This is a genomic window from Paraburkholderia fungorum, from assembly GCF_046026025.1.
Lineage (GTDB): Bacteria > Pseudomonadota > Gammaproteobacteria > Burkholderiales > Burkholderiaceae > Paraburkholderia > Paraburkholderia fungorum_E.
The window spans coordinates 57672-115041 of sequence record NZ_JAQQFL010000030.1 but is presented as its reverse complement, the minus strand read 5'-3'; the positions used below and the strand labels follow the sequence as shown (position 1 = coordinate 115041).

Annotated in this window: 50 protein-coding genes (2 of these 50 only partly in view); 18 read left to right on the top strand and 32 right to left on the bottom strand. The window is 60.9% G+C overall.

The genetic code is table 11. The features are described 5' to 3' along the window. A protein-coding gene (locus PQR67_RS28020) for a type II secretion system protein N (RefSeq protein WP_408466087.1) crosses the window boundary here: on the top strand, positions 1 to 408 show its 3' portion. Its footprint begins 372 nt before the window's first position; the window shows 408 of its 780 coding nt (coding positions 373–780); its start codon lies beyond the left edge, outside the window; the stop codon is at positions 406 to 408. Positions 409 to 487: 79 nt separating this feature from the next. Here PQR67_RS28020 and PQR67_RS28015 read toward each other — a convergent pair whose 3' ends face one another. After that, entirely contained in the window at positions 488 to 2044 is a 1557-nt protein-coding gene (locus PQR67_RS28015) for an efflux transporter outer membrane subunit (protein ID WP_408466086.1), read from the bottom strand. A 249-nt stretch (positions 2045 to 2293) separates the two neighbouring features. Further along, positions 2294 to 2680 carry a hypothetical protein gene (locus tag PQR67_RS28010; RefSeq protein ID WP_408466085.1) on the bottom strand — a complete coding sequence of 129 codons (387 nt, stop codon included), beginning with the start codon at positions 2678 to 2680 and terminating at the stop codon, positions 2294 to 2296. A 252-nt stretch (positions 2681 to 2932) separates the two neighbouring features. On the opposite strand from PQR67_RS28010, the gene PQR67_RS28005 reads away from it, so the two are divergent. Together PQR67_RS28005 and PQR67_RS28000 are read left to right on the top strand one after the other, a co-directional pair. Then, complete coding sequence (locus tag PQR67_RS28005; protein ID WP_408466084.1) at positions 2933 to 3475, top strand: MarR family winged helix-turn-helix transcriptional regulator; 543 nt, start codon at positions 2933 to 2935, stop codon at positions 3473 to 3475. A gap of 137 nt (positions 3476 to 3612) precedes the next feature. Then, positions 3613 to 5175 carry a DHA2 family efflux MFS transporter permease subunit gene (locus tag PQR67_RS28000; RefSeq protein ID WP_408466083.1) on the top strand — a complete coding sequence of 521 codons (1563 nt, stop codon included), beginning with the start codon at positions 3613 to 3615 and terminating at the stop codon, positions 5173 to 5175. A gap of 365 nt (positions 5176 to 5540) precedes the next feature. On the opposite strand, the gene PQR67_RS27995 is transcribed toward PQR67_RS28000, so the two are convergent. From PQR67_RS27995 to ada, 4 genes are all read right to left on the bottom strand, one after another. Then, on the bottom strand, positions 5541 to 6032 hold the full coding sequence (locus PQR67_RS27995; protein WP_408466099.1) for a hypothetical protein: 492 nt from the start codon (positions 6030 to 6032) through the stop codon (positions 5541 to 5543). Between the two features lie 273 nt (positions 6033 to 6305). Beyond that, entirely contained in the window at positions 6306 to 7922 is a 1617-nt protein-coding gene (gene gshA / locus PQR67_RS27990) for a glutamate--cysteine ligase (RefSeq protein ID WP_408466082.1), read from the bottom strand. 282 nt (positions 7923 to 8204) lie between these two features. Next, positions 8205 to 9122 carry a DNA-3-methyladenine glycosylase family protein gene (locus PQR67_RS27985; RefSeq protein ID WP_408466081.1) on the bottom strand — a complete coding sequence of 306 codons (918 nt, stop codon included), beginning with the start codon at positions 9120 to 9122 and terminating at the stop codon, positions 8205 to 8207. Further along, complete coding sequence (gene ada / locus PQR67_RS27980; RefSeq protein ID WP_408466080.1) at positions 9119 to 10315, bottom strand: bifunctional DNA-binding transcriptional regulator/O6-methylguanine-DNA methyltransferase Ada; 1197 nt, start codon at positions 10313 to 10315, stop codon at positions 9119 to 9121. Before ada ends, PQR67_RS27985 begins: the two co-directional genes overlap by 4 nt. A gap of 397 nt (positions 10316 to 10712) precedes the next feature. Here ada and PQR67_RS27975 point away from each other — a divergent pair, with 397 nt between their 5' ends. Further along, complete coding sequence (locus PQR67_RS27975) at positions 10713 to 11138, top strand: VOC family protein (RefSeq protein WP_408466079.1); 426 nt, start codon at positions 10713 to 10715, stop codon at positions 11136 to 11138. Positions 11139 to 11252: 114 nt separating this feature from the next. On the opposite strand, the gene PQR67_RS27970 is transcribed toward PQR67_RS27975, so the two are convergent. Both PQR67_RS27970 and PQR67_RS27965 read right to left on the bottom strand, forming a co-directional pair. Further along, complete coding sequence (locus tag PQR67_RS27970) at positions 11253 to 11807, bottom strand: YaeQ family protein (RefSeq protein WP_408466078.1); 555 nt, start codon at positions 11805 to 11807, stop codon at positions 11253 to 11255. A gap of 157 nt (positions 11808 to 11964) precedes the next feature. Further along, a complete protein-coding gene (locus tag PQR67_RS27965) occupies positions 11965 to 12945 on the bottom strand; it encodes a LysR family transcriptional regulator (RefSeq protein ID WP_408466077.1) in 981 nt (326 codons plus the stop codon). A 201-nt stretch (positions 12946 to 13146) separates the two neighbouring features. Here PQR67_RS27965 and PQR67_RS27960 point away from each other — a divergent pair, with 201 nt between their 5' ends. The 5 genes from PQR67_RS27960 (at position 13147) to PQR67_RS27940 (ending at position 20371) form a co-directional block, all read left to right on the top strand. Further along, a complete protein-coding gene (locus tag PQR67_RS27960) occupies positions 13147 to 14595 on the top strand; it encodes an aldehyde dehydrogenase family protein (protein ID WP_408466076.1) in 1449 nt (482 codons plus the stop codon). 257 nt (positions 14596 to 14852) lie between these two features. After that, entirely contained in the window at positions 14853 to 15857 is a 1005-nt protein-coding gene (locus PQR67_RS27955; RefSeq protein WP_408466075.1) for an arabinose ABC transporter substrate-binding protein, read from the top strand. Between the two features lie 112 nt (positions 15858 to 15969). After that, positions 15970 to 17520, top strand: coding sequence for an L-arabinose ABC transporter ATP-binding protein AraG (gene araG, locus PQR67_RS27950; protein ID WP_408466074.1), 1551 nt, complete (start codon positions 15970 to 15972; stop codon positions 17518 to 17520). Between the two features lie 70 nt (positions 17521 to 17590). After that, positions 17591 to 18595, top strand: a complete 1005-nt coding sequence (gene araH, locus PQR67_RS27945; RefSeq protein WP_408466073.1) for an L-arabinose ABC transporter permease AraH — start codon at positions 17591 to 17593, stop codon at positions 18593 to 18595. Positions 18596 to 18637: 42 nt separating this feature from the next. Then, entirely contained in the window at positions 18638 to 20371 is a 1734-nt protein-coding gene (locus PQR67_RS27940) for an IlvD/Edd family dehydratase (RefSeq protein WP_408466072.1), read from the top strand. A 266-nt stretch (positions 20372 to 20637) separates the two neighbouring features. Here the strand turns inward: PQR67_RS27940 and sap1 are convergent, their stop codons facing one another. Together sap1 and speG are read right to left on the bottom strand one after the other, a co-directional pair. Next, positions 20638 to 20976, bottom strand: coding sequence for a surface attachment protein Sap1 (gene sap1, locus PQR67_RS27935; RefSeq protein ID WP_408466071.1), 339 nt, complete (start codon positions 20974 to 20976; stop codon positions 20638 to 20640). A 446-nt stretch (positions 20977 to 21422) separates the two neighbouring features. Continuing rightward, a complete protein-coding gene (gene speG / locus PQR67_RS27930) occupies positions 21423 to 21962 on the bottom strand; it encodes a spermidine N1-acetyltransferase (RefSeq protein ID WP_408466070.1) in 540 nt (179 codons plus the stop codon). A 287-nt stretch (positions 21963 to 22249) separates the two neighbouring features. Here speG and PQR67_RS27925 point away from each other — a divergent pair, with 287 nt between their 5' ends. Next, positions 22250 to 22429, top strand: a complete 180-nt coding sequence (locus PQR67_RS27925) for a hypothetical protein (RefSeq protein ID WP_408466069.1) — start codon at positions 22250 to 22252, stop codon at positions 22427 to 22429. A 174-nt stretch (positions 22430 to 22603) separates the two neighbouring features. On the opposite strand, the gene PQR67_RS27920 is transcribed toward PQR67_RS27925, so the two are convergent. From PQR67_RS27920 to PQR67_RS27885, 8 genes are all read right to left on the bottom strand, one after another. Beyond that, positions 22604 to 23074 (bottom strand): HIT family protein, encoded by a 471-nt coding sequence (locus PQR67_RS27920; protein ID WP_408466068.1) that lies wholly within the window; start codon positions 23072 to 23074, stop codon positions 22604 to 22606. A gap of 117 nt (positions 23075 to 23191) precedes the next feature. Then, positions 23192 to 24301, bottom strand: a complete 1110-nt coding sequence (locus PQR67_RS27915) for a diguanylate cyclase (protein ID WP_408466067.1) — start codon at positions 24299 to 24301, stop codon at positions 23192 to 23194. A 72-nt stretch (positions 24302 to 24373) separates the two neighbouring features. Further along, positions 24374 to 25390, bottom strand: coding sequence for a chemotaxis response regulator protein-glutamate methylesterase (locus tag PQR67_RS27910; RefSeq protein ID WP_408466066.1), 1017 nt, complete (start codon positions 25388 to 25390; stop codon positions 24374 to 24376). 30 nt (positions 25391 to 25420) lie between these two features. Next, positions 25421 to 27937, bottom strand: coding sequence for a hybrid sensor histidine kinase/response regulator (locus tag PQR67_RS27905; protein ID WP_408466065.1), 2517 nt, complete (start codon positions 27935 to 27937; stop codon positions 25421 to 25423). Further along, positions 27934 to 28623 carry a chemotaxis protein CheW gene (locus tag PQR67_RS27900; RefSeq protein ID WP_408466064.1) on the bottom strand — a complete coding sequence of 230 codons (690 nt, stop codon included), beginning with the start codon at positions 28621 to 28623 and terminating at the stop codon, positions 27934 to 27936. Before PQR67_RS27900 ends, PQR67_RS27905 begins: the two co-directional genes overlap by 4 nt. Further along, positions 28616 to 30091 carry a CheR family methyltransferase gene (locus PQR67_RS27895; RefSeq protein ID WP_408466063.1) on the bottom strand — a complete coding sequence of 492 codons (1476 nt, stop codon included), beginning with the start codon at positions 30089 to 30091 and terminating at the stop codon, positions 28616 to 28618. The genes PQR67_RS27900 and PQR67_RS27895 overlap by 8 nt, the downstream gene beginning before the upstream one ends. After that, positions 30088 to 30552 carry a chemotaxis protein CheW gene (locus PQR67_RS27890; protein ID WP_408466062.1) on the bottom strand — a complete coding sequence of 155 codons (465 nt, stop codon included), beginning with the start codon at positions 30550 to 30552 and terminating at the stop codon, positions 30088 to 30090. The genes PQR67_RS27895 and PQR67_RS27890 overlap by 4 nt, the downstream gene beginning before the upstream one ends. 74 nt (positions 30553 to 30626) lie before the next feature. Continuing rightward, positions 30627 to 32258, bottom strand: a complete 1632-nt coding sequence (locus PQR67_RS27885) for a methyl-accepting chemotaxis protein (protein WP_408466061.1) — start codon at positions 32256 to 32258, stop codon at positions 30627 to 30629. A 261-nt stretch (positions 32259 to 32519) separates the two neighbouring features. On the opposite strand from PQR67_RS27885, the gene PQR67_RS27880 reads away from it, so the two are divergent. Beyond that, positions 32520 to 32861: an ecotin precursor gene (locus PQR67_RS27880; RefSeq protein WP_408466060.1), complete on the top strand. Its 342-nt coding sequence runs from the start codon at positions 32520 to 32522 to the stop codon at positions 32859 to 32861. Positions 32862 to 32970: 109 nt separating this feature from the next. On the opposite strand, the gene PQR67_RS27875 is transcribed toward PQR67_RS27880, so the two are convergent. From PQR67_RS27875 to mnmE, 3 genes are all read right to left on the bottom strand, one after another. After that, the gene (locus tag PQR67_RS27875) at positions 32971 to 33132 is read right to left on the bottom strand and encodes a hypothetical protein (protein ID WP_408466059.1); all 162 of its coding nucleotides are present in this window, start codon (positions 33130 to 33132) and stop codon (positions 32971 to 32973) included. A 281-nt stretch (positions 33133 to 33413) separates the two neighbouring features. Next, positions 33414 to 34616, bottom strand: a complete 1203-nt coding sequence (locus PQR67_RS27870) for a tyrosine-type recombinase/integrase (RefSeq protein WP_408466058.1) — start codon at positions 34614 to 34616, stop codon at positions 33414 to 33416. Between the two features lie 175 nt (positions 34617 to 34791). Further along, on the bottom strand, positions 34792 to 36186 hold the full coding sequence (gene mnmE / locus PQR67_RS27865) for a tRNA uridine-5-carboxymethylaminomethyl(34) synthesis GTPase MnmE (protein WP_408466057.1): 1395 nt from the start codon (positions 36184 to 36186) through the stop codon (positions 34792 to 34794). Positions 36187 to 36545: 359 nt separating this feature from the next. Between mnmE and PQR67_RS27860 the strand changes: the two genes are divergently transcribed. Next, positions 36546 to 37013 carry an XRE family transcriptional regulator gene (locus tag PQR67_RS27860; RefSeq protein WP_408466056.1) on the top strand — a complete coding sequence of 156 codons (468 nt, stop codon included), beginning with the start codon at positions 36546 to 36548 and terminating at the stop codon, positions 37011 to 37013. Between the two features lie 117 nt (positions 37014 to 37130). On the opposite strand, the gene yidC is transcribed toward PQR67_RS27860, so the two are convergent. The 4 genes from yidC to rpmH all read right to left on the bottom strand — a co-directional run bounded on the left by yidC (position 37131) and on the right by rpmH (position 39787). Further along, positions 37131 to 38792: a membrane protein insertase YidC gene (gene yidC, locus PQR67_RS27855; protein WP_408466055.1), complete on the bottom strand. Its 1662-nt coding sequence runs from the start codon at positions 38790 to 38792 to the stop codon at positions 37131 to 37133. 30 nt (positions 38793 to 38822) lie between these two features. Continuing rightward, entirely contained in the window at positions 38823 to 39053 is a 231-nt protein-coding gene (gene yidD, locus PQR67_RS27850; protein WP_007180115.1) for a membrane protein insertion efficiency factor YidD, read from the bottom strand. An 88-nt stretch (positions 39054 to 39141) separates the two neighbouring features. Next, on the bottom strand, positions 39142 to 39621 hold the full coding sequence (locus tag PQR67_RS27845; protein WP_408466098.1) for a ribonuclease P protein component: 480 nt from the start codon (positions 39619 to 39621) through the stop codon (positions 39142 to 39144). 31 nt (positions 39622 to 39652) lie between these two features. Continuing rightward, a complete protein-coding gene (gene rpmH, locus PQR67_RS27840) occupies positions 39653 to 39787 on the bottom strand; it encodes a 50S ribosomal protein L34 (protein ID WP_004198824.1) in 135 nt (44 codons plus the stop codon). A gap of 401 nt (positions 39788 to 40188) precedes the next feature. On the opposite strand from rpmH, the gene dnaA reads away from it, so the two are divergent. From dnaA to PQR67_RS27815, 5 genes are all read left to right on the top strand, one after another. Continuing rightward, positions 40189 to 41823, top strand: a complete 1635-nt coding sequence (gene dnaA, locus PQR67_RS27835; protein ID WP_408466054.1) for a chromosomal replication initiator protein DnaA — start codon at positions 40189 to 40191, stop codon at positions 41821 to 41823. Between the two features lie 219 nt (positions 41824 to 42042). Further along, positions 42043 to 43146, top strand: a complete 1104-nt coding sequence (gene dnaN, locus PQR67_RS27830) for a DNA polymerase III subunit beta (RefSeq protein ID WP_120347106.1) — start codon at positions 42043 to 42045, stop codon at positions 43144 to 43146. Between the two features lie 114 nt (positions 43147 to 43260). Next, complete coding sequence (gene gyrB, locus PQR67_RS27825) at positions 43261 to 45735, top strand: DNA topoisomerase (ATP-hydrolyzing) subunit B (protein ID WP_408466053.1); 2475 nt, start codon at positions 43261 to 43263, stop codon at positions 45733 to 45735. Between the two features lie 473 nt (positions 45736 to 46208). Then, positions 46209 to 47726: a Fic family protein gene (locus PQR67_RS27820; protein ID WP_408466052.1), complete on the top strand. Its 1518-nt coding sequence runs from the start codon at positions 46209 to 46211 to the stop codon at positions 47724 to 47726. Between the two features lie 536 nt (positions 47727 to 48262). Continuing rightward, the gene (locus PQR67_RS27815; RefSeq protein ID WP_408466051.1) at positions 48263 to 50947 is read left to right on the top strand and encodes a type I restriction endonuclease subunit R; all 2685 of its coding nucleotides are present in this window, start codon (positions 48263 to 48265) and stop codon (positions 50945 to 50947) included. 287 nt (positions 50948 to 51234) lie between these two features. Here the strand turns inward: PQR67_RS27815 and PQR67_RS27810 are convergent, their stop codons facing one another. From PQR67_RS27810 to PQR67_RS27800, 3 genes are all read right to left on the bottom strand, one after another. After that, positions 51235 to 52158 carry a Kiwa anti-phage protein KwaB-like domain-containing protein gene (locus PQR67_RS27810; protein WP_408466050.1) on the bottom strand — a complete coding sequence of 308 codons (924 nt, stop codon included), beginning with the start codon at positions 52156 to 52158 and terminating at the stop codon, positions 51235 to 51237. Further along, positions 52155 to 52748: a KwaA family protein gene (locus PQR67_RS27805; protein ID WP_408466049.1), complete on the bottom strand. Its 594-nt coding sequence runs from the start codon at positions 52746 to 52748 to the stop codon at positions 52155 to 52157. The genes PQR67_RS27810 and PQR67_RS27805 overlap by 4 nt, the downstream gene beginning before the upstream one ends. A gap of 352 nt (positions 52749 to 53100) precedes the next feature. After that, positions 53101 to 53343, bottom strand: a complete 243-nt coding sequence (locus tag PQR67_RS27800) for a SymE family type I addiction module toxin (protein ID WP_408466048.1) — start codon at positions 53341 to 53343, stop codon at positions 53101 to 53103. Between PQR67_RS27800 and PQR67_RS27795 the strand changes: the two genes are divergently transcribed. Continuing rightward, on the top strand, positions 53342 to 53659 hold the full coding sequence (locus PQR67_RS27795) for a hypothetical protein (protein ID WP_408466047.1): 318 nt from the start codon (positions 53342 to 53344) through the stop codon (positions 53657 to 53659). The two genes, PQR67_RS27800 and PQR67_RS27795, sit on opposite strands and share 2 nt — an antisense overlap. Before the next feature lie 86 nt (positions 53660 to 53745). Here PQR67_RS27795 and PQR67_RS27790 read toward each other — a convergent pair whose 3' ends face one another. The 4 genes from PQR67_RS27790 to PQR67_RS27775 all read right to left on the bottom strand — a co-directional run. After that, positions 53746 to 55185, bottom strand: a complete 1440-nt coding sequence (locus PQR67_RS27790) for a DNA/RNA helicase domain-containing protein (RefSeq protein ID WP_408466046.1) — start codon at positions 55183 to 55185, stop codon at positions 53746 to 53748. A 39-nt stretch (positions 55186 to 55224) separates the two neighbouring features. Continuing rightward, a complete protein-coding gene (locus PQR67_RS27785; protein ID WP_408466045.1) occupies positions 55225 to 55581 on the bottom strand; it encodes a nucleotide pyrophosphohydrolase in 357 nt (118 codons plus the stop codon). Between the two features lie 541 nt (positions 55582 to 56122). Then, positions 56123 to 56845, bottom strand: coding sequence for a putative type VI secretion system effector (locus PQR67_RS27780; RefSeq protein WP_408466044.1), 723 nt, complete (start codon positions 56843 to 56845; stop codon positions 56123 to 56125). A 27-nt stretch (positions 56846 to 56872) separates the two neighbouring features. Further along, positions 56873 to 57370, bottom strand: the 3' portion of a protein-coding gene (locus PQR67_RS27775; protein ID WP_408466043.1) for a putative type VI secretion system effector. The gene runs 249 nt beyond the window's last position; only the last 498 of its 747 coding nucleotides appear in the window; the start codon falls outside the window, past its right edge — the gene reads right to left on this strand; its stop codon occupies positions 56873 to 56875.

The following is a 57370-nucleotide window of genomic DNA, read 5'->3' as shown; positions in this document are numbered from 1 at the left end:
ATGGCGGTGCCGGCATCGCTCCTGAGCGGCCTCGGCGCGCCGTTCAACACCCTCGATCTGCAAGGCGACGTGCGCCTCGCATGGTCCGATTGGCGCAGCTTCAATCAGGAGGCGTTCGGCCAGTTGACCGTGACCCTGAACGACGTCAGTTCGCGTGTCTCGCTGGTCAAGCCGCTAGGCTCTTACCGGCTGCTGTTCCAGGCGCAGGGTGCGTCGTCCACGCTGGATCTGACCACCCTTAAGGGGCCGCTGATGCTGACCGGCAATGGCAGTGTGTCGTCAGCTTCGACGTCGTTTCAAGGGACGGCCAGCTCCGCGCCGGAAGCGCGCGACAACCTGGCCGGACTGCTGAATCTGTTGGGCCGGCCAAGCGGACCGGATAGCGTCGCGTTGACGTTTGTGCACTGAGATTCGGGTTGCAAAAAAAAGAGGCATGGCCGCATTTCGCGGCCATGCCTCTTTTGCGTTTCCTTAGCGCGTCACGCCGCTAATTGCTCTGCGCCGGTTGCGGCGCGGCGCCGTTTTGCGCCACAGGCGTGGCCGGCAACGGCGCGGGCGCCGCTACATCGCCCGTTTCGCGGTTCATTTGCGACGCTTCCCAGCCGCCGCCGAGCGCCTTCACAAGACCCACCGACGACACCATACGCTGCCCGGCGAGGCTTTCCAGTTTCTGCTCCGCGATGAAGGCGGTAGTTTGCGCAGTCAACACGTTGACGTAGCCGACCGTACCCGCCTTGTACTCGTTCGTGACGATGTCGAGCGCCTGACGCGCGGAATCCACGGCTTGCCGCTGCACGACGATTTCCTGTTCGAGGATGCGCTGCGAGGCGAGATTGTCTTCGACGTCCTGGAACGCCGCCAGAATCGTTTGACGGTAGGTGGCGACGTCCTGGTCGTAGACCGCACGGGCGGCTTCGGTCTTGGCTTCACGCAGGCCCGCGTCGAAGATCGTGGCGGCGAGCTGCGGGCCCAGCGTCCAGAAGCGCGACGGCAAGGTCAGCAACTGCGAGAACGCCGAACTCTGGAAGCCGCCGGTGGCCGACAGCGTGAGCGACGGGAAGAACGCGGCAATCGCCACGCCGATCTGTTCGTTCGCCGCCGCCGCCGTGCGCTCGGCCGCCGCGATATCCGGACGCCGTTCGAGCAGCGCCGACGGCATTTGCGCGGGCACGGCAGGTGGCGTGGCGGTTAGCGGCATCGGCGGAATCGAGAAGGTCGAGGCCGGTTCGCCGACCAGCACGGCGATCGCGTGCTCGTCTTGTGCGCGCTGCACGCCGTTGTCGATTGCGGCTGCCTGTGCCGATTGCAACTGCGTTTTCGCCTGGATGACGTCCGAACGTGCCGCGACGCCCACCGCGTACTGGTTCTGCGTGAGCTGCAACGAGCGCTGATAGGCCGCGACGGTGTCGTCGAGCAGCTTCTGGGTGGAGTCGAGCGCGCGCAGCGAGAAATAGGTTTGCGCGAGCGTGGCCTGAGCGGACAGGCGCGCATTCGCCAGATTGGCGGCGGCGCCCTGCTGGCCGGCTTTCTGTGAGTTGACCGAGCGCGTGACCGAACCCCACAGGTCCGGCTCCCAGCTTGCGTCGAGTTGCACGTTGTAGCTGTTGTTGACGCCGGAGCGGCTCGTGGTCGTCGCGCCGCTACTCGACGAGGAACCATAGCCGGAGCGCGTCACGCCCGCCGATGCCCCGACGGTTGGGAAATACGCCGCGCGAGCCTCGCCGACTAGCGCGCGTGCCTGCCGGTACGCGGCGGCATATTGCGCAATGGTCTGGTTCGACGTGTTCAGCTTGCCTTCGAGTGCGTTGAGTTGCGGGTCTTCGTAAATGGTCCACCAGTCGCCGCGGTCTTGCCGATCGGCCGGCTGGGCGACTTTCCAGCCGGGCGCGGCTTCCTTGTAGGACGCGGGGACTTCAGCCGCCGGCCGCTTGTAGTCGGGGCCGACCGCACAGCCAGCCAGCAGGGTGGCGAGAGCCGCAGCCACGGCGATAGTCAGGGCGCGGGGCGCAAGCGTCCGCGCGCGCGAGATTCGATCAAACTGCATGCAATGGATTCCTTCAGGACGCCGCAGCGCGGCCAATGGCGGCACTGCCAGCCGGGCGAGATCGTGGCTCTGCCGGAATGTTAGCGTATGGGGCCGCATGAACGCGGGAAACTGAAAGGGTAATGCGAGGGAAGGCGGAGGTGTGTTACTTAGGGTGTCGGGATGGTTACGTGCTGTTACCGGCCTGGTTGCCTCTGGCGACGCAGGCGCGCCGCACAGGCAACCAGGACCGGCTTTGCGGGAGGAGAATTAAACCCGCGAATCCGAAGACGTGGTCTGCCGGGCCAGCTTGCCGGCCGCAGCGCGGCACGGCGCATCACCTCTTGCGTGGCAGGCGGCCGCCGCGCTCCCGGCAAGGGCCGGAACGGCTTTCGCCGCGGCGATGACGCCCGCGCCCGCTGCCGGCAACCCTGCTGATCCCACTGATTCAGCTGCAGCAAGGCTTCGAGCCTCTTTCTGCACCCGCCGATGCTCGAACCACGCAAACACCGCGACTCCCACCGATCCACCAGGCAGTACAAACAGCACGGCGAACAGCGCCAGTTTCCACCAGCGATGCGGCCCTTGGAAGCTGCTCAGTGCGGAATCGGTCAGGGAGCGGCTCAAGCCGCCGAGGGTGTTTTTGAGGTACAGCATGAGGGAAATCCTTTTCGCACGGCGCCGGTGCGGCGTGCAGACAATCGGTCAGAACATGGTCTCGGGTGGCGCGGATCGCGCGTAACTCGTTGCCTATCATAATATTGACTATGCAATTAAATTTCAAGATACTTTGCTCGTTCACACGGGCGATGTTGTTTTTTGCGCTGTTCGCGCCCCGCGAAATCCAGTTTGACTTGTCTGCTTAGGCAGCTAGAATTCGTTCTGCTTGGCGATGTTCCCGGATACACGATGACTGACGGCCCCTACAAAGCGGACGAGATTCGACTCGAAGCGAGTCTTGGCTATTACCTGACGAAAGCGCGAAACGTGCTTGTCGAACGAACTGACCGCGCGGTCAAACCGTTAGGACTGACCGCTCAGCAGATCGGTGTGATTCTGATGTTGTCCTCGCAGCGCGCGAACACGCCGTTCGAGTTGTCGCGAGTCATGTCATACGACAGCGGATCGATGACGCGTTTGCTCGATCGCCTTGAAAAGAAAGGCTTTATCGTGCGCACACGTAGCGACGCCGACCGCCGGATGGTCAAGCTGGAACTGACGCCGCAGGGCCACGAAGCCGCGCGGCAATTGCCCAGTCTGGGCGCCGCTGTGCTGAACGAGCAGTTGCGTGGGTTTTCCGCTGCGGAGCACGCCACCCTGCTCAGCCTGCTCGGCCGTTTCATTGCGAACGGCATCGGTGAAGGCGCAAGCGGGTGTTGTGGACTGGAATCCACTCGGGAATTGCTGGAAGACTCACCCGAAGCGCCGTCGCCCGATCACGGCGAGCAGTAAACAGGAGGCGCTTTTGAACGCGCTGTTGTTTAAAAAAATGTCTGTCTGGGCAGAGGGTGATCCGGCATGTAAGCGCGCTGTTAGTTAGGTGCGATAAAGCTGCCGCGACAAGCTTTCCCCGCTGAGGAGAATCACACATGGCTGCTACGGCTCCCGCCGACGCCCTACCCGCCGCCGAACCCGCCCCGCTCAAAGGCGGGACGCTGGCATTGCTCACCGTCGGTCTTGCGCTCGGCACGTTCATGGAAGTGCTCGATACGTCGATTGCGAACGTCGCGGTGCCGACCATTTCCGGTAGCCTTGGCGTGGCGACCAGTCAGGGCACCTGGGTCATCTCATCCTATTCCGTGGCCTCGGCGATCGCGGTGCCGTTGACCGGCTGGCTCGCGCGGCGTGTCGGCGAGGTGCGGCTGTTCACCCTCTCCGTTCTGCTTTTCACGATCGCCTCGGCGCTGTGCGGCTTCGCGCACAACTTCGAATCGCTGATCGCGTTCCGGCTTTTGCAAGGACTGGTCTCCGGGCCGATGGTCCCGCTCTCGCAGACGATTCTGATGCGCTCATACCCACCGGAAAAGCGCGGGCTCGCGCTCGGTCTCTGGGCGATGACCGTGATCTGCGCGCCGATTTTCGGGCCTGTGATGGGTGGCTATATCACCGACAACTACACGTGGCCGTGGATCTTCTATATCAACGTGCCGATCGGGTTGTTTTCGGCGGTGTGCGCGTTCCTGTTGCTGCGCGGCCGTGAGACCAAGGTGACCAAACAGCGTATCGATGCGGTCGGCCTTGCCTTGCTCGTGATCGGCGTGTCGTGCTTGCAGATGGTGCTCGACCTGGGCAAGGATCGCGACTGGTTCAACTCGACGTTTATCGTCACGCTGGCCATTATCGCGGTGGTGTCGATCGCGTTCCTGCTGGTGTGGGAGATGACGGATAAGGAGCCCGTTGTCGATCTTTCGCTATTCAAGGATCGTAACTTTGCGCTCGGGGTGGTGATTATTTCGTTCGGGTTTATGGCGTTCTTCGGATCGGTGGTGATTTTCCCGCTGTGGCTGCAGACGGTGATGGGCTACACGGCGGGGATTGCCGGTCTCGCGACGGCGCCGGTCGGTATTCTTGCGCTGTTTCTGTCGCCGATGATCGGCAAGAATATGCATCGCCTGAATCTGCGCATGGTGGCGAGTTTTGCGTTCATCGTGTTTGCGTTCGTGTCGTTCTGGAACTCGACCTTTACGCTCGATGTCCCGTTCAATCATGTGATCTGGCCGCGGTTGGTGCAAGGCATTGGCGTTGCCTGTTTCTTTGTGCCGATGACGACCATTACGCTGTCCAGCGTGTCGGATGAGCGGCTTGCCAGTGCTTCCGGGTTGTCGAACTTCTTTCGAACTTTGTCAGGGGCGATTGGGACGGCTGTTAGTACGACTTACTGGGAAAATGACACGATTTATCATCATGCGATGCTGACCGATTCGGTTAATGTCTATTCGGCGAATACCAATGCTTATACGAATGCGTTGGCTGGTATCGGGCTTTCTGGGGATGGCCTCACCGCTCAGTTGAATCAGGTCGTCACCGCGCAGGCTTATATGATGGCCACTAATGATTTTTTTCGGATTTCCTGTGCGGGGTTTCTTGTGTTGGCTGTGCTTGTTTGGGTGACTAAACCCAGGAAGGGGGTTGGGCCTTCTATGGGGCATTGATGGTGTTTTTTTTGCCTGTGCGGGGCTTGGTTGTATGCCTACGGCGTTGGCCTTTCCTTGCTTTGTTATTGGTTTATTAGCGTTGCCCCTGTGCGGGGCGGCACCTACTTTTCTTTGCCTGCCGCAAAGAAAAGTAGGCAAAAGAAAGCGGCTTCACACCGCCAGCTCTTAAGCGGGTCCCCCGCGCAGCCGCGGTAGTGGTGCATCTGGAATCCGTGTCCTCGCGCATTCGGCGTGAGTGACACAGCAGTCATTCTTCCGGCGGCGCTGCGCGCGCCGATGCGTCGGTCTTGACGCCACTCGCTGCGGTTTTGCGAGTTTTTCCGTGTCGTGCTCGCAGTTTTTTCGCGAGCGTTTTCTCTCCCTCACTGCGTTGTCGCGTCCCCCGGGATCGATTGCCCCGATGCGTCCGGGTGCATCGCCGTTGGCGCCTGTTGCGATGGGCCTCCGCCGCTCTGCGGCGTGCCCGTTGCGATGCCTCGTACGTATTGCTTGAAATCGGCGCCCGCTTCCCATGGGTTTGGCTTGCAACCCATCGATCCATCGCAATGCGCCGCGAATCCAATCGTTGCCGTGCCGTCCGGGTTCAGTGCGCGCGTTATCTGGTACGCAAGCGCACGCTTGCCGCCGTCCGGGCCCGCAGTCTGGATCAATGTGTCGGTCGCAGATTCAATCTTGTACTTCGAATGGCCCGCTACCCACGTCTGCGCACGCTGCCACCAGACATCACACTCGGCTTTGGTCGAACACGTCAACGGCGTGGTCGCGATCTGCATGACGTCCGGATCAACCTGCCCCTGCGTCGAACATCCTCCTACCACCATCAGGCACAGTACGGCCAACAGATCCTTTTTCATCACGTTCAAGCCTCCCTCTCCAGAGCGTGTCGTGAAAGTTGGACCGCATTCCTGACAAGGTGTTTCATATGCGTCAGCGAATCGTCAAAACGTGTGGAGATTTTGCCGGCACACGCGGGTCGCTGGCATCGCTCCGCGTAGACGTTACCTGTGCGCAATGGAAAAACGACTCGCGAGGCCGCTTTCCGTGTCACAAATGAAAATGCCGTTCAGGACTAACTGAACGGCATGAGCCTCGGGACCGCTTTTCTTTCGACGCTGTCTGCTCGTTGCTCAGACGCTAAACCGGTTCAGTGTGTACGCCCGGTACGCGGCGACAAATGCGTCGAATGAACCCACCTCTTCCCGTTCCAGTTTGGCCTGCTCGGCAAGCGATTGCACGGCAAGGTCGGCGAATTCCCGGGTCTGCGCGGGATCCAGCGGACGTGAGCGGAAATAAGCGGCGTGCGCTTCGCTTTGGTCGAGACCGAACGCGAGGAAGCTTTGCTGCTTGTCGCGCATGGTCTGCAGCACGCGCGCAGACGGCGTCAGCGATGCATCCGCCAGTTTCGCGCGCTGAACCGCGACGGCGCGTGCATGTGCGTCGCCGCCGTGCAATGCGTCGAGCGTCGCGGCCGCCGCGTCGATCTGGACGAGCAGTTCGTTCGCCCAATCCGCCATTGCGATCGGGCTACCGTCGCGCGTCAGTTCGAGGCCCGGCTTGCGGCCCTCCATCGTCACGCGGCCGAAGTTCTGATTCGCCTCCGCATAGGCGTTCGGCGGCAGTGGTGCGCTGTCGTCGAGCGCACAGACCAGCAGGTAGGCGTCGAGGAAGCGTGACGTCTCCAGCGAAATACCGGTCGGCTCAAACGGATCGATGTCCATACAGCGCACTTCGACGTACTGCACGCCGCGCGCGGCCAGTGCGTGCAGCGGACGCTCGCCCGGGTACGTGACGCGTTTCGGGCGGATCGTCGAATAGAACTCGTTTTCGATCTGCAGCACGTTCGTATTGATCTGCACCCACTCGCCGTCGCGCTGTGTACCAATCGCTTCATACGCGGGATAAGGCTGGCTCACGGCCTTCGCGAGCGCGTCGAGGTAGCCCGGCAGCGTGTCGTAATCGGCGTGCAACGCGGCTTGTGCGGTGGTGTTCGAATAGCCAAGGTCGCTCATGCGCAAGCTGGTCGCATACGGGCGATACAGCGTGTCGGCGTCGAAAGTTTCGAGGGTGTGCTGGCGATCGCGCAAGAAGCGGCGATCCAGTGCCGGTGACGCGCCGAACAGGTACATCAGCAGCCAGTTGGTACGGCGGAAATTGCGGATCAGCGCGAGGTAGCGGTCGGACTGGAAATCGACGGCGGTTGCCGTGGATTGCTGGTCCGCATGCAAGGTCCGCCACACTTCTTCGTTCAGCGAATAGTTGTAGTGGATGCCCGCAATGCACTGCATGGTGCGCCCGTAACGGAGCGCGAGGCCAATGCGGTACACGTACTTCAGTTTGCCGATATTCGAGGTGCCGTAGTGCGCGATCGGAATGCCCTCGTCCGTGTCGGGCAGCAGCCCCGGCATCGAGTTATTCCACAAGATCTCGTCACCGAGTTCGGCGTAGACGAAACGATGCAGCGTATCGAGCTTCTCGAGCGTGAGCGCGACGTCGTGCTCGGCCGGCGTAATCAGTTCGAGCAACGCCTCGGAATAGTCGGTGGTGAGCGACGGATGCGTGAGCGCCGAACCGAGTGCGCGCGCATGCGGTGTCGTGGCAAGCTTGCCGTCGTGCGTGACGCGCAGGCTTTCCTTTTCGATGCCGCGCAGGCCGCGGATCAGCGCGTCGCGCTGCGGACCCGAGGTCAGCAGGGAGAGGCGTTGCGCTAACGCGTCGGTCGTGCGGGAAGGTGTCGTGTTTGGCATTGATGCGTGTCGGGCGTTGTCGGCCGCCATGTGCCGCTGCACTGCTTACGTGCAGCACTGCGCGGTTGACAACGTTCGGCGGAATTTTCGGGTAGCGGGCACTTTAACATCTCGCCACAACGGCTGCTTGAGGCCGCTTCGGCGGGCCTTCAGGCGACACAACCTGGCCTAATTTCAGGACAAATGGTTCGCCCTGCGCCCCACCAACCCTCACACTCCCCGACGGCCACACGGCCACACGGCCACACGGCCACACGGCCACACGGCCACACGGTCACGGCCTCAGCCGCCGCGCGCGGCCCCCGCCCGGTCCGCCACCTCGTTCCACAGATGCATCGCCGCATACGCGCGCCACGGCCGCCACGCGTCGGTGCGCGTGCGTTGCTGGGTGGGCCGTACGAGCGACGGGTCGCGCGCAGCGATCGACTGCATCAGCACGAGGTCCCATGCGGGCCAGGCGTCCGCGTCACGCCATACGCGCATCGCCACGTATTCGACTGTCCATGGGCCGATCCCAGGGAGTGCGAGCAACGCCGCGCGCAGGCTGTCGGCGTCGGCGACGTTGCTGTCGAGCGGCACCTCGCCCGACGCCACGGCGTGCGCGAAACCTTGCAACGCGGCTACGCGTTTACCCGGCATGCCGATCTTTTCCAGATCCACTGCGGCCAGTGCGGCCGGTGTCGGAAAGCGCCACGCGGTGTGCTCATGCGGATGACTTTCGATGCGCTCGCCGGCACGTTGCACCAATCGTCCGATGATGGTGGTCGCCGCCTTCACGCTGACCTGCTGCCCGACGATGGCGCGCACCACCAGTTCGAAGCCCGACCACGCGCCCGGCACGCGCAGACCGGGCACGGCCTCGATCAACGGCGCGAGCCATGGGTCGGCGGCCAGTTCGCGGCCGATCTTCTTCGGGTCGGCGCGCAGGTCGAACATCCTCGCGATGGGCGCGGCGAGCGCGTCGGCATGACGGCTCGCCGGGCCTTCGATGTTCGCGACGATACAGCGCTTGCGCGGATGCAGACGCACCGTCAGCGTGCCGCTATCGCCGGCCCAATCGATCGCGCGGCGATAGGCGCCGTCTTCGACCGCTTCGACGCCGGGCGTCGCGCGTCCGCCGAAAAAACGCAGCAGGCGCGGCCAGTCGAAGGGTGGTTTGAAAGGCAGTTCAAGGGTTGCGACGTCGTCAAGCGTGCTCACGCGGCGTGGTCCAGTTTAGGAGTGGCAGAGGTGGCAATAGCGGCCGCGCGCTCGCGGCGTTGGTTGGGTTCATCGAGCGCAACGTCGCCAGCGTGCCGGGCTTCGTTGTCGAGCAGCGCGGCCTTGCGCGGCAGGCCCCAGCGGTACCCCGCGAGCGCCCCGCCCTTTTGCAGCACGCGATGACATGGAATCGCCAGTGCGACCGGGTTCGTCGCGCACGCGCTCGCCACCGCGCGCACGGCGCGGGGTGAGCCGACCGCTTCCGCGATCTGCGAATAGCTGCGCGTCTCTCCGTAGGGAATGCGCCGCAGCGCGTTCCATACCCGTTGCCGGAACGCGGTGGCGGCGATATCCAGAGGCAGATCGAAGTCCTGCCGCGTGCCGCGCAGATAGGCGTCGATCTGCGCGATGAACGGTGCGAGCCGGGTTGCGTCTTCGACCAGCTCGGCGTTGGCGAACTCGCCGCGCAGATCGTCGGCGAGTATCGCGGCATCGTCGCCGAAACCGATTTTGCAGATGCCTTTGTCGGTGGCGGCAACCAGCACGAACCCGAGCGAGGTCGGTGCGCTGGCGTAACGCACGGTGAGGCCCGCGCCCTTGCGGCGGAACGCGGACGGCGCCATGCCCAATTCCGCCGAAGCGCTGTCGTACATTCGCGATGGCGAGCCGAAGCCGGCGTCGAGCGTGGCGCGCGTCACGTCTGACCCGCTTTGCAGTGCGTCGCGCAACGCGGCGCCGCGCTGCGCGGCCTGATATTGACGCGGCGACACGCCCACCACGCGCTTGAACAGACGCTGCAAGTGGAATGGGCTGACGTGCACGGCGTCGCTCAATTGCGCGAGCGTGAGCCGTTGCTGCGGATCGGCGTCCAGCGCGGCGCACGCGCGATTGACGATTTCCAGCTCGCGCGGCAGGCCGCCGGGCTGGCAACGCTTGCAATCGCGATAACCCGCGGCGCGTGCGGCGTTGGCGTCGGTGAAGAACGCGACATTTTCGCGGCGCGGCTGGCGCGACGCGCATGACGGGCGGCAGAACACGCCCGTCGTCTTGACGGCGTAGAAGAACGCGCCGTCGGCCTGCGGCGCGCGGCGGGTGACGGCGTCCCAACGCTCGGCGTCGGTGTCCCAGCGGGTGTCACCGGTGGCGGTTTCGCTGCCGGTATCGGTACGATTGCTGTGAATAGTGGGGTTCATGATGGTCCCGGAAAGGTGCTGTCGATGCTCACCAATGTAGGCCGCATGCGGACACACTACGCTCCGGTTCTTGCTCTGTCATTGCACTTCCTCGTAAGTGCCGGGCGCCCGCCAGGCGCTCGTTTCGCCTCAAACTGCGACAATTTGGCACGATACCGGGTTTTCCCTTAAAAAGTTATTGCGTCGCACCAACCCCATGTGTATATTAGTACTTGTCTCCTCCATGTCTCCTCCTGATATGGATTCAGCCCGCTCCACATAGAGCGGGCTTTTTTTCGTCTGATGTTTTCTGATCTGTCCCTCGCAGCCGGTTTATCACCGCGCTCGCTGCCCCTTCCGATCTCCTACACTGGTGGCTGTTCATCCGTTCTGCAAAGCAGCCAAGGGGGCATTCGACATGAAAATCCACATTCGCGAGATCGATCACATCGTCATTCGGGCGTCGAACGTTCCGGAGATGACGCGTTTTTATTGCGAAGTGCTCGGTTGCAGCCTCGAAAAGGAGCAACTCGACCTGGGTCTGACGCAATTGCGTGCGGGGCGTTCGCTGATCGACCTGTTGAAGGTCGGCGCGAAGCTCGATCATCCCGAGAACGGCGTGCCGGGTGCCGGGCGGAATATGGACCACGTGTGTTTGCGGGTCGACCCGTTCGACGCCGAGACGCTCAAGGCGCATCTGGCCGAACACGGCGCGCGGCCAGGCGAGGCGGCTTTGCGCTACGGCGCGGATGGGTTTGGGCAGTCGCTGTATCTGTTCGACCCGGAAGGCAATATGGTCGAACTCAAAGGGCCGCCCGAAGCGGCGCGTGCGACGTCGCTGTGACGGGCGTGGGTGCTGCCTCCCGGCCGGTACGGCAGGCCGGCGTCGAGCCAGATAGACGCGCACAGCCATAGTCAAACTCTGGCTGCCGGCGCGTGTTGGCGCGCGTCAACCTTGTCAGGCGTTGGCGGGCGCCTTCAATACCGTCCACTCGATCTTTACCGCATCGGCGTCGGCGCTGCCGAGCCATGCTTCGCCGTCCTGCACCGTGCATTGCAGACGCATGGTCCGTTCGGCGAGCGAGCCGAGCGCGGCGGCGACATCGTCGGCGAGCGTCCATACCGTCACATTGCGCATGCGTTCGACCTTGCCGCGCACCCCTTGCCACCAGATATCCGACGTGCGGCCGCCATAGGCGATCACGATCACGTCGTTCGAGCGGCCGCTTGCCTTGGCAATGCGCCGTTCATCCGGCTGGCCGACTTCGATCCAGGTTTCGATCGCGCCGGTCAGGTCCTTCTGCCAGAGATCCGGTTCGTCGACGTCCGACAAACCTTTACAGAATTCGAGGCGTTCCTGCGCGAACAGCGCGAACGCCGCGACGCGCACCATCATCCGTTCGTCGGTTTCCGACGGATGACGGGCGATCGTCAGCGAATGGTCGGCGTAGTAGTGCCGGTCCATGTTGGCGATCTGGAGTTCTGCTTTATAAATCGTCGATTTGAGAGCCATGCCGTTGCTAAACCAGGCGCTCACCCCGCCGGAGGCGGAGCGAACAGAAAAAGAATCGTCGACGGCGCGTTGCCGTGTTCGGTGTTTGGTGTACATCGTGTGATCCTCCCGAGCCGTAGGCCGGCTGCAATTGCGACTATCGCAATGGGAGAAGCATTTATCGCGCCACTGGCGGCTCGAAGGTGCTGCCGTAGACCTCGCCTGCGGCTTCCCGCAAGGCTTCGAGCACAATGAAGGCCGCCGGCGAAAGCAGGTGCGACTGGCGCGTGATGATACCGAATGTATCCATTCTGCACGGTAAATCGATCGGAACCTGCTTGAGAACACCGTACTGTTGGTACTGGCGCGCCACTTCATCGGGCAAAACCGCCAACATGTCGCTTTGGAGCAATAAGCTCGAAATTGCCAGAAAATTGTTCGTATTGACCACGTTTTGCGGCGGATTCAGCCCAATCTGCGAAAACATCAGATCAAAGCGATGACGCAACACACTGCCCGGCGGGTGCAAAACCCAGCTTGCGTTGACGATTCCGCGCAGTGTCAAACCTGTTTCATTTTCGAGAGGATGGCCGGGACGCGCCACCACGCACAACGGCTCGTCGGCCAGCGGTTCGTAGCGGATTTCGGCCTTGAACTGGTTTTGCCGTTCCAGGACCCGGCCGATCATGATGTCCAGTTCGCCCTCAGTCAGTCTCGGTAGCATGACATCTGACGTTTCGACTTCCGCCCAGATCTGCAACTGGGGATAACGCTCTTTCACGCGGGAAATGGCACGCGGCACCATCGTCGCAGCGGCCGCCGCGATCACGCCGATGCGCACCTGGCCGGCCAGACCGGCGCGCAGCGCCGAGATTTCGTCATGCGCATGGCTGAGGTTCGAGAGCACCATGCGCGCGTGACGGATCATCACCTCGCCATACAGCGTGGCGTGCATGCCGTGCGGCGTGCGGTCGAACAGACTCACCTCCAGCATGTCTTCGAGCTCTTTCAGGAGCCGCGATGCCGCGGGCTGGGTCATGCCGAGCACGTCGGCGGCGCGCCGGACGTTACCCTCCTCCTCCATTGCCGCGAGCAGCAGCAACTGACGTGTCTTGAGCCGCGCCCGCACGAACCAGTTCGAGTAGCTACGCGTCGTCATGGCCTGTTTCCTTATGCGGCTTGAAGCCGTCTGTCGGACGATTTGCCGTCGTGAAGTCTCCATGATGCCATATCGAAATTGATATCGGGATGGCTAAAAAAGGGATTGGAAAGTTATTGGGGCGACTCATACCATTCGTGGACTTTGTGAGCTTCCTCATGAATGTCCTGATGCGTGTCCTTAGGTGACGCCCTGCCCTCGATGAACCGCGATCCGCTCGTCCCGCTTGTTGCCAGCCCGTTTCGCCACTACATCAATGGCGGCTGGGAGACGGGCGCGACGACGGGCGTGTCGCTCAATCCTTCGGACCTGGATGAGCCAATCGGCGAGTACGTGCGGGCCGACGCGAGGCAGGCCGATATCGCGATCGAAGCGGCGAGCGCGGCGTTTCGCGAATGGTCACTCAGTTCGGCGCAGCGCCGCGCGGATGCGCTCGATACGATCGGCAGCGAGATGCTTGCGCGGCGCGACGAATTGGCCCGGCTGCTTGCGCGCGAAGTCGGCAAGACGCTGCCGGAAGCGCTGACCGAAGCAACGCGAGCCGGCCAGATTTTCAGGTTCTTCGCCGCCGAGGCAATTCGCGTGTCTGCCGAGCCCGGGGTGTCGGCGCGCGCCGGCGTCGAGATCGACATGACGCGCGAACCGCTCGGCGTCATCGGCATCATCGCGCCGTGGAGCGAGCCGCTGGCGATTGCCGCCATGAAGATCGGCGGCGCCCTCGCCCATGGCAATTGCGTGGTCTTTAAACCGGCCGAATCGGTGCCGGCTTGCGCGGCGGCGCTGGCCTCGATGGTGAGCCGCGCCGGTCTGCCGGCGGGCGTATTCAACCTCGTGATGGGCAGTGGCCGGCAGGTTGGCGCGCGGATTGCCGCGCATCCGTTAGTGGCGGCGATCAGCTTCACCGGTTCGACCGAAACCGGCACCCGTGTCCTGCAAGTTGCGGCGGCGAGACAGGCGCGCGTGCAGCTGGAAATGGGCGGCAAGAATCCGTTCGTGGTGCTGGCCGATGCCGACCTCGACGGCGCAGTCGACGCGGCGCTCAGCGGCGCTTATGGCTGCGCCGGCCAACGCAGCACGGCGGCGTCGAGGCTGATCGTCGAGCGTGCGGTGCTGGAGCCGTTCGTCGACGCGTTGCAGACGAAACTCGCCAAGCTCAGCGTCGATCACGCACTGAAGCACGGCACGGATATCGGCCCGCTCGCCAACGCCGCGCAGCTGGAGCGCAATCTCGACTACGTGCGCGCCGGTCAGCAGGAGGGCGCGCAGTTGCTGCACGGCGGCCGTCAGCTTGAACGCGCGACGCGGGGCTACTTTTTCGAACCGGCGCTCTTCATCGCCGAACCGGGGCACCGCATCGCGCGAGAAGAGATTTTCGGCCCGCTTGCCGTCGTGCTGAGCGCCGACGATTACGACCACGCCCTGCATCTCGCGAACGACACCACCTACGGTTTATGCGCCGGCATCTGTACGCGTTCGCTGAGCCGCGCGCGGCATTTCCGCCGTCACGCGCAGTGCGGCCTCGTCACGATCAATCTGCCGACGACGGCCGTCGAGCCTCAAGCGCCCGGCGGCGGTCGCAAGGCGTCCGCCTATGGCGCAACCGATGCCGCGTTCTGGACGGCCGTGAAAACGGCCTACGTCGCGGGGTGATGGCCATGAGACGTGCTTACGCGGTCACCTCTCCTACGGCTCAGTCCGCTGCCCGTTGCAGCGCCGTAGCTACCGTGTATCTCGCGGTTCGCCCGGCGGCGAATCTCACCGCTCAGCATGCCCTGCATGGCGAGTCGCCGGTTGCCGCGATTCGAGTTGCCCACATTCACGCTTATCCACGTTCCGGCTGACGCCGCCGTGCACCTTCGCTGCAAATAAACCAAACCAATGCAGCTTTTCAACCTCAGGAGACAAGTATGACCAGCAAGCTTCGCCGTTTGACGCTATCCGCGATCGCCGCCACGGCTCTCGCCGCACCCTTTGCCGCGCAATTCTCCGCGCACGCCGATCAGCCGCTCAAAGTCGGCTTCCTCGTGAAGATGCCGGAACAGGCCTGGTTCATCAACGAGCAGAAAGCCGCCACCGCGCTCGGTCAGAAGGACGGCTTCTCGGTGGTCAACATCGGCACGCCGGACGGTGAAAAAGTGCTGGCCGCGATCGACAACCTCGGTGCGCAAGGCGCGAAAGGTTTCGTGATCTGCGCGCCCGACGTGCGGCTCGGACCGGCGATTCAGGCGCGTGCGAAGCGCTACAACATGAAGTTCGTCACCGTCGACGACCAACTGGTCGACTCCACGGGCAAGCCGCTGCCGAACGTGCCGCATCTGGGCATGTCCGCGTTCAAGATCGGCAATCAGGTCGGCACGGCGATCTCTGAAGAGATGAAACGCCGCGGCTGGAAGCCGGAAGAAGTCGGCGCGTTGCGCATCACGAACTATGAATTGCCGACCGCCAAGCTGCGCACCGACGGCGCAACCGAAACCTTGTTGGCCGGCGGCTTCAAGAAGGAAAACATCTTCGACGCGCCGCAAAAGACCACGGATGACGAAGGCGGCTTCAACGCGTCATCGCCGGTGCTTGCTCAGCACCCGAACATCAAGAAGTGGGTGATCTTCGCGCTCAACGAGGAAAGCGTGCTGGGCGGCGTTCGCGCGACCGAACAACTGCACATCCCGGCGAGCGATGTGATCGGGGTCGGCATCAACGGTGCGGGCGAAGCGTTTGCCGAGTTCCAGAAGAAGGAACCGACGGGCTTCTACGGCACGATCGCCGTGAGCTCGACGATGCACGGCAAGGAGAGCACGGAAAACCTCGTCGAGTGGATCAAGGACGGCAAGCAGCCGCCGGCCGACACGCAAACCACCGGCAAGCTGATGGTGCGCGGCAACTGGCTGGACGTGCGTAAAGAGCTCGGCATTTAAGCGGTATTCGAGTCCGCACGCTGCGGGCCGTTTTTCGCGTTGAGGCTAAAGCTCATGCTAACGCTAACGCGAAATCGGCCCGTACAGGTTGTTCACCCGCAAGAGGCTTTCGATGACGGTTTCTCACACAGGCGAAACAGCGCTGCCCGCGCAGGCGCCCTCACCCACGCTGACGTCGGCTAACCCGTATCTGCAACTCGACGGCATCACCGTGCGCTTTCCCGGCGTGCTCGCGCTCGACCAGGTGTCGCTCGATGTGCGGCGTGGCGAAGTACACGGCTTGATGGGAGAGAACGGCGCCGGCAAGTCGACGCTGCTAAAAGTACTGTCCGGTGTGAATCAGCCGGCGGCGGGCACGTTGTCGCTCGATGGCGTCGAGCAACAGTTCATCACCACGAAGGCGGCCATCGCGGCGGGTGTCGCGATCATCTATCAGGAACTGCATCTGGTGCCCGAGCTGACGGTTGCGGAAAACCTGATGCTCGGTGCCCTTCCCAATCGATTCGGTCTGCTTGATGAAAAGGCGCTGATCGCACGCGCGGTGCGCGAGTTGGAAAGACTCGGCGAAAAGATCGACCCCGCGCAGCAGGTGAAAAATCTCTCGATCGGTCAGCGGCAGATGATCGAAATCGGCAAGGCGCTGATGCGCGATGCGCGCGTGATCGCGTTTGACGAACCAACCAGTTCGTTGTCGTCGCGCGAAACCCTGCAGCTATTCCGGATCATCCGCGCGCTGAAGGCCGAGGGCCGCGCGATTATCTACGTCACGCATCGGATGGATGAAGTGTACGAACTGTGCGACCGCGTGACGGTGTTTCGCGACGGCCGCCGCATCGATACGTTCGAAGCCGGCGAGGGACTCGATCGCGATCGCCTGATCAGTTGCATGGTGGGCCGTTCGATCGCGGACGTGTACGGCTATCGCTCACGCGAACTCGGCGGTGTCCGGCTCGAAGTCAGCGAATTGATGGGCCGCGGCTTACGCGAACCGGCTTCGTTCAGAGCTCGTAAAGGCGAAATCCTCGGCTTCTTCGGACTGGTCGGCGCGGGACGTTCCGAGTTGATGAAGCTCATCTACGGCGCGGTCAAACCGGCTGCCGGCGAGATCATGCTCAAAGGCAAGCGAGTGCGCTTCGCCACGCCGCGCGATGCCGTGCGTGCAGGCGTCGCACTGTGCCCCGAAGATCGCAAGCAGGAAGGCATCGTGTCGATCGCCTCCGTGTCCGACAACCTCAATATCAGTTGCCGCCGTCACTTCAGCCGCTTCAACGTGCTCAACGGCCGCAAGGAAGCGCAGATCGCCAAAGAGTTCATCGGCAAGCTCTCGATCAAGACGCGCAATGGTGACACGCCGATCGGCACCCTCTCTGGTGGCAATCAGCAGAAGGTGATTCTGTCGCGCTGGCTCGCTGAAGACATCGACGTGTTCCTGATGGACGAACCCACGCGCGGCATCGACGTCGGCGCGCGCAGCGAGATTTACGGTTTGCTGTATGGACTTGCCGAAGCGGGCCGCACGGTGATCGTCGTGTCGAGCGACCTGGCTGAAGTGATCGGCGTAGCGGATCGCGTGATCGTGATGAAGGAAGGTCGCATTGTCGGCGATCTGCCGAAAGCGCGGGCCACGCCCGATGCGTTGATCAAGCTCGCGCTGCCTCGTTAAGAACGCGGCACTTACCAGGCAACCGATGGCAACCGAACCGAATCGTGCCATTGAAAACGGAACAAACATTATGCACACACCCTCAACCGATTCTCCTACGTCAGCCGTCGCGCCCTCGGGCTTCAGCGCACGCGCCGCACGCACCTGGGACCTGATCAACAAGTCCGGCATCGTGATGGTGTTCATCATCCTGTTCGCGGCTTTGTCATTCACCGTGCCGGATTTTTTAAGCTCGCGAAATATCCAGGGCTTGCTGCTTTCCGTCACGCTGATCGGCTCGATCTCCGTGACGATGATGTTCGTACTCGCGTTGGGCGAAGTGGATCTGTCGGTGGCGTCGATCGTTGCGTTCGCGGGCGTGGTGGCGTCTACCTTGATCACCGCGACGCATAGCGTGACGCTCGGCATCGCTGCCGGCGTGCTCGCGGGTGGCGCGGTCGGGCTGGTCAACGGCGTGCTGGTCGCACGCTACAAGATCAATTCGCTGATTGTCACGCTCGCGATGATGGAGGTCGTGCGCGGCCTCGCCTACATCACGTCCAACGGCGACGCGGTGATGATTTCGGAGGAGCGTTTCTTCGACCTCGGCGGTGGCGCATTTCTCGGCATTTCGTATCCGATCTGGAGCAACATTGTCGGCTTCGTGCTGTTCGGTTTTCTGCTGAAGAAAACCGTGTTCGGCAAGAATGTGCTGGCCGTTGGTGGCAATAGCGAGGCCGCATTGCTCGCGGGCTTGCCCGTCACCCGAATCAAGATCACAGTATTCGTATTGCAGGGCCTCGTAACGGGTTTTGCAGGCGTGATGCTGGCATCGCGCATGAGTCTCGGCGACCCGAAAACATCGGTCGGTCTCGAACTCGGCGTGATCTCCGCATGCGTGCTCGGCGGCGTTTCGCTAACGGGCGGCGTCGCAACGATTTCCGGTGTGTTGGTCGGTGTGCTGATCATGGGCTCCGTGCAGGACGCAATGAGCCTGATGAACGTGCCGACCTTCTACCAATACCTGATTCGCGGCGGGATTCTGCTGCTCGCGGTGCTGTTCGATCAGTTCCGCCGCAGCAAGCGCGTGCACTGACGGGTATGCCCCCTCTCAACATGCTTGCCAAGAGGAGATTTCATGGCTGATTCCAACCAGACTAAGAAGCCGCTGCGCAGCCAGGCGTGGTTCGGTCTTAAGGACCGCGATGGTTTTCTGCATCGCTCATGGATGAAGAACCAGGGCATTCCACACGACGAATTCGACGGACGCCCCGTGATCGGCATCTGCAATACGTGGTCCGAACTGACGCCTTGCAACGCGCATTTTCGCGAGCTTGCCGAGTACGTGAAAAAAGGCGTACATGAAGCAGGCGGTTTGCCGCTCGAGTTTCCGGTGATGTCGCTCGGCGAGACCAATCTGCGGCCTACCGCGATGTTGTTTCGCAACCTCGCTTCGATGGACGTCGAGGAGTCGATTCGCGGCAATCCCATGGACGGCGTGATTCTGCTGGTCGGCTGTGACAAGACCACGCCCGCGCTGTTGATGGGCGCGGCGTCGTGCAATCTGCCGGCGCTCGCCGTCTCAGGTGGCCCGATGCTCAACGGACGGTTCCGTGGCAAGAACATCGGCTCCGGAACCGGTGTCTGGCAGATGTCCGAGGAAGTACGCGCCGGTACGATGACGCAGGAAGAATTCACCGAGGCCGAGTCGTGCATGAACCGCTCGCGTGGCCACTGCATGACGATGGGGACGGCGTCGACGATGGCCTCGATGGTCGAGTCGCTTGGCATGGGTTTGCCGCACAATGCGGCGATTCCGGCGGTCGATGCGCGCCGGCAAGTGCTCGCGCATCTGGCGGGCCGGCGCATCGTCGATATGGTTCGCGAGGACCTGACGATGGACAAGATCCTCACGCGCCAGGCGTTCGAAAACGCGATCCGCACCAATGCGGCGATCGGCGGCTCGACCAATGCGGTCGTGCATCTGATCGCGCTGGCCAAACGCATCGGCGTCGAGCTGTCGCTGGAGGACTGGGAGCTCGGCTCGGACGTACCGTGTCTGGTGAATCTGCAACCGTCGGGCGAATACCTGATGGAAGACTTTTACTACGCGGGCGGTTTGCCCGCCGTGCTCAAGCAACTCGGCGAGCAAGGGCTGCTGCATCGCGAAGCGCTGACGGTGAACGGCAAGACGATCTGGGACAACGTGCGCAACGCGCCGAATCATGACGAGAAGGTCATCACGACCTTCGCCGAGCCGTTCAAGCCGAAGGCCGGCATTGCGGTGCTCAAGGGCAATCTGGCGCCGAACGGCGCGGTGATCAAGCCGTCGGCCGCGACGCCGCAGTTGCTGAAGCATCGCGGCCGCGCGGTGGTGTTTGAGAATATCGAGGAATTGCACGCGAAGATCGACGACGATTCGCTCGACATCGACGAGCATTGCATCATGGTGCTCAAGGGGGCGGGGCCGAAAGGTTATCCGGGCTTTGCGGAAGTCGGCAACATGCCGCTGCCGAAGAAGGTGCTGCAAAAAGGCATCACGGATATGGTGCGCATTTCCGACGGACGCATGAGCGGCACCGCGTATGGTTCGGTGGTGCTGCACGTGTCGCCCGAAGCGGCCGCGGGCGGGCCGCTTGCGTTCGTGCAAACCGGCGACATGATCGAACTCGACGTGCAGGCGCGCCGTCTCCATCTGGACGTCACCGACGAAGAGCTCGCGCGCCGCCGTGCCGCGTGGCAGCCGCCTGCGCCGCCCGCGCGTGGTTACTACAAGCTCTACGTCGAACACGTGCTGCAAGCGGATCAGGGCGCGGATCTCGACTTTCTGGTCGGGTCGAGCGGCGCGCCAGTGCCGCGCGATTCGCATTGATCGCCGTTTGAACGGCTGGGCGTTTCTCCCTGCGCTTTGCGAGAAGGCGTATTGCCGATGCGGATCGAAAGCCCGCATCGGCTTTTTTTCGACTTCACACTTCACATGAGGGCAAACCGTGCGGAAATAAAAAATGGCTGGGCGCGTAATGCCCAGCCATTTTTTAACTCGCAGGTTCACCGCCCTCCCATTTTTAAAGTCGGCGGGCAGGCGTAGATTAAAACCCTATCAACGTCCGGCGTTTTGCCGGAGCGTTGGCGTTCAGCTTATTGCTTAATGAAACGATCGTTTGCCCAGAGGCCTTGCGTATCACTATTGGCGGCATTCACGAATTCGATATCATGACCGACCACGCGCACCACACGGAAACTCGAATTCTCCGGTGTGGAAACGCATTGATATCCGGAGAAGAATTCCTGCATCTTTTGCTGTTCGCCGGCTTGCGCATGCTGATCGGCGGCGTCGAGTTTATCTTTCGACAGACAACCATACGCGTTGGCCTTGAACTGAATGGTTTGCAGCGGCTTGACCATCGCGTCCTGCGCTTGAACAGAAGCGGCAGCCAAACCCGCAATGGCGAAAACAAGGGCGATTCGCGTTTTCATATTTTCCTCCGGTGCGGGCTGAATACTCAGGTTAGCTATGTATTTAACTTTAACGTCGAACCCGCACCTTGCACTTTAGGAGAACGCGAGAGAACGACAAGCACATCTTGTGTGCGGTCGCAACAGCGGCGAATTGTCGCACCACCTGTCGCACCTGCCTAAACCTTGTGCAACTGCTTAAACCGGGTGGATTGAAACGGATAACTAAAAGACGGGCAGGGCGCGCCGCTTTAACCAGTAAAGCTTTGCGGTACGTATTGGCGTAAACGAGAAGCACCAATTAAGTGATTTAATACAATTAGCGAGCGTGTTTGGTGCATTGCACACAAAGTCATTCGCCCGACTAATCAAAAATCACGAAATAACGGTGTGTGTACAGAAGATAAACGGTGCCAGGTGTACCAGGCGACGCCGCATGGCGTCGCTGGGGCATGCGTTGAGATCACTCAACCGTGCTGATCGGACTTGAAGAATTCGGACTGGAACATGCACATGCGTAATGCATTGTGATAGCGGCCGTTACCGAAAAACTCCTCGATGAGCTCGGCCTCGTGCCGGAAACCGCACTTCTCATAGACATGGATGGCAGCGGTATTCGATTTATCGACGATCAGATAGACCTTGCGCAGGTTCAGCACCGAAAACGCGTAGTCGACCGCGAGCTGCGTGGCGACGGTGGCGTAGCCGCGGCCCTGTGCGTGCGGCGCGATGATGATCTGAAACTCACCGCGCCGGTGGATATAGTCCAGCTCGATCAATTCGACGACGCCAACGGTTTGACCCGCATTGTCGATCGCCACGAAGCGGCGCTCGCGCAGATCGTGTACGTGCTGGTCGTACAACTGGGTCAGTTCAGAGAACGTTTCATAGGGCTCTTCGAACCAGTAACGCATGATCTTTGCGTTGTTGTTCACTTCGTGGACGAAGCGCAGATCGGTGCGCTCGAGCGGGCGCAAGGTGAGTTCGCTGCTGCGTTCGATAGTCATTGGATTCCCCTTGAGAATTATTGGTTTGAGCGCGCAAGCCCGAGGTGAGAACTGGGGCCGCGTTTCCTGTTAGTCCGGGCTCAGCGCGGGGAGTTCTTACAACGTCTGACGGCGGCGCAGACCGTTCTTGCAAGGCGTGAGGCGCCGCGCGGGTTCGGCGAGGGTGGGGTGGCGCATTGTCGCAGGCCGCTTTTCACGCGCTTATCGCAAATTTGTGAGGGGCCCGGCACCGTATGGGTACATGCCGTGCTCTACAATGAAATCATGCTCTTGCGATGGAGGCTACCGTGATCGAGCACTTGATACTAGGCGCCTTTCTGGTCATCCCGCTACTGATCGTCGCGTTTCTTTTCTCAGACGAATTGTGGCAGGAGCATCGGCATCTACACGAGATGCAGCCCATACCCGCGAAACCGCGGCGCATCGACTGGCGGCATCCGCTGCGCCGCGCGCGGCATCGGCATTGAGGCGATTGGACGCGCAAACAATCGGCAAATGACCCGCCAATGACCCGCAAATAAAAAAGCCTGCCGTTTCGGGCAGGCTAAAAAGAGATCCACACTCAATGCCTTGCGGGTACAAGGCAGACGCCAGTCTAGCCGTACAGCGAGCGCGGGTGGTTTCACCGGCCATTACACATATTACGGGGCGTGACCAGTCGCGTCGTCCTCGGCCTTTGCGGGGTCGGCAGGCGCGCGCCAGTGGTTGCGAATGCGCGTGGCCAGGGCTTCGAGCGTGGCCGCATCGGCGACATCCCGCGCATGCATGCGTAGTGCCTGTCCTTCCCAACGTGGGATCACGTGAAAATGCACGTGCGGCACTGTTTGCCCCGCCGCGGAGCCGTTGAACTGTCCGATGAACACGCCGTCAGGGCGCAAGGCCGCGCGAACGGCAATCGCGAGCTTCTGTGCCATGCGCATGCAGGCCACCGTCGAGGCGTCCGACAACTCGAAAATCTCAACCGCCGCTTCTTTCGGCACGACCAGCATGTGGCCGTCGGCTTGCGGCATCAAGTCCATGAAGGCCAGCGCGGCATCGCTTTCCGCCACTTTGATGCAGGGCAGTTCGCCGCGCAGAATCTTCGCGAAGGGATTGCTGTCGTCGTAGTTCATCACGCGTCCTTTGGGTTGCCGTACGGTTCAAGGTGGAGATGCTGTCAGCGATATTGTCCACCACCTCTGTTACAGCGCGCCGTATTTGTCCCTGTGCCCGGACCGGGCTGCCGGCAATCAGCTACTCACCGCCACCTGATTCTTGCCATCGCGTTTGGCCCGATACAGTCCGACGTCGGCGGCTTCGATCAATGTCGTCACCGGTTCGGTGGCGGACGGCACGATTGCCGCCGCGCCGATGCTGATCGTCACGACGCCGCTCGACGAACCGGCATGCGCAATGCCGAGTCCTTCGATTGCAAGGCGGATCTTTTCAGCAAGCAGGCGCAATCCGCCCGACGACGCACCCGGCAACACCACCGCAAATTCTTCGCCGCCAAATCGCGCCGCGAGATCGGGCGCGCGTCCCAGACACGATTCGATGGTTTGCGCGACGCGTTTGAGCACTTCGTCGCCGGCGACGTGCCCATAGGTGTCGTTGTAGGCCTTGAAGTTATCCACATCGATCATCAGAAAACCGAGGCCGGTGTTGTCGCGCGTGCCGCGACGCCATTCGGCGGCCAGGTACTGATCGAGGTAACGTCGATTCGACAAACCCGTCAAGCCGTCCGAATGCGTGAGCCGCTGCAGTTCCAGATTGGTCGCGAGCAACTGCTGTTGCGACTGGCGCAGGGCCCGATAGGCCTCGTCGCGCTGCAGCAGGTTCAGATACGAGCGCGAGTGATAGCGAATGCGCGCGATCAGCTCGATGCGATCCGGCAATTTCACGAGGTAGTCGTTCGCGCCGGCGGCGAAGGCCGCGCTCTTCACCAGCGGCTCCTCCTTGGTCGACAGCACGATGATCGGAATATCGCGGGTTGCCGGGTTCTGCCGGTATTGCCGCACGAGGGTGAGGCCGTCCGTGCCGGGCATGACGAGGTCTTGCAGGATCACCGTCGCGCGGGTTTCCTCCGCGCAGCGCAACGCCTCTTCAGGCGACGCACAGTAGTGAAAGTCGACGCTCCCTTCGTCGGCCAGCGCCTGCCGGACCGCCTCGGCGATGATCGCCTGATCGTCGACCAGCAACACCATGATTGGACATTCGGCCGCGGGAGGACTACCGAGGATGCGTGCTAACGCGTCGTCGATGGCGCTGTTGGGCGCGTCCTCCGCGTACCCCTGCGCGTTCGCGTCGTGTTCTGCGAGATCCGGCGCGGTGGCGTTCTGATGCGGTTTGGAAGTGTCCATGTTGGTCAGCCAGAATGAATGTCAGTGAGTCGTAGCGGGCTAATGTGTGGCTAGTGTGCGCTTGCCGGGCCGCTAGCGTGTGCCGACGGCGGTGGCGAGCGCGGCGGCGATACGGGGCAGGGGCAGAATCGCGACGGCGGCGTCGAGCGCCGCGGCCGCCTTCGGCATGCCGTACACGGCGCAGGTCGCCTCGTCCTGCGCAATCGTGTGGTAGCCCTTGGTGCGCATCGCCTTGAGCCCGATCGCGCCGTCGCGGCCCATGCCGGTCAGCAGCACGCCAATCGCGCGCGCCGGCCAGCGTGCCACCACGCTGTGAAAGAAAACGTCGACGGAAGGCCGGTAGGGCGTTTCGGCCGGCACCTTCGTATAGCCAAGCACGTTGGGCAATTTCAGGTGCAGATGATCGTCGGTGGCGGCGAGCAGGACGACGCCTGCTTGCGGCCGGTCGCCTTCACTTGCGATCCGCACCGGCAGCGCCGACTGCTGATTCAGCCAGTCGGCCATGCCGGCGGCGAATGCCGCGTCGACGTGCTGGACGATCACGACGGCCGCCGGGAAATCCTTCGGCAAACCGGCGAGCAGCGTGGCGAGCGCGGCCGGGCCGCCCGCCGAGGCGCCGATCGCAACCAGCGGGGTGTCGCGACTCGTCACGCTTTTCGGTTCCGCCGCCGCCGTGGCGCCCGGCGCGTTGCGCTCCGCGACCAGCGCGGCGATACGGTCGATCTTCGCGATCAGGGTGGCGATGCTCTTGTGCGCGTCCGGGCCGCTCAGTGAGGGCGTATCCACCGCATCGAGCGCGCCCGCGCCCATCGCTTCGTAGACGCGCCACGCATTCGCGCCCACGTCGACGGTCACGATCAGGATCGCGCACGGCGCTTTCGCCATGATGCGGCGCGTGGCTTCGATGCCGTCGACGTTCGGCATCACGAGATCCATCAGCACGATGTCGGGCCGCTGCGCGGTGCAGAAATCGACGGCCTGCTGGCCGTCCTGCGCGACCCACAACACCTCGTAGTCGTGGCGCGCGGCGAGTGCGCGGCGCAGCGCTTCGACGGCGAGGGGCAAGTCATTGACGATTCCGATTTTCATCCGTTTTACCCGTGCGTTTTACCTGTGCATTTAACCGTAAGCTTCGCCGATCAGATCGCGCACCGCGTCGAGCAATGCTTCGTCGTGGAAACTGCCTTTCGCCAGATAGTAATCCGCGCCCGCGTTCAGGCCGGCGCGGCGGTCCTCTTCTCGATCCTTGTACGAGACGATCATCACCGGCAGTGCCTGCAGGTGCGGATCGCGCTTGATGAGCGTGACGAGTTCGATGCCGTCCATTCTCGGCATGTCGATGTCGGTAATCACGAGGTCGAAGCGCTCGCTGCGCACCGCGTTCCAGCCGTCCATGCCGTCGACAGCGATCGTCACGTCGTAGCCCCGCGTGGCCAGCAGCTTGCGTTCGAGTTCGCGCACGGTGAGCGAATCGTCGACCACCAGCACGCGCCGCGTGACACGCCGGGCAGCGAGGGCCGCGCCGTGCTGCGTATGTTTCAGATCGCCGCCCGCCACCAGTTTTTCAACCGAGCGCAGCCAGTCGTCGACATCCGCGATCAGCACCGGGTCGCCGTTTTCCATCAGCGCGCCCGCGGTGATGTTCCTGATCTTGCCGAGACGCGGGTCGAGCGGCTGCACCACCAGCATCCGCTCGCCGAGAAAACGGTCGACCACCACGCCGTAGGTTGCTTCGCCGTCACCGATCACAACCAGGCTGACGAGCTCGGCTTCATTGGCGGGCGGCGCCGTGTCGAGAATTTGATGCGCGGTGACGACGCCGATGCGGTGGCCGTCGAAGGCAATGTGCTGATGACCTTCGAGCAATTCGATCTCGGCGCGGCTCACGTGCAGCGTGCGGTTCACATGCGCGAGCGGCACGGCGTACGGCTCGCCCGCGACTTCGACGAGCAGGCTGCGGATCACCGAGAGCGTGAGCGGCAACTGCAACTGCACGCGCGTGCCTGCGCGGGGTTCGTGCGTGATGCGCACCGCGCCGCGCACGCGCTTGACGACGTCGTACACCGCGTCGAGTCCAACGCCGCGGCCCGACACTTCGGTGACCTGATCGCGCAGCGAAAAGCCGGGCAGGAAGAGGAATTCGAGCAGTTCGGCTTCGGACAGACGCGCGGCGGTTTCAGCGCTCGCCAGTTTCTTGCGGACGATCGAGGCGCGCAATGCGTCGAGGTCGACGCCCGCGCCGTCGTCGGTGACGGTGATGAGCAGCGCGCCGGCAGTGTGACGCGCGTCGAGCGTGAGCGTGCCTTCTTCGGACTTGCCGTGCGCGACGCGCACCGCGGGCGCTTCAATACCGTGGTCGATCGCGTTGCGCAGCAGGTGGCCGAGCGGCGCTTCGAGCAGATCGAGGATGTCGCGGTCCACCTGAGTCGATTCGCCGATCAGTTGCCAGCGCACTTTCTTGCCGAGCGAACGCGCGACGTCGCGCACCATGCGCGCGAGACCGCCGGTGCCGTCGCCGAAGGGGCGCATCCGGCATTGCAGCGCGGCGTCGTAAAGCTGCTGCGACAGATGCGTGGAGCGGCGGTCGAAGCTCTCCAGATCGGCCAGACGCTCGGCGAGCAGATGCTGCGATTCCGCGGTGAGGCGGCGCAATTCTTCGAGCGCGGCGTGCGCGCGCGGGTCGAGCTTCAGGTCGGCGAGCGTTTCGTGCAACTGATCCAGCGCGCGTGAGCCATCGCGTTGGACGCGCTTGACGCGCAGCATCGATTGCGCGAAGGGTTTGAGCCAGCGCGATTCGACCAGCGATTCGCCGGACAAGGAGAGGAGCCGGTCGAGGTTGTCGGCGCGTACGCGCAGCATGCGGCCGGGGTCGGTTGTCGGGGCGCTTGCTTCGTTCGGGGTGGATGCGGTTGTGATCGACGATCCAGAGGCGCCTGAAGGCGCGACCGGGATTGCGGTGGCGGCCGCCGAGGCGCTTGAAGAAGCGAACGGGGTGCCAGAGGCGAGCGCGGACGCATGTGCAGACGTGCTGGCCGGTGCGGCTGAGGCGGGTGTCGCTTCGGCGCGCAGGGCGCTGGCCAGCAGGTTGAATGCGGCGTCAGCGTCATGGTCAGCGCCGGCGGATGCAGTTTGCGGGTTGGTGGCTACGCTGGGTGCAGATGCAGATCCGCCGACGCGGGCAGGACCCGCGGCAGGCGTCGTGGCGACCTGCGGCACAGCTTCCCGGCGCAATGCCGCGCCATGCGGCGCGACGCCCGTCATACGCGCTTGCAACGCTTCCACGCACGCACTCACCGCGTCACGCGCCGACTCGTCCTCGTCATTGCCGATGCGTGCAACGATATCGACACCGCGCAGCAACTCGTCGATCCAGGCGGCATCGAGCAACGCGCGCCCTTCCTGCGCCGCGACGAAGCAATCTTCCATGGCGTGCGCGAGTTCGACACCCACCTGCACGCCGACGATACGCGCCGCACCCTTCAGTGAATGCGCCGCGCGCATGCAGGCCTCGAGCGCGGCGGCATCGCGCGGTGTGCGCTCGAGGGCGAGCAGGCCGTCGTTGAGCACGCGTGCCTGGGTCCGCGCTTCTTCGCGGAAGAGATCGATCAGCGACGGGCGGCGCGGGTCGTCCGTCATCCGAGACTCCGGTTCAAGGTGTTGAACAACGCATCGGCGTCGAGCAGGCCGACTGTCACGCCGCGCCACGGGGCCACGGCGCGCGTATGCGCGGCGGCCGCGTGCGAGAGCGTCGCGGGCGGCGAGCAGAAAGTGGTGAGCGCGATCCGATGCACGCCGTCGACCTGGTCGACGGGCAACACCGCGTGCTCCTCGGCGCGCGACACCACCAGCAAACGCGGCAGATCGTGGCGCGACTGATCGTTGCCCGCGCTGGTGTCGGCCTCGAAACCGAGCAGATGCGCGAGCGACAGACACACCAGCAAGTCGCCCTGCACATTCACCACGCCCAGCACCGCGCGATGCTGCCGATGCGGCAACGTATGAATCGGCCGCGTCTGAACGATGCGTTTAAAGATCGGCGTGGGCAGCGCGAGCCATTCGCGGCCAATCCGGAAAATGAGGAACGATTCGCTTGCACCTTGCGGATCATGTCGCCGCTCCATCTGTTGCGCCGGCGTGTCGGCGTCATGCAGCGCGAGATCCACCAGCGGAATCGGACGCTCCAGCAATTTGGCGGCGGCTGCTTCGAACACGGGGCAATTCAGACAGCGCACGTAATCGACCAGCCGCTCGCACGACGAATCGCCGCGTACGCCAATGCGGTTCCAGCAATCGTCGAAGTTCACCGTGCGCTCTTCAACCACGTTGCGCTCCCTGCGCGCGCGACGCGCGTTCCATCAACAGACGCGCGCCGTTGCGATCGCCTTCGAGTTCGAGCAGCGTCGCCAGATGCGCGAGCGCCTCGGTGTGCTGCGGGTCGAGGTAGAGCGCCTTGCGATACTGGCCGCGTGCGAGGTTGGTATCGCCGCCGGCGTCGGCCAGCACGCCGAGCAGGTAGAACGCATCGGCATGCGGCGCGTGCTGTTCCAGATAAGCGTTGATCGCGTTCGCGGCTTCCGTCAGGCGGCCTGCATCGGCTAGTTCGCGCGCGGCTTGCAGCGTGTCACGAGCGGCGTTGGTCGGCAAGGTGACGTGCGGCTGCATCAGGTCGCCCGATGGCGACGCGGGCCTCAACGGATTGGCCGTGCGGCCCGGCATACCGTTAACCGGCAAGGGCGGCGGCATCGCTTGAGCTGGTGTCGCGTGAGGCTCCGCACCATTGAAGAACGGCTGCGGCGAACCCGTCTCGAGCGGCGTGCGCGCCACCGGATCGGGCCACGCGAAAGGCTCTGCCGAGAACACTTGCAGCGGCGCGAGCGCGGGCACTGGCGAATGCGTCATCGCGAGTGCCGCGGCGGTCGCGAGCGGCGCGGTGTGCCAGCCGTCGAATTGCGTTTCTGTGGGCGTGGCTCGGCGGAACGCGAACGCCAGCGGAATCTTTGCGGACTGCATACCGTAACGCATCAACAGCCCGGTTTCCGCGGGGCCGACGAAGAGCGTGCCGTTTTCGGCCAGCACGTTATTGAGCGCATGCAGGGCCGTTTGTTGTGCGTCGCGGTCGAAGTAAATCAGCACGTTGCGACAGAACACGAAGTCGTAGACGCCGAGCGCGGTGGCATCGAGTTGCATCAGGTTGGCGCGCGAAAACCGGACCGCGTCGACGATACGCGGCGCGAGACGCCAGCCGTCTTCGGTGCGCGTGAAGTGGGCGTCGCGAAACGGGAACGCATTGCCGCGAAACGAGTTGCGGGTGTAGACGGCGCGCTGCGCGAAGGCCAGCGAGCGCTCGCTGATGTCCATGGCGTCGATGCGCATCTGCGCCGCGTCGATACCGGTGTCGAGCAACGTCATCGCGATCGTGTACGGCTCTTCGCCGGTGGAGCAGGGCAGGCTCAGGATTCTCAGCGGCAACGCGGTGCCGCGCTCGTCAAGGCGTTCGTGCGCGAGACGCGCGAGCGCTTTGAACGCGTCGGCGTCGCGATAGAACCAGGTCTCCGGCACCACCACCGTTTCGACCAGCGCCTGCACCATGGCGGGCGACGCTTGCGCGGCTTCCCAGTAGTCGGTGAGCGTGGCGTCGGCGTGACCTTCCGCGCACCAGGCGGCGGCGCGTTGATCGACCGCGCGTTCGATCGCGCTATGACCGAGCGACGCCGCATCGAGCCCGATGGTTCGATGCAGCAGATCGGTGAAGCGTCGATAGAGCGGCGCGTTGTCGTGATGCGCGTTCATGCGTGCGCCTCGGGAAACAGCAGGGCTTTGACGTCGTCGGGCAGCAGATGCTCGACGCGAATCCATTGCACCAGACCGCCTGCTTCGCTCGCGACGGGACCCAGATAGCGCGCGTGCGGCATGTCGATGCCGGCATCCCGAAACGCGTCGGCGTCGAGGCGCAGGGTGCGCGTCGCGCCTTCCAGCAGGAGCGCGAGCAGGCGCACCGTGCCCGCATGCGGATAGCGCACCAGCACGACACGGGTCGACATCAACTGCGCGGCGGGGCGGCCGAGTGCGAGCGCCGGCAGATCGATCACCGGCAGCGGTGCGCCGTCATGTTCGAGCACACCCGCGACCCACGACGGCGCGCCGGGGATCGTCTTCGGCGGCGACTGCGGCGTGAGCGGCATCAGACGCTCCACCTGCGTCGCGTCGATCACGTAGCGTTCGCTATCGAGCGTGAAGAGGATGAAGAGCATCGGCGTAGGCTGGGTTGAGTGACGTACGGAGTGATCTGCTTCAGTGTGTGCCTGAATGAGCGCGCTGCCGCGCGTCAGGCCACCACCTTGAAGCGCGATACGCCAGTGCGCAGACTATTGGCGACATGCGTCAGGTCGTCGATCGCCTGGGTCGACTGGCGCAGCGATTCCGCCGTTTGCTGCGCGGCCTCCGAAAGCTGCGTCAGCGCCTGGGTAATCTGCTCGGCGCCGGTGGCTTGCGTCTGCATGCCTTCGTTGACCATCGAGAAGCGCGGCGCGAGCGCCTGCACCTGCTGGATGATCTGCGTGAGATGGCCGCCCACGTTCTGCACGTCGAGCATGCCGCGGCGCACTTCTTCGGAGAACTTGTCCATGCCCATCACGCCCGCCGCCACCGCCGACTGGATCTCCTTGACCATCTGTTCGATGTCGTAGGTCGCGACGGCGGTCTGATCCGCGAGGCGGCGAATTTCGGTTGCCACGACCGCGAAGCCGCGACCGTATTCACCGGCTTTTTCTGCTTCGATCGCCGCGTTCAGCGAGAGCAGGTTAGTCTGATCCGCGACCTTGGTGATGGTGGCGACGACCTGGTTGATGTTGCTGGCTTTCTCGTTGAGGATCGCGAGCTTCGCGTTGACCGAACCGGCCGCTTCCATCACGAGGCGCATGGTGTCTTCCATGCGGGCGAGACCAGCGTGACCGGTGCCGGCGAGCGCCGCCGATTGTCCGGCCACTTCGGAGACTTCATTCATCGTGCGCAGCAGATCGCGCGAGGTCGCGAAGATTTCGCGCGACGTGGCGCCGATCTCGGTGGTGGTCGCCGCGGTTTCGTTCGCGGTGGCTTGCTGTTCGCGCGAGGTCGCGGCGATTTCCGTCACCGAGGTGGTCACCTGGACCGCCGACTTCTGCGCCTGGCCGACCAGCGCGGTGAGCTCGTCGGTCATGCGGTTAAAGCCCGCTTCGAGCGCGCCGATTTCGTCCGCGCGATTCAGTTGCAGACGTTGCGTGAGGTCGCCCGTGCGCATGACATCGACAACTTGCAACACCTTCGCCATTGGCGTGGTGACCGCGCGCAGCAGCCAGTAACCGGCCAGTATGGCGGCGATGGCGGCGAGCAGCAGCATCACGAGCAGCACGATACGCGTCGTTTCGACCGACTTGCGGATGCTTTCAGCGGACTGGTCGGCATAGGTTTTGTTGTTCTCGACCAGCTTGCGCACCGAGAGGCGGCCCGTTTCCCAGACCGGCGTGAGCTGCTCGTTGAAGATATGCGCGGCGTTCTCTTTCGAAACCGACAGCGCGCCGATCAGCGACGCCTGGACCGGCAAATATTGCGTGTATTGCTGGCGGAAGTCATTGAAGAGATCGCGGTCTTCCTGACGGAAGATGGTGTTGCCGTAATCGCTGAGCAGCTTCTGAAGCGTTTGCTGTGTTTCGGTGAGCCGCGTGCTGTCGCGCTTCACGGCATCCGGACCCTCATCGACATAGATGAGGCGCTGCGTGACGGTGTAGTTCTCGAACCAGGCCGCGCGCATGGCGGTCGCGTAGTAGAGGCCGGGCATCGAGTCCTGCTGCTGGCTCTTCGCGTCGTGGTCGATGCCGCCGAGTTGCTCGAAAGTGACGATTGCCATTGTCAGCATCACGATCAGCACGATCCCGAAACTGCACAGAATCCGTTGCCGGATGGTCCATTGTTTCACGCGCACGCCCCTTAACTTTTTGGCTTGATTTCGACGCCGATGCCGGCTTGCGAGTCTCGGGGTCGAAGGATCGGAAAGCTTTACAGGTCGTCGGATTCGTCCGACGGGTCTGCGGCGAATTTTACATTGATCGTAGGAGCGGATGGCGGTCGACGTGGCGTCTTCCGACTAGGGGTTACACCCGTAATGCCCAGTTACCAACTGCAGCATCTATTTCCGCGCGCGCCGTACACAATCTGTTCCATGCCTGAACGGCGGGAGCGAAACATGAAAAAGATTGCAGTGGCGTTGTTGGTGGTGGGGAGCCTGAGCGTGGCGGGTCCGGCGTCGGCTCATGGCAATGGTGGCGACGTGGTCGGCGCGCTGATCGGCGGCGCCGTGCTGGGCGCCGTGGTGACGTCCGTGCTGAATCCGGCGCCTGTGGTCGCCTACCAGCAGCCGGTCTATGCGCAACCCGTGTATGCACAACCGGTGTATCAGCCCGCGCCGGTGTACGCGGGGGCGCCGCCGGGATACTGCTATGACCAGTACCAGCGCGCGTACGTCGCGTGCGGTGCGCCGCCGCCGGGACAGTATGGGTATCCGCAGCAGCCTCAGCCGGGCTGGTGAATGCACTGAAAAACGCACTGAACGGGCGCGTGCAGTCTCGATGCTCGCGCGCCACAGAGAAAAAGGCCGTCGCACTATGCGACGGCCTTGTCGTGTCGGGTGTCTCTACTCAGTGCTTGTGATGCAACCACTCCGCATAGTGCGTATCCAGCCAGCGCTCGAGGCGCTCGGGCTTCGTCTTATGGCGATAGTGTGACGCGGCCCAGATCACCGCACCAACCATCAGCATCACCAACGGTCCCAACAAGTACGCCATCAACGATTCAGACATCGGAGCCTCCGTCCCGGCTTTCATCCATGCTTCAGTTTAGGCGATGAACGGCGGGAAAAAAGGACGCTGTGAGGGGTTGGCTGGCAACGCGGCGGGATTGACGCGAATGGGCAGAGCGCGCGCGGGGCAGGGCGATTGAGAACCTAGTGAAAAGGATGATTTCCTTTTCTGGTTTTGGAATCTCGGCTAGGGTTTGTTTAGCTGTGTACCATTAGGTGTGCCGTTGGCCAATGGTGCGGTGAGCCGCGGCTACCGGTCTGGCGCCTGCCGTACTCAGCCGATCAGCCTTGCCGCCCGCTCTCGATCTGGGTGTCGACGAAATCCGCCCACAGTTGCAAGGTCCGGCGCTGCTCAGCGGCATATTCAGCGTGGCCGGCTCCGCACGGGGCGTTTTTGACCGTATGCGCCAGCGCATTTTCAATGGTGTCCGAAGGCTGACCCATCTCACGCAAATGGGTCGCGGCGGTGCGTCGAAAGTCGTGCAGGACGAAATGCTCCACGTCGAGTCCGAGCGATTTGACCGCCTGATTGAGCGTGCTCTTCGCGATCGGCCGATCGTCGCCCCTGACGCTCGGAAATACGAAATTGCGGCTGGTCTTTGTGTCCTGAAGCTCGCGCAGCAGGGCGACCGCCTGATGCGGGAGAAACACAGCATGGTCGCGGGCCTTGTTCATCCGCGCGGCGGGGATGGTCCAGCGCGCGGCGTTGAGGTTGAATTCGGACCAGGCCGCCTCGACGATGTCCGATTTCCGCACCATGGTCAGCACCAGCAGATGTAGCGCCAATTTCAACGGACGTCGGATGCTGGATGCGTAGATCGCCCGGAGCATGGCGCCGATTTCGTCTGGCGTGAGTACGCGGGTGCGGCTGTCCGGCGTCGCGATGAAGCGTGCCGGGATGAGCGCTGCCGGATTGGCCGTGGCGAGTTGCCGGGCGATCAGGTACTCATAGAGCCGCTTGACCGCGTTGCGCGTGTGCAGCGCCATCTTGGGTGAGCCACGGCTTTTGATCTGGTCGCATATCGCGCGGATGTCGTCGTCCGTTACGGCTTTGATCGGCTTGGCGCCAATCGCGGGGAGCACATCTTTTTCGAGCGCGCGCCGCGTGGTGCGCTGATATTCCGCCGACTTGCCCACCATCTCCGTCGCGAGATAGAGATCCGCGCCCTCGCGCAGTACCTCGACCTTGTCCTCAGCGCCGCGGTCGCGTCTCGCTGTCGCCACGGGCGAGACGCCGTTTGTCACCATCTCCGCGTACTTCTGCGCCTTGGCGCGCGCGACCCGCAGCGAAATCATCCGATAGTCGCCAATCGTGGCGAGCGGCTGGCGCTTGCCGTTCAGCGAATAGCGAAAGCGCCAGACCTTGGTGCCCGTGGTCATGATTTCGATGACGAGGCCGTTGCCGTCCGCGACGCAATACCGGGTGGCGCGCGGTTCAAGCGCGCGAATCTGTGCTTCGGTGAGAGGGGCGGCTAGTTTTGGCATGGCGGGTTGGTTGATACGGGGACGGCGCGGATTTTAAACCGGGCCTCCTTTGTGTACCAAAGAAATTCGCAAGTTTGGGTCAACAGATAGCGTTCCCGGTTGAGCGGGAAGATTACGTAAAATGGCTTGTCAGTCTTTTGAGGCAAGCCATTAATGGAAGTTAAAACAACCCTTCCTACTTACCGATACAAAACCGGCTGAAAATCACGCCGAGCAGGTCATCCGAGCTGAATTCCCCAGTAATCGAGTTCAGTTGATCCTGCGAGAGGCGCAACTCTTCCGCGAACAGATCCAGCGCCTGGGCGTTCTGATCGGCATGCGCCGCAGCGGTCGCCAGGTTTTCCTGGGCCGCGCGCAACGCAATCAGATGCCGCTCGCGCGCGAGGTACACGCTCTCCGCGCCCGCCTGCCAGCCGGCGATGCGCAGCAATTCCTCACGCAGCAATGCAACGCCGTCGCCCTGTTTCGCCGACAGCCGCACTTCGCTGAGATCGAGATCGGCATCCAGCGGTGTCACGGTGGGCGCGAGCCCGGTCAGGTCCGTCTTGTTTAGCACGCGCACCACCGGCACACCGCTCGGGAAGCGGCCCGCGATCGTTTCATCTTCAGCGGTCATGCCGGTTCGGGCATCGAGCAGATGCAGCACGACGTCCGCGCGCTCAATCTCGCTCCACGTGCGCGCAATGCCGATCTTCTCTACCTCGTCTTCCGTATCGCGCAAGCCGGCCGTATCGATCACATGCAGCGGAATGCCTTCGATCTGGATGGTTTGCGCGACCTTGTCGCGCGTCGTGCCGGCGATTGGCGTGACGATGGCCAACTCCGCGCCGGCGAGCGCGTTCAGCAGCGACGACTTGCCGACGTTCGGCTGCCCCGCCAGCACCACCGACAACCCCTCGCGCAGCAACGCGCCCTGGCGCGCTTCGCTCAGCACGTGCGCGAGGCGCTCGCGGATTCGCGTGAGCTTGCCGCGGGCGTCGGCGGCTTCGAGAAAGTCGATTTCTTCTTCCGGGAAATCGAGCGTCGCTTCGACCAGCATCCGCAACGTGATGACCTCTTCGACCAGCGCATGGATGTCGCGCGAAAACGCGCCGTCGAGCGAGCGGCCGGCCGAGCGTGCGGCGGCCTCGGTGCTGGCCTCGATCAGATCCGCGACGGCTTCCGCCTGCGCCAGATCCAGCTTGTCGTTGAGAAACGCACGCCGCGTGAATTCGCCCGGCTCGGCCAGACGCAGAGCGAACGCGCGGCCGGCGTCGATACAACGCTGCAGCACCAGTTGCAGCACGACCGGGCCGCCATGACCCTGCAACTCGAGCACATGCTCACCGGTGTAGGAGTGCGGCGCGGGGAAGTACAGCGCGATGCCGCGGTCGAGCGCGCTGCCGGCGCCGTCGAGGAAGGGCACGTAACTCGCATGCCGCGGCGCAAGCGCCTGGCCGGTGAGCGCTTGCATCAGCGGCTGCGCGGCGCTTTCTCCCGCGCGGCCGAACGAAATCCGCACGACCCCGATCCCGCCTCGGCCGGGCGCGGTGGCAATGGCGACGATCGGATCGGAATCGGTGGTGAGCATGGGAATGAGGCTATCAGAAGGGGGTGAATGCGGGATTGAATGCGCACGAGTGGGCGCCGGGCATTGTAACGCGGGCCTCCACCGGCTCTGGACCCGGACCGGATTCCTAGCGTGCCTCGATTTTAATCAGACAAATAGGGATTTATCTTAAATAAGCTAAGATAGCCTAAGACACATTTGCGACAGATGGGCGTGCCAGCATGCCCAAAACGCACACTGCAGAAGGAAAAGACGGGATTCGTTGAAATCGTGAAATGCGTTATTCGGTGGCGATTTCAGGCTAAAAATAGCTTATTTAGGCTATAAGGTAGCGTAACTGGTTGTCCACTGATTATGCGCCGAATTGCACAATCGGGCCCATGCCGACCTCCAAAGAAAAAGCAGCTTTCGCCAAACGGCTGAAAGACTCACTCCCCAACGACGTCCAGGGTGGGACCGATTTAGCCAGGGAATTCAATCTGCTCTACAGAAGCGGCCCTGCCGTCTCACCGCAAACCGCGCACAAATGGCTCGCGGGTACGACGATTCCAAAGCCCGATAAGTTGCAGGTTTTAGCGACGTGGCTGCAAAAAGACATTCACTGGTTGCATTACGGGCCCGCGTCATCCGGCAAGGCCAAGCCGCTTGGCCGTGGCGAGAAATATCCGATGACGCCGGAAACGGTCGAGTTGGTGACGCAGATGGCGAACCGGTTCGCGGGTTTGTCGCCGCGTCAACGCAATCTGGTGGAAGAACTGATCACTGAATTCGATGGCGGCGCGCAACAGGAAGCCGGCGCCGCGCCGGAAGGCACATCGAAAGATAAAGGCCCATCGGCCGAGTCATAAGGTCGAGTCATAAAAAAAGCCGCCCGGCGCAAACCGGGCGGCTTTTTTACGACCTGCTTCTGCTTCTGCCTGTCAGGCAGCGGGCGCTACCACCGCCCGCCTTAGGCAACGCATCGATCAGGCTGCTTTCGTCTTCGGCTTACCCATCATCCGCGTGATGTAGTACTGCTGGGCGATCGACAGCACGTTGTTCACCACGTAGTACAGCACCAGACCGGCCGGGAAGAAGAAGAACATGACCGAGAACGCGATCGGCATGAACATCATCATCTTGGCTTGAACCGGGTCGGGCGGCGTCGGGTTCAGCTTGGTCTGCAGGAACATCGAGACGGCCATCAGCACCGGCAGGATGAAGAACGGATCCTGTTGCGACAGATCGTGAATCCAGAGAATCCACGGCGCGCCGCGCATTTCAACCGACGACAGCAACACCCAGTACAGCGAGATGAACACCGGAATCTGAATCACGACCGGCAGACAGCCACCGAACGGATTGACCTTCTCGGTCTTGTACAGCTCCATCAGCGCCGAGTTCATCTTCTGCGGATCGCCCTTGAAGCGTTCGCGCAGCGCTTGCATACGCGGCGTGATCGCCTTCATGCGCGCCATCGACTTGTAGCTTGCAGCCGACAGCGGGAAGAACACGGCCTTGATCAGCAGCGTGAGCAGCACGATCGACCAGCCCCAGTTGCCGACATAGCTGTGGATCTTCTCGAGCAGCCAGAACAGCGGCTTTGCGATGATCGTGACCCAGCCATAGTCCTTCACCAGTTCCAGACCCGGTGCGATGCCTTCGAGCATGCGCTCTTCTTCCGGGCCGGCAAACAGGCGCGCGGACACATCAACCGATTGGCCCGGGGCGATGGTCGCCACCGGCTGCTTCACGCCGACGCGATACAGCGTCGGATCGATCTTCTCGACATAAATGTCGCGCTTCGCACCTTGCTGCGGAATCCACGCCGACGCGAAGTAATGCTGCACCATCGCGATCCAGCCGTTGTCGGCCGAATTGACGAAGTCTTCCTTGTTCTTGTCGATGTCGCTGAACGTCATCTTCTGGAAGTGGTGCTGGTCGGTGTAAACAGCCGGCCCAATGAACGTGTGCGAGAAGCGCGGCGTTTCCACCGGCTGGTCGTCGCGCACCAGTTCCATATAGACCGACGGCGTGACCGGCGCGGTCCCGACGTTCTCGATCTTCGTGTCGACGCCGATCACATAGCTGCCGCGCGTGAACGTGTAGGTCTTGATGACCTTCACGCCACCCTTCACCGGCGACTCGAGGCTGAGCTGGAACGACTTGGCGTCGCCCGTCAGATCGTGCGGCTGGTTCGGCACCGGCGTGAAGATGTCGGTGTGGTTCGGGAAATCGCCGCCGAGTAGACCGGTGCGCGCCAGATACGTATGGTTCGCGGTGCGGTCGAACAGGGTGATGACCAGATCGGGCGTCTTACCATCGCCTTGCTTGACGAGCGACAACTTCGACAGCGTGCCGCCGCGGGTGTCGATCTCGCCGTTATAGACGTCGGTGCTGAAGCTGATCAGTTGGCCCTGGGCCGCAGCAGCCGGCGCAGTGCCCGGCGCTGCTGCGTTGGTGGCCGGCAGATCGGCGGACTGGGTTCCCGGCGTCGTGGTTCCCGGAGCGGCGCTACCGACGGTCTTGGTCGGGTTGGCGCTCGGGAAGAACATCGACGGGCGTCCGTGGTCGCGTTGCCAGTTGTCGAACAGCATGACCGCTGACATGAAAAAGATGACCCATAGGACGGTGCGTTTGATATCCATGCGTTGTCTCAGTGTCGATGGAACGGCGCGTCAGCGCTTTTCAGAAGTGGGAGGCGGGACGAGATCGATGCCGCCCGCGGAAAACGGGTGGCAGCGGCAAATACGCCTGGCGGCGAGATAAGTCCCGCGCGCGGCGCCATGATACTGGATTGCTTCGCGCGCGTAATCAGAGCAGGAAGGGTAAAAACGGCACCGGTTGCCGAGCATGGGGCTCACAGCAACTTTGTAGAACCGCAGTAAAGCGATGAGTACCGTTTGCATGGCTGGTGCGGCCGGACGGCGCCGCGCAACGTGGAGTACCGGGTGACGCCCGCGCAGCCGGGCTGCACTGCGGGCGGTCACTTGAGCGTCATTCCGTCTTGGGCGCTTCCGCGGGCGGCGCTTCGCGACGGACAATTTCGCGCGCTGCCTTGTCGAGCAGTGCCTCTATCTCGCTGCGGCACAGCGCCCTCAACGGCGGCGACGAGGCGCTCGGCAAAGCCTTCTTGTCGAAGCGCGTGTGCAAACGCAGCAGCACATCCCAACCGCCGAATTCCGCGCGACGCAGCCGGAAGGCTTCACGCGCGATTCGACGTACCAGATTACGCGTGGCCGCGCGCGGCGCATACTTCTTGCCGATCACGAGACCTAAGCGAGCGTCATTGCCGGTGGGCCGGCCGTACACCACAAAGTGCGCGGTACGGCGCCACGGGCGCAAACGAAAAACGGATGAAAATTCATCCGTTTTCAGTAGCCTTGCGGCTTTGGGGAAGGCGGCTTGCGCTCGCAACGGACTCGAGCCCAGTTGCGGCGCCCCTGCCGCTCCCGCTTCGCCGCGGGCTTCGCTTATCACAGACAGAGCGCGCAATCCGCTCGCTGCCTTAGATGGCGAGGCGCTTGCGGCCCTTCGCGCGACGTGCGTTGATGACCTTGCGGCCACCTGCGGTCTTCATGCGAACGCGGAAGCCGTGGGTGCGCTTGCGACGGGTAACGGAAGGTTGGTAAGTACGTTTCATGTTGCTCTCACTTGATCGACTGATCGAAAATTAACCGCACGATCATCGCTGAAGCGGCAATGGCCGGAGGTTTACAGAATTGGTTTTCGCGGAACCCGCTATTTAAACCGGTTTTCTTTTGGCCGTCAATAGTTTAGCCAGGTTTGGCCTGTCCCCGAGAACAGTTCACAGGATGATCCGTCCCTGTGGATAACTCCCTTTCGCCGACGTTTTGGCGGTAGAATCTTGCCTTACTTCCCAAAAATCCTGCACGCCGCTCCGGCTCGCTTGCCCCGCAAACCCTTGTGGCACAAGCGCCCGGAGCCATTGCGCCTGGTTCGGCCTAGCTGCTCAGGGCCTTGTTGCGTAGACGCGACAGGGGCAGCGGCGAACCGCCGTGCATACATAACGACAGCAACTCGATGAACGATTTCTGGCAACACTGTTCCGCATTGCTGGAGCGTGAGCTTACGCCCCAGCAGTACGTGACGTGGATCAAACCGTTGGCCCCGGTCGCCTTCGACGCCGCTGCGAACACGCTTAGCATCGCCGCGCCGAATCGCTTCAAGCTCGACTGGGTCAAGAGCCAGTTCTCCGGCCGCATCGCGGATATGGCCCGCGATTTCTGGCACACCCCGGTCGACGTGCAATTTGTTCTGGACCCGAAAGCCGGCATGCGCGCCCCTGCGGCAGCGTCGTCGGCGCCGTCGCGTCCGTCTTCCGCTCCTGGCTCGATGGGTAACGGCCATGCGTCTGGCTCGAACAGTGGCGGTGCCGCCGTGGACGCGGCCGTCGGCGCCGTGCAAGCGTCGCAGGCCGCGCGCACCAACGGCGCGAACAACGCAATGGCGAACCTCAACGCGAACGCACGCGCCGCGGCCGACCAGAACGCGAACGCCCGCGCGGCCGCTGACGATGCCGCCGACCTCGATCTGCCCAGCCTCGACGCGAACGAAGCCGCGGCGGCACGCCGCACGTGGCGTCCGGGCCAAAGCGCCAGCTCGAACGGCAACGGCGATAACGACTCGATGTACGAGCGTTCGAAGCTCAACCCCGTGCTGACCTTCGACAACTTCGTGACCGGTAAGGCCAACCAGTTGGCGCGCGCCGCGGCGATTCAGGTCGCGGATAATCCCGGCATCTCGTACAACCCGCTGTTCCTGTACGGCGGCGTGGGCCTGGGCAAGACCCACCTGATCCACGCGATCGGCAACCAGCTTCTGATGGACAAGGCCGGCGCGCGGATTCGCTACATCCACGCGGAACAGTATGTGTCCGACGTGGTGAAGGCCTACCAGCGCAAGGCGTTCGACGACTTCAAGCGTTACTACCACTCGCTCGACCTGCTGCTGATCGACGATATTCAATTTTTCTCAGGCAAGTCCCGCACGCAAGAGGAATTCTTCTACGCGTTCGAGGCGCTGGTCGCGAACAAGGCGCAGGTGATCATCACCAGCGACACGTATCCGAAGGAAATCTCCGGCATCGACGACCGCCTGATCTCGCGCTTCGACTCCGGCCTGACGGTGGCGATCGAGCCGCCCGAGCTGGAAATGCGCGTCGCGATTCTGATGCGCAAGGCGCAATCCGAGTTCGTGAGCCTGAATGAAGACGTCGCGTTCTTCGTCGCCAAGCATCTGCGTTCGAACGTCCGCGAACTCGAAGGCGCGCTGCGCAAGATCCTCGCGTATTCGAAGTTCCACGGCCGCGAAATCACGATTGAAGTGACGAAAGAGGCGCTGAAAGACCTGCTGACGGTACAGAACCGGCAGATTTCGGTGGAAAACATCCAGAAGACCACGGCTGACTTCTACAGCATCAAGGTCGCGGATATGTATTCGAAGAAGCGTCCGGCGAACATCGCGCGGCCGCGCCAGATCGCGATGTATCTGGCGAAGGAACTGACGCAGAAGAGTTTGCCGGAAATCGGCGAGTTGTTTGGCGGGCGCGATCACACCACCGTGCTGCACGCGGTACGCAAGATTGCCGCCGAGCGCGGCACGGACGCGCAGCTGAACCACGAACTGCACGTGCTGGAGCAAACGCTGAAAGGTTGAGCAGGCCGAACGTAAAATTCGACCTGTTTATTTCGGAACTCGCCCCCATTTTAGTGGAGCGGTTCCGTTTTCAGGCACAATACAGGTTTAACCGCCCGGCGGCCGCGGGCGGAATTCACGCCGTGACAGGCGCTGCGTGGCGCCGGCGGGGAGCCGCGGCTGCGCGCTGTAAGGCTGGCAAGTCAGGCGTGCAGGCCGTCATATCAACGAAGGAACTCTATGCAACTGGTCAAGACCGAACGCGATAACCTCCTCAGGCCGCTGCAAACTGTGAGCGGCATCGTCGAACGCCGCCATACGTTGCCGATCCTCGCCAATTTGCTGATTACCAAGAACGGCCCGGACGTGTCGTTCCTGTCGACCGACCTCGAGTTGCAGATCACCACGCGTGCTGATTTCGGCGTGGGCGGCGATTCGGTCGCGACCACGGTGGCAGCAAGAAAGCTCCTCGACATTCTGCGCGCCATGCCCGACGGGCAAGTTACGCTGACCTTGAACGACAAGCGTTTGACCGTGCAATCCGGCAAGAGCCGCTTTGCGCTGCAAACGCTCGCGGCCGACGAGTTCCCGACCGTCGCTCAGGCTAAAGACTACGGCGCGAATCTGGTGGTTCCCCAGAAAACGTTCCGCCAGTTGCTCGGCATGGTCCATTTCTCGATGGCCCAGCAGGACATCCGCTACTACCTGAACGGCATGCTGCTGGTGGTGGACGGCGACCAGCTGATGGCAGTCGCAACCGACGGCCACCGCCTCGCGTTCTCGTCGATGAAGATCGAAGGCTCGTTCGCGCGCCAGGAAGTCATCATTCCGCGCAAGACGATTCTGGAATTGCAGCGTCTCCTGGAAGACATCGACGACACGCTGAAGATCGACATCGCGCCGACGCAGGTGAAGTTCACGTTCGGCCAGGTCGAACTGGTGTCGAAGCTGGTGGAAGGCAAATTCCCCGACTTCCAGCGCGTGATTCCGAAGTCGCATAAGAATCAGTTCTTGATCGGCCGTGAAGAACTGCAGCGCTCGCTGCAACGCGCCGCGATTCTGACGTCGGACAAATTCAAGGGCGTGCGCTGCATTATCGAGCCGGGCCAGTTGAAGATCATGTCGACCAACGCCGATCAGGAAGAGGCGCAGGAAGAACTGGAAATCGCATACGACGGCGACAGCGTCGATATCGGGTTCAACGTCACGTATCTGCTCGACGTGCTCGCGAACCTGAAGGTCGACATGTTGCAAGTGAGCCTTGGCGACGCCAGCTCCAGCGCGTTGATCACGATTCCCGAGAACGACGAATTCAAATACGTCGTGATGCCGATGCGCATCTAACGCGTCCAAAAATCAAGAAGACACCAAGGGGCGCAGTGCCCCTTTGGCGTTTTTATGGTGTTTTGAAAAGTCCCGAGCAGCAACCCAGCAGCAACGCAGAACCGGAAAAAATCCATGACTGAAACGAACAATTCGCAACCCGATAACAGCGGCTATGGCGCCTCGTCCATTCAGATCCTTGAAGGTCTGGAGGCGGTGCGCAAGCGGCCCGGGATGTATATCGGCGATACATCGGACGGCACCGGCCTGCATCACCTCGTATTCGAAGTGCTCGACAACTCGATCGACGAAGCGTTGGCCGGGTACTGTAACGACATCCAGGTGACCATCCACGCGGATAACTCGATTTCGATCACCGACAACGGCCGCGGTGTGCCGACCGGTCTCAAGATGGACGACAAGCACGATCCGAAGCGCAGCGCCGCTGAAATCGTGATGACCGAGTTGCACGCCGGCGGCAAGTTCGACCAGAACAGCTACAAGGTGTCCGGCGGCCTGCACGGCGTGGGCGTGTCGTGCGTGAACGCGCTGTCGTCGTGGCTGCGCCTTGTGGTGCGCCGTGACGGCAAGAAGCACTTCATGGAGTTCCATCGTGGCGTGCCGCAAAACCGCGTGATCGAAGAGATCGACGGCGTGGCTGTGTCGCCGATTCAGGTAATTGGCGACACCGAAAACCGCGGTACCGAAGTGCACTTCATGGCCGACGAAACGATCTTCGGCAATGTCGAATATCACTACGACATTCTGGCCAAGCGGATTCGCGAACTGTCGTTCCTGAATAACGGCGTGCGAATCAAGCTGAGCGATCTGCGCACGGGCAAGGAAGAAGATTTCGCGTTTGTGGGCGGCGTGAAGGGTTTTGTTGAGTACATCAACAAGAACAAGGCCGTGCTGCACCCGAACATTTTCTACGTGAGCGGCGAGAAGGACGGCATTGTCGTCGAAGTCGCGATGCAGTGGAACGACAGCTACAACGAAAACGTGCTGTGCTTCACGAACAACATTCCGCAGCGCGACGGCGGCTCGCACTTGACCGGTTTGCGTGCGGCGATGACGCGCGTGTTGAACAAGTACATCGTGGATCACGAAGTCGCGAAGAAAGCGAAGGTCGAGACGGCCGGTGACGACATGCGCGAAGGGCTCTCGTGCGTGCTGTCGGTGAAGGTGCCGGAGCCGAAGTTCAGCGCGCAGACCAAGGACAAGCTGGTGTCGTCGGAAGTGCGCGCGCCGGTGGAGGATGTGGTCGCGAAGGCGCTCGAAGAATTCCTGCTGGAAACGCCGAACGACGCGAAGATCATTTGCGGCAAGATTGTCGATGCGGCGCGGGCGCGCGATGCGGCTCGGAAGGCGCGTGAAATGACGCGTCGCAAGGGCTTGCTCGACGGCGTCGGCTTGCCTGGGAAGCTGGCGGATTGCCAGGAGAAAGACCCGGCGAAGTCGGAAATTTATATCGTCGAGGGCGACTCCGCAGGCGGCTCGGCGAAGCAGGGGCGTGACCGGAAGTTTCAGGCAATCTTGCCGCTGCGCGGCAAGGTGCTGAATGTGGAGAAGGCGCGCTATGACAAGCTGCTTTCTTCGGAACAACTTGTGACGCTGATTACGGCGTTGGGTTGCGGGATCGGCAAGGACGACTACAACCTCGACAAGCTGCGTTATCACCGCATCATCATCATGACCGATGCTGACGTGGACGGCGCGCACATCCGGACGCTGCTGCTGACGTTCTTCTATCGTCAGATGCCGGACATGATCGAGCGCGGGTTTATTTATATCGCCCAGCCGCCGCTGTACAAGATCAAGGCGGGTAAGGACGAGCGGTATCTGAAGGATGCGACCGAGCTGAACGCGCACATGCTCAAGCTGGCGCTGAATGGGTCGGAGCTGGTGCCGTCCGAGAATGCGACGCCGATCGCCGGCGATGCGTTGGGTGAGCTGGCGCGTTCGTATCTGTTGGCGCAAGGCGTGGTGGATCGGCTGAGCCGGTTGTACGACGCTGGCGCGCTTGAGGCGGTGATGGATGGGGTCGCGATCGATCTGTCTTCGGAGCAGGCGGCTGAGAGCTCGGCGAAGACGCTTGAGGCGAAGCTTCGGGACGATCCGTTGAAGCCTGAGGTGAAGGTGACGACGATGTATGACCCGGTGCGTGAGCTGCGCTCACTGCGTGTTTCGCGGACGCATCATGGTAATCAGAAGGTTTCGGTGCTGGATCAGGAGTTTCAGCTGACGGCGGATTATCAGCAGCTTTTGACGACGTCGGATACGTTTAAGGGGTTGATCGGCGCGGGTGCGATGATCAAGCGCGGCGAGCGGAGTATCGCGGTTACCGACTTCAAGAGCGCGATGCGGTGGTTGATTGCCGATGCTGAACGGAATGTTTCCAAGCAGCGATACAAAGGCCTGGGCGAGATGAATCCTGGGCAGCTTTGGGAGACTACGATGGATCCGACGGTGCGGCGCTTGCTGAGGGTGCAGATTGAGGATGCTATTGCGGCTGATGGGATCTTTACGACGCTCATGGGGGATGATGTGGAGCCGCGGCGGGCTTTCATTGAGTCGAATGCGTTGCGGGCGGGGAATATTGACGTTTGAGAGAATGTAGCGGGAACCATAAGCTGAGATTTTGGGACTTATCCACTGAAAATTTCATGATGGATGAGCTCCGATAGCTCAGTTTGGTGGCATCTAATTAAAGTCAAAGCCGCAAGAACGACGGCCACCTCATCGAGGTGGCCGTCGTTTTCTCATTCTGGGCAGCAATCAGGGGCTTTTCAGCCCGACTTCTGCTGTCTTCGCTCGTTGCGGGTCTCGTTTGCGCTTCAGCCAGTGTAGTGAAAGCGATTTTGCCAGCGAGAGCACCGGCCAACTCACGCACAGCGAACTCTTGGTCGCCGGAGCGTCGTAGTAAGAGTGGCTTTGGGGTCTCGTATCGCCATCACTGAACGGGGAACCCAGATAGCCACGGGGCCTCCAAATCTGATGTGTCGTGAATAATTTTCGATGAAAATCTAAAAAAGTACACTTGGGTGATAAAATCTCGAATCGAGTGAAAAAATTTCGAGTCCATGGCCAGTCTGGAACCCGTCGGTTACGAGCACCTGATTCGAACCTTTAACCTGCCTGTCCGGCCGCTCACGCACCCCTGCTTCATTAGCGGCTCAGTGAATCGGCGAGTACCTGCGCACAATGGCTTCTGGTTCCCACGCAACGTCGCTCTCGAATCGACGCCGGTGGGTCATCTTGAGTTCGCCCTGCGCCACGAGGGTGTGAACCTCGAAGTCATCGACGCCGTGTTCGAACACGCGCCCGACACAGAGCTCGTTCGCCGCCTCACAGAGTCGCCCAATGGGGCGCACATCCGTCGCGCCTGCTTCCTGTGGGAATGGCTAACCGGCAAAAGCCTCTCCGTCGAAGCCACACCGACAGGCCCATACGTCGACGCGCTTCCAAAAGACGAGTATTTCACTGCCGAACGCCCGGCGAACAACTCGAAGTTTCGCGTCCGGGATAACCTGCCAGGCACCTCTGCCTTCTGCCCACTCGTGCGTCGCTCGGCCCTACCCGAAAGCCCGACGCTCGATGAGCTTCTCAACGAAGCTTCCGAGACACTGGACAGCCTGACGGACCCGACGTTTTATGCCCGGGCTGTCAGCTACCTCTACCTGTCGGAGACGCGGAGCAGTTTCAGCATCGAACGAGAAAAACCCAGCGCGGACAAGGCTGAGCGGTTTGTTCAGGTCCTGGCCCACGCTGGCGAAGAGAAGCTGGTGACAGAGGACTGGCTGGTCGGGCTGCAAAACATCATCGTTCGCGAGGTGTTCAGTCAGGAGGCGTCCTATCGGACGAAGCAGAACTGGCTCGAGGATGGCACGCGCCGCGTCACATTCTTTCCGCCTCCGCCTGAAGACCTTCCGCAGGCGATGGCAGGCTGGGAGCATTTCATCAACGAAATCGGCCTTCGCTGCCCGAATACCCTGGTAAGAGCCGCGTGCGCCGCCTTCGGATTCGTCTACCTGCACCCCTTCCTGGATGGCAATGGCCGGATTCATCGCTTCATCATCCACCATGTGCTTAACGGCGCGCGACGCCTGCGTGGCGGAGCCATCGTTCCGGTTTCGGCCGTCATCCTTCGTCACGAAGCAGAATACGCTGACGTTCTCAAAGGCTTTTCGGTCCCAACCACCCGGTTGTGGGACTACGTGATGAGCGAGCCGGCTCCGCTAGTGACCCAGAATCCGGGAGGTCGCCCGTATCGTTTCTTTGACGCCAGTCGGGAAGTGCGTTTCCTGCACGAGATGCTGGTGGAGGCCATCCGGACAGAACTGCCGGAGAAGCTCAGCTGGCTCAGCGGTTACGACGAAGCTTTCAGGCAGCTGGACGCGGAATTCGACCTGAGTCAGTCGGACCTGTCGGCCCTCATTCGCATGGTGAAGTCCAACAATGGAAAGCTCTCGGCAAATAAGCGGAAGCAATACTATTACCTGCCCGAGAGCGTCATCGCTCGCATTGAGGAAGTGGTCACGGAGTCTTTTCCCGAGGCTACCGGCGGTTCAGTCGACGCCGCAGACACCGGCTCCCCTTGATTCGCAGGCCAACCCGCGACGCTTGCTGAGCGCACCCGAAAACCTGCATGTTTTTCGAGGAACAAGTGAAAATCCCTAGTATTGTGAAAATTTCACGACTGAAGAATGGATTTTTCGATGCCGGGAGAAAGAACTTGTGGCGCGGGAGGGATTTCGCGAATCGCTTCGGGGGCACCACGCGGCATTGACTAAGACGCCTGAGCGTATCGCCCGGCAGCCTGGCTTCACGGCGTGCGCGCACAGTCATAGAGGTTGTTCGTGGTACGTCGCGCACATGACTACATGGGCCCGCTCCCGATAGTAGCGCCATGTAGCGCTTATCTCCGTCAAATAGCGCTCGTCAGTTCCGGCTGCCTCAGCATTGACGTGAGCCTGAGGGACAAGTCCAACCCGCTGTATCCGTCTTTGATCTCAGAGGCCTTTAGGGCAAGGTAGGTCAGCGCGAACGAGGACTGTTGACCCCACGCCGTGCGAGGTCGCCATGCACTCGTCCGAACTGGCGGTATCTGAAGGATGCGACCGAGCTGAACGCGCACATGCTCAAGCTGGCGCTGAATGGGTCGGAGCTGGTGCCTTCCGAGAATGCGACGCCGATCGCTGGCGATGCGTTGCCAGTGGCAACGCTGGAACTGAAAAACCCGATGTCGGCCACGCGCTGGAACGTGGAGAACGCAAAGTACCAGTATCGGTTTGAACGTGACCCAAAGGAGCTGCTGTTCTCCTTCAAGCAGCGCTGCCTAGTACATTTCGCGGTGGATACCGAGTTAGTTTTCATGACCACCAAACTGGAAGGCAAAGACACGTTCTTCCTGCCCTTCAATCTTGGGCATGACCACGGAGCTGGCAACCCGCCAGTGGCTGGTGATGTGCGAACCACGTACCTTTGGCACAAGGCATTGACTCGCGACAGTCTGATGGACATCTTGGCGCGGTTCATTCACCTAGATGTAGAGGAAAAGACCGTGGTCACCGAGAAGGGGCTCAAGCGCCATCGCAAGGAGTCGATGATTTTCCCGCGTTACCACCAATTGGACGCGGTACGGACCCTGACCGACCACGCGCAAACGCACGGCTCGGGGCATAACTACTTGATCCAGCATTCCGCTGGTTCCGGTAAATCGAACTCCATTGCGTGGTTGGCGCACCGTCTCTCCAGTCTGCACGATGCGAGCAACGAGAAGATTTTTCATTCAGTCGTGGTGATCACTGACCGCCGTGTGCTCGACCAGCAGTTGCAGGACACCATCTTCCAATTCGAGCACAAGCTGGGCGTGGTGCAGAAGATCGACGAAAACACGCAGCAACTGGCGAAGGCACTCGCTGATGGCGTGCCTATTATCATTTCCACCATTCAGAAGTTCCCATTCATTACCCAAGCCATCCGCACGATGGAGGCCAACGGCAACGGCGTGGCCATCTCGACAGCGGGAAAGCGCTTCGCCGTCATCGTCGACGAGGCGCACAGTTCGCAAAGTGGTGAAACCGCGATGGAACTGCGCAAGATTTTGAACAAGGATGGCATTGAATCGGCCATCGCCGAGCAGCTACTCGACATGGACGACGATGCCTTAAGCGAGGAAGCAAAGAAGGCACTACTGCGCGAGCAACTCAAGCGAGCCAAGCAGCCCAACTTGAGTTTCTTCGCCTTCACGGCAACGCCGAAATTCAAGACGCTGGCGGTTTTCAACGAACCCGGCCGAGACGGCAAAGCGCCGTTCCACCACTACAGCATGCGGCAGGCCATCGAAGAGGGCTTCATTCACGACGTGCTGGCGCACTACACCTGCTATAAGCGCTACTACAAGCTGATCCAGAAGGTTGAGGCCGACCCCGAAGTGCCGCGCCGCAAGGCCGCACGTGCTCTTGCGCGATTCGTTGAATTTCACGACTACGAGATTGCGCAGAAGGTTGAAGTTATCGTTGAGCACTTCCGCACCCATACACGCCACAAGATTGGCGGCCGAGCCAAAGCGATGGTGGTGACCGGCTCGCGTGAACACGCAGTGCGCTACAAGCTGGGCTTTGACAACTACATCAAGGATAAAGGCTATACCGACGTGAAATCATTGGTGGCGTTTTCTGGCGAGATTAAGCTTAAGGAGTTCGCCGACAAGAAGTTCACCGAAATGACCATGAACAACGGCATCAAAGAATCGGAACTGCCGGAAAAGTTCAACACTGAGGAATATCAAGTCTTGCTGGTGGCAGAGAAATATCAGACGGGATTCGATCAACCCCTGTTGCACAGCATGTACGTCGACAAGCGCTTGTCTGGCATCCAGGCCGTTCAGACTCTGTCGCGGCTCAATCGAACGACGCGAGGCAAGACAGACACCTTCGTGCTCGACTTCGTCAACGAGCCAGCAGACATCTACACGGCCTTCAAACCATATTACGAGGCGACGGACAAAGGCGACGACACTGACCCGCAGCAACTCAATACACTGGCACACACACTGGCGGGATGGAAAATCTACAGCGATGCGGAAGTCAGTGCATGGTGCGAAATTTGGTTTCGCAACCGCCTCAATCCTACCGGCGGCGAGCACAAAAAATTGAATGGCCTGCTTGACTTTGCGATTGAGCGTTTCAAGAAGCTTGGGGAAGAGGATCAAAACCTGTTCAAGGGTCAGTTGGTCAGCTTCCGCAATCTGTACAGCTTCGTCTCTCAGATTGTGCCGTACCAAGACTCTGATCATGAGAAGCTATACACCTATGCCCGTTTCCTGCTGACCAAGCTGCCGCGCACAACGGACGACCGAACCGTTCAGGTCGACGATGAAGTCGAGCTTAAGTACTACCGCTTGCAAAAAATCAGCGAAGGAACAATCGACCTGAAGTCGGGCGAGCCTGGCGCGCTTGAGGGGCCGACCAATGTCGGCACTGGTCAAGCAGATGAGGACGTGCAGCTTTCGACCTTGGTTGGCAAGCTCAATGAGCGTTTCGGAACAGAGTTCACCCCAGCCGACCAGCTCTTTTTTGATCAAGTCCGCGAGACCGCTGTGGCCAACGAGCAGTTGCGGCAGGCGGTTATGGCCAACAGCATTGAAAATTTCGAGCCGGTTTTCAACAAGCTGCTTGAGAATTTACTTATAGAACGCATGGATGGCAACGAGGAAATTTTTGTTCGCCTGATGAATGATGAGGCTTTCAGAAACATCGCTGCCGGTCATCTAATGCGCGCCGTATATCAACAAGTCAGATCGGCCGGGAGCACATGAACTTGAGCCCCCTTCAATCATTGAACCCGAGTATGCTTTCGCGACTGGCGAGCGCGAAAGTGGATTTAGAAAATTGGCGACGTGGTAGCGTTAGGAGCAAGGAATTTACGCTCTGCCAGGCTCGTTGCCGGTGCGTTTTGGATTCAACAAAGCGTCGGCGATACGATTAGCGGGAATCAATCGGGCATGTCGGCAACTCGCCAATAAGCATTGCTACAGAGAACTAGGTATCGCGCACTTAGGTGAGCATGTGGACCGCTGAAATGTGGATCGGTGCCACCTTTGGTTTATCCCCCGCTTACTGCGGAGCTCGACGGAACATCAAAGGTGCCGAGCGATAATCTCGAATACAGACGATGATTAAGTAGTATCTGCATGATTACCCTCATTGATTCGTTTGTTGCAACGATTCGACCAGCATCGTCGAATTGAATATTCCAGCCCTCCTGCACGTTCACTTCCCGTAGACGCGCCATATATGCTTCGTCGGCATAGTGCCCCTTCTGCTGGATCACGGCCATTCTTCGCAAATGCATAGTGTTCGTTCCGACGTGTTCAATTAATGGGCGCATGTCGGCAAATCGCGCGATGAAAGCTGCATTCTGCTGCAATTCATCGAACGAATTTGCATATTCGATCTTGTAGCTCAGTATCGTCTCGAAAGCCCGTTTGTCCATGATGAACAAATCTTCATTGAAGACGATAAAGTCGAGCGACTTTGCAATAGTGAAGCTACGATCTTCGACGAGATCAAGCTGATTGGCGCGCATCACAACGTTTACGACGCTCAAGGCCTTCTTAGTCTTCCAGGCGTCTGTGATACGTTTAACGCAATAGATGACCTGATCGCCACTCCGAAGACGTATCAGGTACCCCGTGAGGTTCTGAAAATCCCTCTCACCGGCGATACGGTGCTCCTCTGCCGGCGCGCTCACAAGGCCAGCAAGATCTGAAAAGCACGTTTCATCCGTTTCGACGTGCAGACAGCTCACTTCATTGCGCTGCGCCGTGAGAGCGTAGTCATCTACTTCAGTATGGGAGAGAAGCGCGGTGTTCACTATCCGCCTCAATTCATCGGCGAGCGCATCGGTTACGTCGATTGATTTGGCACTGAAGCCGCCCGCTTGACGTTTTTTGAAAATCCACAACGACAGACTTGCTCCCCCGACGTCGAAGTTTTTGCAATCAGCGAATGCTTGTTCTTTGGTCATTTCTTATTTACCTTCGATAGCACATAAATCCCCTGGACTAGACAGGACTTCAATGTCAGATCGGGTACAACGTTGTCTCGAGACAGCGCACGCAGCGTTCGACGATTCCCCTCGATATTCGCTTGGATTTCGTAAAGTTGCCACCCGGCCGCCAACAGCAACGGATTCATTAGGATCTGGCCGGAACGGTAGGTGATGAGAAACAACCAGATCATAAATAGACCGAAGCCCACCACCTTTCCCGTGCTGCCAAGTTCCACGCCCATGAACGAAACAATATACGGAAAAGCATAGTTGATCAGGTCGTTGGGGATTGGCTTGCTTTCCTCAATCTTCATTTCTGTCGAACTATGCAGATGTCTCAGCAGCCACAAGAAAAAAATAAGGCTAACACCGCTGATTCCGATGAAAGTATAGGCTATCACCGGATGCGCTAGATGCGGAATACCGCATGCCTGCCAAAACTGCAAAGATTTGCAGAGAGGATTTGCCCAGACCTCATTCGGCAGATCTTGAACTGCAAGGATTAGTGCAAGAGGGAAATAGGAGCCCAAAAATAGCAACACCGCGGGAACTAACTTAATTTGCATCGTGGCCTCATCGATGCGAAACGACGCATCCGTCAGTATGAAAATTCTGTTCCTCTGGGGCTGCTGAGCCGAGGCTGTGCCGGCATGCCTTATGCGCAGCCGCTAGTTCGAGCGCAATTACATTCTTTGAATATACCTCAATGGCAGCATGATCACCTGCGATATGGGACGAGATCGCGGTACTTGAAAGATGCTCGATAGCCCATAGTGCCTTGTTAGACCAGTATTAAGGGGCCAGTGACGAAACAGGAAGGAAGAGCTCGGGTTCGAGCAAGACTACACTCGCAACCTGCATGCACCTCTGGAATATTTAACGAACCCGACGAGAGCCGGGTTCAGCGTACGACCCAAGTCAAACGGGCGTAATAACCAGCCGCCCCTTTTGTACTTCGACCTTGATCAGCGCACTAATCCCAAACCCCGCCTCCTCCAACCACCTCCCCGAAAGCCGAATCCAAGGCGCCGGCGGCAAGTCTGGAAAAAATTTGACATGATCCGGTGCGAACGTTTTCATCGGTCGCGGGCGTCTTTGTGACGAAATGGTCAAGATGCGTTGGGTTACAGCTGCAACTGCTTTATGATTGGCGTCAGCCATGATCAACTCCCTTTGTGAGCTGGTTGTGGTCAGCGGGTCGTGTGGGTGGCAGCCCATGCGTCCCGCGCTTCATCTCCTTCCTCGTCTCCTCGATGCTCGGCTCGGCGCTTTCGCGTCTTCTTCTACCCTCCAACGAGCCAATCTTTCAATGATGATTTATAAACATAGCGCGTCGCGCTATGTTATTAGGCATCCGATGTATTTTCCCGCATTGCTGGAGGTTGTGCAACAACGTCGAACGCTTGATGAGCAAAAAATTGAGTACACATTTTATCGCCATATTTGCGGCAGAATCGCCGTGACAGACGGTGCATGAGACCGAGCGTGTCGAAGCCTACCGACACTCGCGCGAACCAGCCGGGAAAGACGTCTGCGAACTACCAAGTAAAAATGCGCGATGTGTCATCGGCGCTGGAAGACGAACTCACAACCAACCTGGTTAATCCCGTTCGGTTGACACGCCCAAAGCGACGATTTCGGAATGCCTGCAGCAAGCCGCCCCGAATCGGGCCTTGCGTTCCACGGACGGCTGAAGTTTCCGAGCACGACGTCGGCCTGAAGCGTCCCGTCCTTGTTAGGATCGGACCAAGGCCAACAGAAGCCGGCCGCCAACCGGCCAGTCGCGCCCGCTTGCACCTTATCCTTGATCGCGTTTTCCAACGCTTCCGGAGACTGAAAAATCCGGAAATCGAAAGCGTCGTGATCGTTCCATTCGAAGCGCGGACTGTCATCGATGCCCAACATCGTGTTTATCCAGCGAACAAACGCATCGGAGCCGTTGCAGCGGAACTGTGTCTCGAGTTCGGATTCGTACACCGCGCACTTGTGCTTCTCCGCGTACTCCCGAATGTAGGCGACGGAGCCGATCTCGCCAGGGCGTACGACCTGATGATCGTCGATGAAAAATACCGAAACACGTGCGGCGGCGATCAACTCCTCCAGTTGTTTCAGACCGGATTTCTTGTTCGCCGGCGTGAAGCGGTTGCTGCTCACGTCTCGAATACGATGCGCTTCGTCAGTGACCAGTACGTCCACTGAATCAGCCTGAGCGTCTACGTAGCCGTTCGTGTACGTAAACAGTTCCTGACCTCGCGAACCAATGATCGTCCGCAGGGTTTCAGTGAACGCTTTGGAGCCGGTCACGTAGTGAGTCGAGTAGTGACTTGATAACAAACTCGCTACGAGGTTGACCGCCAGCACCGACTTGCCGGTGCCCGGGCCACCCTTGATGATGATGATCTGCTTCTGACGGTCATGCACCCCGCGACGCGCTGCGGTCATCACGGCGTCGAACGCCACCTGCTGCTCGTCAAGCAGCGTGTACTCCGGGTTGTTCTTGATCACGGACGCTACATAGTCCATCAGCTTCTTGCTAGGACGATAGCGATTTTCTTCCATGCGACTCAGCACTTCCAGACCGTCGCCGCCTCCAACCCGCTCCGCCAGAAACTTGACGAACTCGTCTACGTCGTCGGCGCTGAACGTCGGTGCCACCTCCAGCAACGCCGAGAATTTAGGCGCCCGGAGCGGATCAGCTGGCTGCGAATGGTAGTTGTGTAAATAGGCACACGCGGCGACTTCAATCGGAGTCTCGTCCGCGTAGCAAGCCTCATGATTGTCCCGAAGATAGGACGCGTATCGTGCTACCTGAGCCGAGGGATGCAGTACGTCGCGGACGCAACCATTAATGAACGTTGAGACTTCGTTGTCCCCCGCCGACTCCTCGCATGTCTGCCATTGCTTCAGCTCGATCGCTACGGCCGTCGGCGTTCCATCTTTCGCGAAGCCGCATAGCAAGCAGTCGATACGCTTCGAGTTCGTCGGCAGTTGAAATTCGAGCATGACGCCCTGGTTGGTCAACCCGGCGCGAAAGGTTGATTCTTAGTCTTGGTAGTCGGAGTACTTACGCGAATCTCCCCGGACTTTGTCGGCAGGATACTTCGTTCGATTGATATCCATTTTTTCCAAACAGGCCTGATAGAGGTCGACATCAAGCTTGTCTGCAAGGCGGACGAGGTATAGCAATACGTCTGCCATTTCGTGACGAATGGCGGTTTGCTTGCCATCGTCCAGTTCGCTCTTGTCTCCGGTGGTCAGCCACTGAAATGGTTCAAGTAGCTCACTTGCCTCGACGCATAAAGCCGTCGCCAGATTCCTTGGCGTGTGAAATCTGTCCCAGTCGCGCTCATCCGCAAACTGACGAACGAGGTCGCGCAAGCTAGCAAGGTCACTTTGCATTTCAAGGTCTCTTCGGGTGATGGCTCCCCCAGGCGGTGGGGGATGGCTGATCGGATTGGTCTTGCGAGGTGAAATAGGGCACTGGGGGTATGCCGGCTCGAGTGGGCCGCGTCGTCCTTGTCTCAATAAGAGGGGATGATATAAGACCGGGAGGGCTGATGCGTGCGCTATTCAGCGGGCCACGCTGCGCGAGACGCTGTTGCAGTTTCACAAGTCGCACGCGAATTTCATCCGGCAGCTGTGTCGTCGCGAGGGGCTGCGCGGCTCACGGCGGCGGGTAAGCTGGGACTACAAGGGCAACGGTGGCGCAGGCGTCGGAGACGAGCATCGCTGATCAGGGCCAAGCGGGCAACGACCTCGTGCAGCTGCTACGCAATGCGGCCATCGGCGTACGGGATCTGGCTGTGGGCAGATGGTTCGAATTGACGGGGCATCCGGAGGTAGACATGCACCCGGGATGCGACCATCGAAGCCCATCGTCGACGACCCTGAAATCACTCGCCGCCATAGTCGGTGTTATCAACCAGGGGAGCCAGACTTATCATCGCCGCGCTCGCTCAGGGTCGTAAAGGAAATAGTGCAGCCCATATTCGGCTGCAATTCTTGACGGCTTTACACCTTTGGAGGACTTTACCAGATCGATACTTTTCTCATTGGGCCAGCCGTAGCAGGCAAAAATGGCTTCGGCCAAATAAGAAAAGCGAGCCAGTTTCCGGTACGAAATGTAAAACAATCCCCAAAACGTCAATAGTACAAAAAAACCGCCAATCGCAATAAAACTTAATGTGTCAGCCCACCCGTCTTTGCCATTGCCATATAAAAATATCGCGGAAATTATGGAATAAATCACAAAAAAACACCAGAGCATCATTTTCATGATGCTTCTGTATTGGGCTGACCTCCCAGACGTCGCATGCGGATAGACCGCGACAACGCCGTCTTCAGGCCGTCTCAGTGAGTACACAAAGTACCGTCCTCTCGGTCTCTTCTCGACCGCGACTTCCACTTCGTCTCCGTTAAATACTGGCATCTTCCACAGCCAGCCTTCCATGTGTCTGTCGTCAAGATCGAATTCAACCCAGTCTGCCTCTTCCTCGGAGTTGGCCGACATGTTGAGCAAACCTGTTGCCGACGCGCTCATACCTAACAGAGCGGCGCTAGCCGCCGTTGCCTCCATGCGCTCGTGCTGTACCTGGCTCAGCACGAAATCCTGTTGTCGCCTTCGGATGCGGAGGTTGGAAATCGTTCCACGCAGCAATTCCATATCGCATGAGGTCTCTGTTGGAAATCATCATCGCCGCGCCTGCTCAGGGTCGTAAAGGAAATAATGCAGGCCGTATTCTGCTGCAATCCTTGACGGCGTTATCCCTTTGGACGACTTGACCAGATCGATACTTTTCTCATTCAACCAGCCATAGCAGGAAAAAATAGCCTCTGCTAAGTAAGAAAACCGAACCAGTTTTCTGTATGAAATATAAAAAAGCCCAAAAAAAGTCAGGAGCACAAAAAAACCGGCTACAACAACAAAACTAAGCATCGTAGCAAAGCTTACGTCCCCGCGGCTTGACAGCAGAAAAATGGAAATTACGCCGTAAATCCCCAAAAAACACCAAAACATCATTTTCATGATGCTGCTGAATCGAGCAGACCTCCCGGACGTCGCATGCGGATAAACGGCGACAACGCCATCTTCAGGCCGCCTCACGGAGTACACAAAGTACCGTCCCTTTGGCCCCTTCTCGACCACGACCTCGACCTCGTCCCCGTTAAACACCGGCATTTTCCAGAG

What these genes read in the sequence shown, in the direction of transcription:
- PQR67_RS27965 (WP_408466077.1), bottom strand. Translation starts at nt 12,945, where the DNA reads ATGACGACGCGTAGCTACTCGAACTGGTTCGTGCGGGCGCGGCTCAAG.
- yidD (WP_007180115.1), bottom strand. Translation starts at nt 39,053, where the DNA reads ATGCAAACGGTACTCATCGCTTTACTGCGGTTCTACAAAGTTGCTGTG.
- PQR67_RS27790 (WP_408466046.1), bottom strand. Translation starts at nt 55,185, where the DNA reads ATGCTCGAATTTCAACTGCCGACGAACTCGAAGCGTATCGACTGCTTG.
- PQR67_RS27895 (WP_408466063.1), bottom strand. Translation starts at nt 30,091, where the DNA reads ATGAACGCGCATCACGACAACGCGCCGCTCTATCGACGCTTCACCGAT.
- PQR67_RS27905 (WP_408466065.1), bottom strand. Translation starts at nt 27,937, where the DNA reads ATGACGGACGACCCGCGCCGCCCGTCGCTGATCGATCTCTTCCGCGAA.
- PQR67_RS27910 (WP_408466066.1), bottom strand. Translation starts at nt 25,390, where the DNA reads ATGAAAATCGGAATCGTCAATGACTTGCCCCTCGCCGTCGAAGCGCTG.
- dnaN (WP_120347106.1), top strand. Translation starts at nt 42,043, where the DNA reads ATGCAACTGGTCAAGACCGAACGCGATAACCTCCTCAGGCCGCTGCAA.
- PQR67_RS27780 (WP_408466044.1), bottom strand. Translation starts at nt 56,845, where the DNA reads ATGGAATTGCTGCGTGGAACGATTTCCAACCTCCGCATCCGAAGGCGA.
- araH (WP_408466073.1), top strand. Translation starts at nt 17,591, where the DNA reads ATGCACACACCCTCAACCGATTCTCCTACGTCAGCCGTCGCGCCCTCG.
- PQR67_RS28015 (WP_408466086.1), bottom strand. Translation starts at nt 2,044, where the DNA reads ATGCAGTTTGATCGAATCTCGCGCGCGCGGACGCTTGCGCCCCGCGCC.
- araG (WP_408466074.1), top strand. Translation starts at nt 15,970, where the DNA reads ATGACGGTTTCTCACACAGGCGAAACAGCGCTGCCCGCGCAGGCGCCC.
- PQR67_RS27810 (WP_408466050.1), bottom strand. Translation starts at nt 52,158, where the DNA reads ATGACCAAAGAACAAGCATTCGCTGATTGCAAAAACTTCGACGTCGGG.
- PQR67_RS27960 (WP_408466076.1), top strand. Translation starts at nt 13,147, where the DNA reads ATGAACCGCGATCCGCTCGTCCCGCTTGTTGCCAGCCCGTTTCGCCAC.
- PQR67_RS27870 (WP_408466058.1), bottom strand. Translation starts at nt 34,616, where the DNA reads ATGCCAAAACTAGCCGCCCCTCTCACCGAAGCACAGATTCGCGCGCTT.
- speG (WP_408466070.1), bottom strand. Translation starts at nt 21,962, where the DNA reads ATGACTATCGAACGCAGCAGCGAACTCACCTTGCGCCCGCTCGAGCGC.
- PQR67_RS27815 (WP_408466051.1), top strand. Translation starts at nt 48,263, where the DNA reads ATGCTCAAGCTGGCGCTGAATGGGTCGGAGCTGGTGCCTTCCGAGAAT.
- gyrB (WP_408466053.1), top strand. Translation starts at nt 43,261, where the DNA reads ATGACTGAAACGAACAATTCGCAACCCGATAACAGCGGCTATGGCGCC.
- gshA (WP_408466082.1), bottom strand. Translation starts at nt 7,922, where the DNA reads ATGCCAAACACGACACCTTCCCGCACGACCGACGCGTTAGCGCAACGC.
- PQR67_RS27785 (WP_408466045.1), bottom strand. Translation starts at nt 55,581, where the DNA reads ATGCAAAGTGACCTTGCTAGCTTGCGCGACCTCGTTCGTCAGTTTGCG.
- yidC (WP_408466055.1), bottom strand. Translation starts at nt 38,792, where the DNA reads ATGGATATCAAACGCACCGTCCTATGGGTCATCTTTTTCATGTCAGCG.
- PQR67_RS27995 (WP_408466099.1), bottom strand. Translation starts at nt 6,032, where the DNA reads ATGAAAAAGGATCTGTTGGCCGTACTGTGCCTGATGGTGGTAGGAGGA.
- PQR67_RS27890 (WP_408466062.1), bottom strand. Translation starts at nt 30,552, where the DNA reads ATGCTCTTCATCCTCTTCACGCTCGATAGCGAACGCTACGTGATCGAC.
- PQR67_RS27920 (WP_408466068.1), bottom strand. Translation starts at nt 23,074, where the DNA reads ATGAACTACGACGACAGCAATCCCTTCGCGAAGATTCTGCGCGGCGAA.
- PQR67_RS27805 (WP_408466049.1), bottom strand. Translation starts at nt 52,748, where the DNA reads ATGCAAATTAAGTTAGTTCCCGCGGTGTTGCTATTTTTGGGCTCCTAT.
- PQR67_RS27880 (WP_408466060.1), top strand. Translation starts at nt 32,520, where the DNA reads ATGAAAAAGATTGCAGTGGCGTTGTTGGTGGTGGGGAGCCTGAGCGTG.
- PQR67_RS27975 (WP_408466079.1), top strand. Translation starts at nt 10,713, where the DNA reads ATGAAAATCCACATTCGCGAGATCGATCACATCGTCATTCGGGCGTCG.
- rpmH (WP_004198824.1), bottom strand. Translation starts at nt 39,787, where the DNA reads ATGAAACGTACTTACCAACCTTCCGTTACCCGTCGCAAGCGCACCCAC.
- PQR67_RS27955 (WP_408466075.1), top strand. Translation starts at nt 14,853, where the DNA reads ATGACCAGCAAGCTTCGCCGTTTGACGCTATCCGCGATCGCCGCCACG.
- PQR67_RS27875 (WP_408466059.1), bottom strand. Translation starts at nt 33,132, where the DNA reads ATGTCTGAATCGTTGATGGCGTACTTGTTGGGACCGTTGGTGATGCTG.
- PQR67_RS27970 (WP_408466078.1), bottom strand. Translation starts at nt 11,807, where the DNA reads ATGGCTCTCAAATCGACGATTTATAAAGCAGAACTCCAGATCGCCAAC.
- PQR67_RS27820 (WP_408466052.1), top strand. Translation starts at nt 46,209, where the DNA reads ATGGCCAGTCTGGAACCCGTCGGTTACGAGCACCTGATTCGAACCTTT.
- mnmE (WP_408466057.1), bottom strand. Translation starts at nt 36,186, where the DNA reads ATGCTCACCACCGATTCCGATCCGATCGTCGCCATTGCCACCGCGCCC.
- PQR67_RS27860 (WP_408466056.1), top strand. Translation starts at nt 36,546, where the DNA reads ATGCCGACCTCCAAAGAAAAAGCAGCTTTCGCCAAACGGCTGAAAGAC.
- sap1 (WP_408466071.1), bottom strand. Translation starts at nt 20,976, where the DNA reads ATGAAAACGCGAATCGCCCTTGTTTTCGCCATTGCGGGTTTGGCTGCC.
- PQR67_RS27795 (WP_408466047.1), top strand. Translation starts at nt 53,342, where the DNA reads ATGATCAACTCCCTTTGTGAGCTGGTTGTGGTCAGCGGGTCGTGTGGG.
- PQR67_RS27940 (WP_408466072.1), top strand. Translation starts at nt 18,638, where the DNA reads ATGGCTGATTCCAACCAGACTAAGAAGCCGCTGCGCAGCCAGGCGTGG.
- dnaA (WP_408466054.1), top strand. Translation starts at nt 40,189, where the DNA reads ATGAACGATTTCTGGCAACACTGTTCCGCATTGCTGGAGCGTGAGCTT.
- PQR67_RS28000 (WP_408466083.1), top strand. Translation starts at nt 3,613, where the DNA reads ATGGCTGCTACGGCTCCCGCCGACGCCCTACCCGCCGCCGAACCCGCC.
- PQR67_RS28005 (WP_408466084.1), top strand. Translation starts at nt 2,933, where the DNA reads ATGACTGACGGCCCCTACAAAGCGGACGAGATTCGACTCGAAGCGAGT.
- PQR67_RS27915 (WP_408466067.1), bottom strand. Translation starts at nt 24,301, where the DNA reads ATGGACACTTCCAAACCGCATCAGAACGCCACCGCGCCGGATCTCGCA.
- PQR67_RS27800 (WP_408466048.1), bottom strand. Translation starts at nt 53,343, where the DNA reads ATGGCTGACGCCAATCATAAAGCAGTTGCAGCTGTAACCCAACGCATC.
- ada (WP_408466080.1), bottom strand. Translation starts at nt 10,315, where the DNA reads ATGAACCCCACTATTCACAGCAATCGTACCGATACCGGCAGCGAAACC.
- PQR67_RS28010 (WP_408466085.1), bottom strand. Translation starts at nt 2,680, where the DNA reads ATGCTGTACCTCAAAAACACCCTCGGCGGCTTGAGCCGCTCCCTGACC.